Genomic DNA, 54746 nt, shown 5'->3' with positions numbered 1-54746 from the left:
AGTGCCGGGCCGAGCTTGACGGCCGAAAGGAAGAGCTGCGAATTCCACGGCACCACGGCAGCGACGACGCCGATCGGCTCACGCCGGATGGTGACGTCCATATCGGCCTTGTCGATGGGCACATGCGAGCCTTCATGCTTGTCGGCAAGCCCGCCATAGTAGCGGTAATAGTCGCCGACATAGGCGATCTGGGCGCGGGTCTCGCGGATGATCTTGCCGGTGTCGCGCGTCTCCAGTTCCGCCAGCCGCCCGGCATTGGCGACGACCAGGTCGCCGAGGCGCACCAGCAGCTTGCCGCGCGCCGTCGCCGTCAGCGAGGCCCACGCGGCGGAGTGCAGCGTCCGGTGCGCCGCCTCGACGGCGCGGTCGACATCGGCTTCGGTTGCGGTGGGCATCGTCGCCCAGGGCACGCCGGTGGACGGGTCGGTGCTTTCGAAGGTGGTTGTCGGCGTATCGAACGCCCCATCTATGAAGTTGCTGAAGGCCACAAGGGTCATTGCGGCCTCCCATGCCCGAAGGCCGGCATCACGCTGTCGACGAACAGCTGCAGCGACTTCTTCTTGCGCTCGTGCGGCAGGCCGCTGTCGATCCAGATCGAGTACTGGTCATAGCCAAGCGCCTCATATGCCCTCAGCCGGGTGATCACCTCTTCGGCTTCGCCGATGACCAGATTCTCTCGGATTTTCCCCGGCGCGTATTGCGGCATGGCGGCGATCTCGTCGTCGGTGAGCGCTTCCAGTATGCCTTGGCGAACCGGCTTCTTGTTCTGGAACCACGCGCCGAACTGGCAGTAGAACAGCGACAGGTCCTTCGTCAGCTGCTCCGCATCGGCGGCGTCTTCGGCAACGAATGTGTGCATCAGCAGCATGATCTCGGGGCGGGCCATGTCCGGATGCGCCGCGCACGCCGCGTTGAAGCGCTCCATCAGGCTGGTGACCTCGCCATCGCCGGAGGCGAGCGGCGTCACCTGGACGCTGCAGCCGTTGGACACGGCGAAGTCGTGCGAGTTCGGATCGCGCGCCGCCACCCAGATCGGCGGGTGCGGTTTTTGCACGGGCTTGGGCGACGAGGTGGTCGGTGGGAACGACCAGAATTCGCCCGACATCTCGAAATCGCCTTGCCAGAGACCCTTGATGGCGGGGATGATCTCGCGCATGCGCTGGCCCGCGCCCCAGGCATCGAGCCCAGGGAACAGGCGTTGGTACTCGTAACTGTAGGCGCCGCGCGCGATGCCGATGTCGAGCCGGCCGCCGGTGACGACGTCAGTCATGGCTGCTTCGCCGGCGAGCTTGATCGGATGCCAGAACGGCGCGACGACCGTTCCTGTGCCGAGCCGGATGCGCTGCGTCCTGGCGCCGAGATAGGCGATGTTGATGAACGGGTTTGGCGAGATGGTGAACTCCATGCCGTGGTGCTCGCCGATCCAGGCTGTCTCGAAGCCTGCCGCCTCGGCCATGAGGACAAGTTCTTCAAGCTCGTCGATGAGCTCGGCATGCGGCTTTGCCGGGTCCGAGCGTTCCATATGGACGAAGAGCGAGAACTTCATATCTGTTGACCCGGACTGGAAGTGTTCATGGCTACCGGCTTGGCGAGCGGACGGACCTCACCTTCGACCGCATTGCCGACATAGACGCCAAACGCATCCTCCCGGCATTCGCGCACGTAGCGGGCGAGCATCGAGCGCACAGCAGCGTCGGCGATGTTCAGTCCGGCGATCCTGTCGATGTCGACGAGCCGGATCTTGCCGTCGCTGGAGTGGGGCGCGTCTAGCGTGCCGCGGTAGTAGACATGCGTTCGCGATGGGTTTGCGGCGTCGTCCCAGACCGCAAACAGGAATCCGAGATGCGCCTCGATGGCTTTCGCAGCGAGGCGTCCCCTAAAACTTCGCGCGTCGCCGGGCGAGCCCAGTCCTCTGCCCGCCGGCAGTTCGAAAAAGCCGTCTGCGGTTTCGAAGAACAGCACGCGGCCTTCATCTTCGAGGATGGCGCCGACCTCCATGTCCGGAGGCGCGGCCGCCAGCGCTTCCTGGCTGAGGCCGGGCGAGACATAGGCGCCACGGCAGTAGCCGAGGGGCTGCGATGAATTGTGGGAAAATTCGCGAACGCGGCCGATGAGGATCGAATGGTCGCCGGCGTCGACCAATTGCTCCATGTCACAGTCGAACGTCGCCACCGATCCAGCGAGCAGCGGGCTGCCGGTCGGGCCGAAGCGCCATTCGACAGCTGAGAACTTGTCCTGCGATTTCGAAGCGAAGACGCCGGACGCGGCTCGCTGTTCCTCCGAGAGCACGTTGATGGCAAAGCACTTCGAGGTCGAAAACACCGGATGGCCCAGCGCTTTCTTGGCGATGCAGACCAGCACAAGCGGCGGATCGAGCGAAACGGATGTAAACGAATTGGCGGTGAAGCCTCGAGGCTCTCCTTCCGGCCCGATCGCGGTGACGATGGTAACGCCGGTCAGGAAGGAACCGAGCGCCCGCCTGAATTCGCCCGCGTCGAATTCTGTGTCCATCGTCGGTCGCGCCGATGTGCTTGCGCCGTCACTGCTCTCGAGAAAATCGGCAATGCGCCGTGTGACCGTGTCAGGAGAGGCTACGGCCATCATGTGTCGTTCGCCCTCCAGAACGATGCAGCGACCGCGCGGCGCGAGGCGTGCCATCGCCGCCGACATCGCAGGCGACGAATTCCTGTCCTGCGAGCCGGTCATGAACAGGGCCGGCATCGCGAGACCGGAAAGACGATCGCCATGCGCCGCATCGGCATAGGCGAAAAGTCGATAGGTGCGCGCATAGCCTTCGGAGTTGACGCTTTGCATTGCCGCGCGCGTCGTCCTTGCGGCCTCGGCCAGGCTGTCGGGGACCGGGTTGCCGAACCAGCGCGCGATCGTTGCGTCCGTCCCTGACGGGTTTTCCGCGCCATTCAATTCGGCGGCGCGCTCGCGCACCGCCTGAGCAAGCTCCGCCGGGCGGCGAAACACCGCGTTGAGCGAGACGATGCTGCGGACCCGTTCGGGTGCATCGAGAGCGATTTCCTGCCCGACCAACGCCCCCATTGAATGGCCAACGATCGAGACGGCATCCAGGCCAAGGTGATCTAGAAGCCGGATTGCCTGTCCGGCATAATCGGCAAGCCTGGCATCCTCGGTCGGCAGCGGTGACAGGCCGTGTCCCAGCATGTCGATCGCGATCACATCCCATCTGTCCTTCATCAGCGCGATCTGGGGCTTCCAGATCGCCGCATTCATGCCGACGCCGTGGATGAGGAGGACCGGCGCGCCGGATCCGGCACGGATGAAGCCGGTGCCGTCAGGCGCCGTTCCGCGATCCCAGCCAAGGTCCGTCAGCTCAGCCATGCAGGTCGCCGACCTCCTTGAGATCCTGGTAGCGGTCGCCGATGCGATGATGCGGTCGTCCGCCGATCGAGGCGCCAAGCGCCACCACCAATTCGTCCGGCGCCGGCGCGTCGCCGACCTGGAAATGCACCGTCAGGTAGTGCGAACGTCGGCCTTCATCGTTCTTGTCCATGAGCGGGATCATGATCGGTGTGTTCGGCCCGCCACGCAGATTGGTGAAGGCAAGATAGGTCTTGGCGCCGACGGCACGCCGATAGTGGTTGCCGAAATGCAGCGTATGGATAAGCGCCGAGGCATGCTCGATCTCGCCCAATGTGCCGCAGATTGCGGCCTTGCCGTAGCCTTCGATCGCTTCGCCGGATCCTGCAACTGCGAGGATTTCACGGGTCAACACCTCCCCCAGAACCGGCGCATAGGCGCGGATCTCGGGCGAAAGGTCGTCGGTGAAATCGCGTCCGGCCCAAGGATTGTCGAGCACTGCCGCCACGCCGATCAGGCGCAGCGGCCGGGGGGCCGCCTTGCCGCCTTCAATCAGCGTGTTCTCGACATAGGTGACGATTTTTCGGATGGCCGGCTTCATCGAATCCTCGGTGGTCGGGTCGGCTGAGGCATTCGGTACAGTTCCCCTTTCGCCCCACTGTCTTATGGTATACCATACTATCGAAGACCAAATCGCTTGTCAACGGATCGCCGAATCTGTTTCTTGCGGGTACTGGAAGGTGATGAATTGGCCGACGACACGCTGAGGATCGAACGATCCGCCAAGACGCTCAGGACACTGGCGCTGGAGCGCATGCGCGACGCCATCATGGGGTTTCACTTCCAGCCTGGCGAACGGTTGGTCGAGCGCCCGCTTTGCGATCAGCTCGGCGTCAGTCGCTCGGTGGTGCGCGAGGTTCTGCGGCAGTTGGAGACTGAGGGCCTTGTCCAGATGATACCAGGCCACGGACCCGCCGTGGCCAGGCCTGATCTCAGCCGCACCGATGAGATTTATGAACTGCGCGCTCTGATGGAGGGCATCGCGGCGCGCGCCTGCGCGCTGACGGCGACTGAGGATCAGATCGCCGCGCTTGAGCGCGCATTGGATGTGCTGCTCACGGCATGGGCCTCAGCCGATCCGATCGAGGTGATGCGGGCGACGACAAAATTCTACGAGGTGCTTTTCGATGCCGCCGACAAGCGCATCGCCTGGGAGATCGTCCAGGGCCTGAACGTCCGCATCAACCAGCTGCGTTCCATGACCATCGCTTCGGCGGATCGCCGCGATGCAGCAATTGCCGAAATGACCGACATCATGAACGCGATCAAGTCGCGCAACGGCGATGACGCCGAAGCCGCGGCCCGGCGGCATGTGGAGCAGGCGTGGCGAATTGCGCAACAGGCTCTTCGCGATAGCTGAAGTACAAACGGCCGCAACGCCTTGGAATTTTTTCCCTCGGCGGCTGCGGGTCTTCACATTATGGAATCGCCCGTCGCGCTCGCATTGACGCACTGCAGGCAATTCCAATGCGCATCCAAACCGACGATATCGCAGCGATGGCGTTGTTTCTGGCTGCTGACGATAGCGCATTCTGGGTTTGCTGGTGCGGATACTATTTCGAGCGTATTCTCATCCTTAAAGGATAACCCGGGTCGACCTCGATTGGGCCGCTTACGCTCGGCCGCTCCGCTCGGGAGGGAGCCTGTGATTGCGATGGCGCGCTTTGCCCACCTTGCCCTTCTCGCCTTCGCCTTGGGATTGTTGCCTGGAATTGCACTGGCTGGGGAGGCTTTCGTCCCGAGCTGGATCAAGAACGATCCCGCAGCCAAGACAGTGGCCATAGAGATTGTTGCCGATTGGAACCAAGTCGAGCGCTACCGCAGGGATAACATCCGCACCGACATCATCGACTTCAACGGTTACTGGGGCGGCAATCTCACCATCGTCGTGCCAGCAGAATGGTCGGTAGAGATCGAGTTCATCAATGGCTCCTCGTCTTTCCGGCACAGCCTGATGGTGACCAGGGTCTACGCTCAGTCAGAGATGCCAGTGAAGTTGACGGCCGAGGATGCGATCTGGGGGGTGTACACCGATCCGCCAGAGGGAATTAAAATCAATGAGAGGAGGCAACTGAACTTTGTTGCGCAGCAGGCCGGAAACTATTTCCTCGCCTGTGCGAGGCAAACGCATCTGATGGACGGACACTGGATCGGTTTCGAGGTGAGAGACAGCATCGAACAGGCCGTGGCAATCATAGACGAAAACAAATTTCCGCAGGAGCAGCCCCCAGGACGACCTTAGGGGCTAGCGAGCAAGCCCGCGCTATGGCTTGGTTGTGGAGATCAACGCAAATCCCTGGCGGTTTACATTGAAACTCGAAAGTCTGGGCGCGCCCGCGCAGGTTAGAACTGCTTCTGCTTGCCAAGCCACCAGCGAGGCAGCGCTTTCGTCACTGCTTCAGCTGCCCTATGCCATAAGGGCAATTCTGTACGGCCTGGTCGTTCTGGGCGCCGTCATGACGCTGCGCGAACGGCGGCTGCAATGAGAAGGGATACGTGATGAGCAAAGGGGCGCCGACATCGGCGGACGATTTCCTGACCGGGCTGAAGGGGCAGCGCGTGCTGGTGACGGCAGGCGCCGGCGGCATCGGCTTGGCCATTGCAGAAACGCTGTCGCGGCTCGGCGCGCGCATCGTCGTTTGCGACGTCTCCGACGAGGCGCTGGCTGCTGCTCCGGACAAGATCGCCCTCGTCGCCGCGGTCAAGGCCGATGTCTCGCGCGACGACGACGTCGACCGGCTGTTCGAGACCGTGAAGGAAAAGCTCGGCGGCCTCGACGCGCTGATCAACAATGCCGGTATCGCCGGGCCGACCGGCGGCGTCGACGAAATCGATCCGGCGGAGTGGCGGCGCTGCATCGACATCTGCCTGACCGGCCAGTTCCTCTGCGCCAGGCGCGCCGTGCCGCTGATCAAGGCGGCGGGCGGCGGCTCGATCGTCTCGATGTCGTCCGCCGCCGGCCGCCATGGTTACGCTTTCCGCACCCCCTATTCGGCGGCCAAGTTCGGCGTCATCGGTTTCACCCAAAGCCTTGCCAAGGAACTCGGGCCGCAGGGCATAAGGGTCAACGCCATCCTGCCCGGCATCATCGAGGGACCACGCATCGACAAGGTCATCGCCGACCGCGCCAAGCAGCTCGGTGTGTCGAATGAGGAGATGACGGTGCGTTATCTCCAGAACATCTCGCTGCGCCGCATGACCAGCCCCTATGACGTCGCCGCGATGGTCGCCTTCCTGTTGTCCGATGCGGCGATCAACATTTCCGGCCAGTCGCTCGGCGTCGACGGCAACGTCGAAACCCTTTGAGGAGCCCGACCATGGTGAAAGTAGCAATTGTCGGCAGCGGCTTCATCGGGCGGGCCTGGGCGATCAGTTTTGCCCGCGCCGGTCATGACGTGCGGATGTGGGACCAGTCGCCGGCCGCGACGACCGGCGCGCATGATTATATCGCCGGCGTGCTCGGCGACCTCGCCGCGAACGATCTGCTGCGCAGACAGGCAATCGATGCCGTGCTTGGTCGCATCGCCGTCGTTGCGGAACTGGGCGAGACGCTGGCGGACGCGGTCCATATCCAGGAGAACACGCCCGAACGTCTGGACGTCAAGCGCGAGGTGTTCTCCCTGATCGATGCATGGGCCGCTCCGCAAGCGGTGATCGCCAGTTCCACCTCAGCGTTGCTGCCGTCGAAATTCACCGATCATCTGCAAGGGCGGCACCGCTGCCTGGTCGTGCATCCGATCAATCCGCCCTACCTCATCCCGGCCGCGGAAGTCGTGCCGGCGCCATGGACCTCCCCCGAGACGGTCGAAAGGACCCGCGCCTTCCTCGTCGCCGCAGGCCACGCGCCGCTGGTGATGAAGCAGGAGCTCGACGGCTTCATCATGAACCGCCTGCAGGGCGCGCTGCTGGAGGAGGCTTTTCGACTTGTCGCCGACGGCTATGCCAGCGTTGAGGACGTCGATATCGGCATTCGCGACGGGCTGGCGCTGCGCTGGTCGTTCATGGGACCGTTCGAAACGATCGACCTCAATGCGCCGGGCGGCGTACGCGACTATGTCGAGCGTTATCAGTCGATCTATTCCAACATTTTTCCGCAGATGCTGCGCCGTGTTGACTGGGCCGGCGAGGTCATCGAAACGGTAGAGGCCGACCGCCGCAAGCGGCTGCCGCGGGACGAACTCGGCGAACGGCAGGTGTGGCGCGACCGCCGGCTGATGGCGCTGGCGGCGCACAAGAAAAAATCGGATCAGGAGTTTGGACGATGACGGAAACAAGCCGCAAGCCCGGCGCTACGCAGACCAGGAGCAAAATTATCATCACCTGTGCGGTGACCGGGGCGATCCACACGCCGACTATGTCGCCCTATCTGCCGATCACGCCGGACCAGATCGCCGCCGAGGCGATCGCGGCCGCGGAGGCGGGTGCGGCGATCCTGCATCTGCATGCCCGCGATCCCGACACCGGCAAGCCCGACCAGACGCCGGCGGCCTTCGCCCGTTTCCTGCCGCGCATCAAGCAGGCCACCAATGCCGCCATCAACATCACCACCGGCGGCAGCCCCTACATGAAGGTCGAGGAGCGCGTGCGCCCGGCCGCCGAGTTCAAGCCTGAGGTCGCCTCGCTCAATATGGGCTCGATCAATTTCGGCCTCTATCACCTCGTCGACAAATACCAGACGTTCAAGTTCGACTGGGAAAGGCCGCATCTGGAAGCGACGCGCGACCTGGTCTTCCGCAACTCGTTCAAGGACATCGAGTACATTCTTGCGACCTGCTACGACAACGGCACGCGCTTCGAGTTCGAGTGCTACGACATCGCCCATCTCTACAACCTCTCGCATTTCGCCGATCGCGGGCTGGTGAAGCCGCCGTTCTTCGTGCAGTCGGTGTTTGGGCTGCTTGGCGGCATAGGCACGCATCCCGAAGACGTCGCTCATATGAAGCGCACCGCCGACCGGCTGTTCGGCGACCAGTTCCGCTGGTCGGTGCTCGGCGCCGGCGCCAGCCAGTTGCGCATCGCGGCGCAGTCGGCAGCGCTTGGCGGCAACATCCGCGTCGGGCTCGAAGACAGTCTTTGGGCCGGCAAGGGCAAGCTTGCCAAATCGAACGCCGAGCAGGTGGTGCTTGCCCGCAAGATCATCGAAGGGCTTGGCATGGAGGTGGCGACGCCCGACGAGGCGCGCGAGATCCTGTCATTGAAGGGCGGCGACAAGGTCGCGTTCTGAGGCGGCTCGCCTATCGCCTCACGGTGCCAACGGAGGAGGACGGCATGAAGATCGAAATCGTGGTGGACGTGAAGACCACGCTGGGCGAGGGGCCGCTGTGGGACGTAGCGCAGGAGCGCCTCTACTGGATCGACAGTTTCGACGGGCGCGTATACGAGCGCGCGCTGGATTTTGCTGTTCGGCGTTCTCGTCAATAGAGGTCGATCGTCACCACCTAGCTTCACTCAGAGTTTGTCCATGAACTTCGACATTCCCGCCCGTACCGAAGATTACCGCGTTCGCATTGCCGACTTCGTCGAGCGTGAGATCCTGCCGCTCGAGGCCGACAAGACGTCCTATGACGGGCATGGAAATATCGCCTTGCCGCTGCTGGAGAGGCTTCGCGCCAGGGCGCGTATGGCGAGCCTGTGGTGCCTGCAGCTCAAGCCCGAAAGCGGCGGCGCCGGTCTCGGCAAGATGGATACTGCAGTCTGCTATGAGGAGATGAACCGGTCGATCTTCGGACCCGTGGTGTTCAATTCGGCAGCGCCCGACGACGGCAACATGATGGTTCTGGAGGCACTCGGCACGCCAGCGCAAAAGGAAAAATGGCTGAAGCCGATCGTCGAGGGCAACGTGCGCTCGGCCTTTGCCATGACCGAACCGCATCCCGGAGGCGGCTCGGACCCTTCGATGATCATGACGCGTGCTGAACGGCGCGGCGACAATTATGTGGTGACCGGCCGCAAATGGTTCATCACCGGCGCGCAGCAGGCCAGCCATTTTATTCTGGTCGCGCGAACCTCGGACGATCCGCGCCATGGTCTGTCGGCCCTGTTGTTCCACAAGGACCAGCCGGGCTGGCGCATCACGCGCCGCATCGAGATCATGGGCCCGGAGGAGCATGGCGGGCATTGCGAGTTGGAATTCGATGGGCTCGAAATCCCTGTCGAAGACATGCTGGTTGGCGAGGGCAGCGGCATGAAGGTGACGCAGGTGCGGCTCGGCCCGGCTCGGCTTACCCACTGCATGCGCTGGCTCGGATTGTCGAAGCGCTGCGTCGAGATCGCGCGCGCCTACGCTGCCGAACGCCACAGTTTCGGCCAGCGCCTCGCCGACCGCGAAAGCGTCCAGCTGAAGCTCGGCGACCTCGCGATGCGCATCGAGATCGGCCGCATCCTGGTGATGAAGGCTGCGTGGGAGCTGGACCGCGGCGGCTTTGCCCGCAAGGAAGTGTCGATGGCCAAGGTCCAGGTCGCCAATGTGCTGCATGACGCGGCAGATGTCGCGATCCAGATCAATGGCGCGCGAGGCTATTCCAAGGACACAGTGCTCGAATGGATCTACCGCTATGCGCGCCAGGCGCGGCTGGTCGACGGCGCCGATGAGGTCCACAAGATGGTGCTGAACCGTTTCCTCAACGAAGAGGAGAGGGGTTTTTGGCGCTGGACCGTCGAAGGTGCGGCATAGCGGACACGGCGTGGCATCTCAGGAGGAAAAGATGCCGTTGAATGCGGATTTCGATCCTGCGGCATTGAAGGGCTTTCTCGCGAACCGCTTCGGCGATGCCGCAATGACGCTCGAGCGGATCGGCGGCGGGCAGTCCAACCCGACCTACTTCGTCGACTATGGTGCGCATCGCATGGTGCTACGCAAGAAGCCGGCAGGGCCGATCCTGCGCGGGGCGCATGCCGTCGACCGCGAGTTCCGCGTACTTGAAGCGCTCGCACCGACCAACGTCCCGGTGCCGCGGCCGGTGCTCTATCACGCCGGCGCCGAGCCGCTCGGCACGCCGTTCTACCTGATGGAGCGGCTGGATGGTCGCGTCTTCCATGACTGTTCGCTGCCTGGCCTTGTCCCGACGGAGCGACGCGGCGTCTATTTCGGCATGGCCGAGGCGATGGCCAAACTGCATGCTGTCCGTCCCGACGAGGTCGGTCTCGGCGACTACGGCCGGCCCGGCAACTATTTCGAGCGCCAGATAGACCGCTGGACCAGGCAGCTCAGGCAATCGCCGAGCGACAGAATTCCGGCACTCGAAGCGGTCGCCGACTGGCTGCCGCAGCACTTGCCCACTGATGATGGGCGCGTGTCGATCGCCCATGGCGACTTCCGCCTTGGCAATCTGCTGTTCCATCCCGACAAACCGGAGGTGATCGGCATTCTCGATTGGGAACTGTCGACGATCGGCCATCCGCTCGCCGATCTCGGCTTTTGCTCGATGACCTGGCATTCGACCCCGGACGAATATGGCGGCATCCGCGGCCTCGATCATGCCACCCTCGGCATCCCCAGCCAGCGCGAATTCCTCGACCACTATTTCGCGCATGCCGTGCCGACTGCGCCCCTGCAACGTTTCCATCTGGTTTTTTCGCTGTTCCGTTTCGCGGTGATCTTCGTCGGCATCGCCGACCGGGCGCGGGCAGGCAGCGCGGCGTCGGCCGATGCCGCCAGCAAGTCGCCTCTCGCCGGTCGCTTTGCCGCACGTGCTCAAGAGATCATCCAAGGAGCGAGACCGTGGAGTGGCTCCTGAGGGGAGCGTTCGCGCCTGGTCCTTTCCCTACCCGGCGGCGTCAGCAATCCAATCCGAGAGGCTTTGCGAAAAACTTCGCGGCACGATGAGTTCGCACGCGGTCTCGCCGGTGCGCAGGAAGAGCACGGGCACATGGTGCAAGGATGTCAGCACGGCGCGGCCCGGGGCGGCCGCCGGCGCGCGCCAGTCGGCAGTGATGCATTTGGAGAGGACCCGCGCGACGTCGGCCCCAGCCATTCTGAAACGCACGCGGCCCTCGCCGAGAGAAACCGAACAGCCGAGATCCGGGTCGACGGCAAGCGAAGGTGCTTGCGCGCCGTCGTCGAGAGCCAGCCAGAGACGGCGAGGTGCAACGCGGATGACGAGGAGACCGTTGTGGCGGACTGTCTCTCCGACCGAGGCGGGAAGTTTCGTGCCGAGCGACGCCGAAAGGCTCGATTCGAACTGCCCCAGCGTGCCGTCCCAGCCCTCCATCTGGATGAGCGGGCAATCGACCACGGACAGGCTGAAATCCGGGCTAGCCATGCAGGCGCTCTCCTTGCGGATCGAGGAATACCGGCGAGACGATTCGGGCACGGACCGTTTCGGCTTTCATCGGATAGACGGCCACGACCTCGCTTCCTTCGCTAGCGACATCGCCGGCAAGCAAGGCCAGCCCGACATAGTGGCCGCGTTCGGGGCTGAAGGTGACGGAAGTCACGCGGCCGCGCCCGTGGCCGTAAGGTTTCTCGCCCGGCAGGAACAGGATGGCGCCACCGCGAAGGCGTTTTCCCTCCTCGATGCATTCCAGTCCGACCAGGCGCTGGCGGTCGGGCGCCTGGAAGGCGGGGCGCCGTCGCAGCACGTCGCCGACGAAGCCGGTGCGCTTGCCGGCCATGCGGCCGAGGCCGAGATCGTCGAGCGTCGTGCGCCCATCGATTTCAGGTCCGGCGACATGGCCCTTTTCGACGCGCAGCGCGCCAAGCGCCTCGACGCCGTAAGGTTTCAGGTCGAGCGGCCTGCCGGCTTCGAGCAGGCGGCTCCAAATCTGTTCACCGGCAGTTGCGCCGACATAGATTTCGTAGGCGCGCTCGCCGGAATAACTGAGGCGCAGGATGCGGAGCGCACGGCTCCGCCATTCGCTTTCGAGCAATCCCATATGCGCAAGTGCCGCGTCGGAAACATTGAGAGCGGGAAACGCGGCACTCAGAATTGCGCGGCTTTTCGGTCCGGCAACCGACATCGCCGCCCATTCATCGCTCACCGAGGTCACGGCTACGCGCAAATCCGGCCAGGCCGTATCGAGCAGGAATTCAAGACGCGACAGCACGTCGGCGGCCTTGGCGGTCGAGGTGGTCATGAAGAACCGGTTCTCGGCCAGCCGCGTCGTGGTGCCGTCGTCGAAGATGATGCCGTCGTCGCGCAGCATGACGCCGTAGCGCGCACGGCCAACCGGCAGTTTGGCAAAGCCGTTGGCGTAGATGCGATCGAGGAAAATCGCGGCATCCGGGCCCTGGACGTCGATCTTGCCGAGAGTGGAGATGTCCATCAGGCCTGCGGCCTGGCGCACAGTCCGCATTTCGGCGACATAGGCTTCGTTCACGTCACGCCCGGACTGCCTGTAGAAATAGGGGCGCATCCAGAGCCCGACCTCCAGCATCTCGGCGCCGTTCGCCATGTGCCAGTCGTGCATCGGCGTGCGGCGGATCGGCTTGAAATGATGGCCGATGGCGCGTCCGGCAAGCGCACCGATGGCGACCGGCGTATAGGGCGGTCGAAAGGTTGTGGCGCCGGTCTCCTGTATCGTTGCGTTGCGTAACGCCGCCATCGCGGCAAGCGCTGGAAAATTGCTGGTCTTGCCCTGGTCGGTGCCCATGCCGAGCGTGGTGTAGCGCTTCAGGTGCTCGACCGATTCATAGCCCTCGCGATGGGCGAGCTCGATATCCCCGGTCGTCACGTCCATCTGGAAATCGACGAACGCCTTTCCACGGCCGAGAGAAGGGATTTCGCGAAACGGGGCCGCGGCGGTCTCGCCGAGATCGAGCTTCGACGGAGCGGGCACCGGCGCCGACTTGCCGCAGAACCATGCCGCCTCGGCGCCGGCGCGATGACCGTCCTCGATAGCATCGGCGGTCGAAAAAATTCCCATCATCGAGCCGGCGCCGAACCGGTCCGCCGGCAACGCGCCCGGCACGAAGCCGCTGATGTCGTCGCGATATTGAGGTTTTACGCCAAGATGCGAGGTGAGATGCACGGTTGGCGACCAGCCGCCGGACACGCAGACCAGGTCGCAGGCGGCCTCGGACTGGCCGTCCGGTCCGCTGAGCGTTGCCCGCCTGACGGCATGGCCGCCGTTAAGGTCGACGATGCGCGTTGCGGCCCGCACCATCACGCCGAGCCGTGCGGCTTCTGCGGCAAGTGCGGCGGGCGGTGCTGCGCGCAGGTCGGCAACCGTCACCTCTGCGCCGCCTGCGGCATAGTCGAAGGCGGTCCGCCAGGCGCCGTCATTACTGGTGGCGACGATGATTTTCTTGCCGGGCAGGACGGCGAAACGGTTGAGATAGCTACGGGCGGCCGACGCAAGCATGACGCCGGGCCGGTCGTTGTTGGAGAATACCATTGGCCGCTCGATGGCGCCGGTGGCAAAAACGATCGAGCGGGCGCGAAGCACGGTGAACGTCTGCAGCACTTCGCCGGCCGGCTGCGGATTGCTTGGGTCGCATTGCCCGACCAGTCCGATGACATTGCCGTCATAGATGCCGAAGGCGGTTGTCCGCTTCATCAGGGTGACGGTTTCGGAGCCCTCCAGCTCGGCCTCGGTCTGCCTCAACCATGCGGCCGCTGCGCTGTCGGACGGCTCCGCCAGAAGCTGGCCGCCGAGCAGGAAATCCTGTTCGATCAGCGCGACCCGCGCGCCGGCCGCTGCGGCAGCACGCGCCGCCGACAATCCCGCCGGGCCGCCGCCGATGATTGCGACGTCGGCAAACGCATGACGAACCTCGTAACGGTCGGGATCGGGGTCGGTGCCGGCCCTGCCCAGCCCGGCCGCCTTGCGAATGAAGTGCTCGTAGAACATCCAGGCGCGGCGCGTCGGGCCCATGAAGGTCTTGTAGTAGAAGCCGGCCGAAAGGAACGGCGCCAACAGGCCGTTGATGCTTTGCACGTCAAAGGCAAGCGAAGGCCAGCGGTTCTGGCTCTCCGCGACTAGGCCGTCTTCGAGTTCCAGTGTCGTCGCCGGAAGGTTCGGCTGGCGCCTGCCTGCGGTTGCGAGCGTGACCAGCGCATTCGGCTCTTCGGGCCCGGCGGAAAAGATGCCGCGCGGACGATGATATTTGAAGCTGCGCCCGACCAGGGTGACGCCGTTGGCGAGCAGCGCGGAGGCAAGCGTGTCGCCGCGATATCCGATCAGGCTCCGGCCGTCGAAGGTAAACTCGACCGGCTGCTCGCGATCGATACGGCCACCGATCGACAACCGCTTGTGGTTCGAATTCATGCCGGTGATTTCCTGGCCAGCGATTTCCTTGGGGCTAATTTCCTGGCCAGCTCGACCGATGCGATGGCGTGGTTGCGCGTGTCGCGTTCGACCACCAGCCATTGGCGGCAACCGATCACGTGCTGCCAGAATTCGCGGTGCGGGCCTGCCGGGTTCGCCCTGAGATAGACATAAGCGTACCAGGCCTGCGGATCGGGATCGTCGTGGGCCGGACGCGTGACGGAAGCATCGCCGCCGTAGCGGAACTCTTCATGGTCGCGCAGACCGCAGCAGGGGCATTCGATGCGCAGCATTTTGTTCCGCCTCCTATTGCAGCCAGGCTGAGGGGCCGGCGCCGGCCTCGTCGAGCGTGCGGCCGGTGCGGAAACGATCGAGCCCGTAGGCTGCGATCAAGGGGTGCGGCTTGCCGGTGGCGATCGTGTGGGCGAAGCACCAGCCGGAAGCCGGCGTCGCCTTGAAGCCGCCATAGCACCAGCCGCCGTTGAGAAGGAGGCCCTCGATCGGTGTCAGGCAGATGATCGGGCTGGCATCGGGCGTCATGTCCATGACGCCGCCCCAATGGCGCAGCAGGCGGACGCGGGAAATACACGGCATCAGCGCAATCGCCGCCTCCGCCACTTCGCGCACGACGCCGAGATTGCCGCGCTGGGCGTAGGAATTGTAGCCGTCGAGATTGCCGCCGAAGACCAGCCCGCCCTTGTCCGACTGGCTGACGTAGAAATGGTCAGCACCGTAGGCGACGACGTGATCTACCAACGGCTTCAGCGGTTCGGTGACGAAGGCCTGCAGGACGTGGCTTTCGATCGGCAGTTCAAGGCCGGCCTTGGCGCCGAGCACGGATGTATGACCGGCAACAGCGAGGCCGACCTTGCCGGCGCCGATCCGGCCTTTTGTCGTTTCGACGCCGACGATACTGTCGCCGTCGCGGAGGAAGCCTGTCACCTCGCAGTTCTGGATAATGTCGACGCCATGGCCGTCGGCGGCGCGCGCATAGCCCCAGGCGACGGCGTCGTGGCGCGCCGTGCCCGCCCGGCCCTGGAAGATGGCGCCATGGATCGGAAAGCGGGCCGTGTCGGAAAAATCGAGATAGGGCACCAGTTGGCGCACCTCGTCGCGGTCGAGGATATCGGCATCGATGCCGTTCAGCCGCATGATGTTGGCGCGGTGGCTGAAGCCGTCGAGCTGATCGGCCGAATGCGCGGTGACGAGCTGGCCGCGCTGCGAGAACATGACGTTGAAATTCAGCGCCCGCGACATGTTCTCCCAGAGTTTCATCGAGAATTCGTAGAACTGGGTGTTGCCGTCGAGCAGGTAGTTGGAGCGGATGACGGTGGTGTTGCGGCCGACATTGCCGCCGCCGATATAGCCTTTTTCGAGCACCGCGACATTGCGGATGCCGTGGTTCTCGGCGAGGTAGAACGCGGTAGCGAGGCCGTGTCCACCGCCGCCGATGACGATCACGTCGTAGGACGGTTTTGGCTCCGCTGCCCGCCAGGCGCGCTGCCAGTTCTTCTGGCCAGACAGCGCGTTGCGGAAAATCGAAAATGCCGAGTAGCGCGACATGCGTGCGGGCCTATCGAACGATCGGGCCGGCCGGCGTACGGGTAAGCACTTCGGCGCCCGCGTCGGTCAGAAGCACGGTGTTGGAGACGAAGTCGTCGCCGCGGCCGGTGCCCATCAGCCACGACAGGATGTGGAAGCTCATCCCGGTCTCGATCTCGAGGTCGGAATCGTGCCTCAAGCCGGTCACCGAATTGCCGCCGGTCCATGATGGCGGCTGTCCGGCGCCGACCAGGTAGCCGCAGTGATGGCGGCGATAGTGGGAAAAACCGGCCTCGTCGGCGACGGCTTGCCAGGCGGCGTAGACGTCGCGCGCTCTGGCACCGGGCCTGAGTGCCTCGACGACGGCATCGAACGCCCTGGCGGTCACCTCCGCCATCGCGGCGTCTTCGTCGCTGATATAGCCGATGCGGACGAGCCGGCCGAGCGGCGCGTGATAACGCGAGATGCAGCCGGACAGTTCGACGAAGACCGGCTCGCCCTTGCGGTAGATCCCGTCGCCCCAGGTCGTGTGCTCCTCGCCCAGGCGCTTGGCCGGGCGGATGAAAGGTCCGAAGCCCGGAGCATGACCGCCGGCGCGGATCATCGCCGCAACGCATTGGGCCGCAACCTCCTGTTCGGACGCGCCGTCCGAGATCGCGGCGATCGCGGCGCCGGCGGCGGCGTCGGTCACTTGTGCCGCCTGACGCATCAGTGCCTGTTCCTCGGCGCTCTTCACCCGCCGCATCCTGTCGACCAGCCCGGAAACATCGCTCCATCTCGCATCGGCCTGCGTCTGCAGTGCGACGGCAAGCCCATGGCTGAGGCCGGCCGTCCAGTATTCGAGGCCGATCCGCTTGCCGGACAGGCTGAGTTCCGCAAGCACCCGCGCGGCGAGGTCGGCCGCCGTTTCGCTGTCGGAATGGCCGCGGAATTCCGCTGCCGTCACCTGTTTCTCGATCGTCACCTTTTCCATCGAGCGGGTGACCAGAACAGGTTTCCCTTCAAGCGGGACGATCAGCAGGTGAGGGGCAAAATATCCCCAGTGATCGAGCCCGGTGAAGTAAAAGACGTTCTCCGGCGAAGCAAAGACCGCCGCGTCGAGCTCGCGCTCGGCCAGCGCCGTGCGAACCCTGATAAGGCGGCCGGCGGTTTCGGCTTCGGAAAACGGATTACGGTCCATCAGGCGTCCTCGTGCTGGTTACCGGTTTCGTTGCCGGCATGGTTCTTTCGTCAGTGACCGGCTTCCCGTCCGTCATTTCTCAGTCGATGACGATGAGTTCGCGCGCCACGTCGCAGAGGCGTTCGCCGCCGTGATCCGTGACGACGAAGGATTCCGATATGGCGATGCCGAAATCGTCGAGCCAAACGCCGGCCATGAAATGGAAGCACATCCCGGACTGCATCTCGGTGGTGTCGCCGGGACGAAGGCTTGCGGTGCGTTCGCCCCAATCGGGCGGGTAGGCGAGCCCGACCGGATAGCCGACGCGGCTCTCCTTCTTCAGCCCGTTCTTCCTCAATACTGCCTGCCAGGCGGCTTCCACCTCTTCGGCGGTGTAGCCGGGGCGCGCCTTCTCAAGGCCGGCGTCGACGCCTTCGACGATCGCCTTGGCCATGTCGACGATGGCTTGCGGCGGCTTGCCGAAATGTACGGTCCGCGTCAGCGCCGCATGATAGCGCCGCCGCACCCCGGCGATCTCCAGAATGGCGAGGCCGCTGTCCGGCAGCGGCGCGTCTGACCAGGTCAGATGCGGCGTGCTGGTGCCCTCGCCGACAGGCATCAGCGGACAGATCGCGGCATAGTCGCCGCCCGCTCCAGGCACGCCCATGATCTGTGCGTGATAGATTTCCGCAATGACATGGTTCTGCGGCACGCCGGGCCGCATTTTTTCTATGGCGCGTTTCATGGCGTGCGTGCAGATCGCACCGGCCTCGCGGATCAGCACCAGCTCGGCTTTGGATTTGATCAGCCGCGCCCAGTTGACGAGATCGTGGTTGTTGGCGAAGTGCGCGTCAGGCAGCCCGCTGACGAGATGGGCATGGCAGCGCGCGGTGTAATAATGCGCGTCCATTTCGACGCCGATGCGGGCGGTTCCCCAGCCACGCGACCGGATCAGCTGGGCGAGTTCGTCATAGGGGTGTTCGACGGGCTGCTGCACCAGCCGTTCCGAAAACGGCACGATGTTCTTCTCCGGCAGGCCGGTGGTCAGGCGTGCGCTCCTGGCATCCTGCGCCCTGCCGAACCAGATCGGCCGGTCTTCGTCCAGATGGACGAGCACGCATTGCGGAACATAGAACGACCATCCGTCATAGCCGGTCAGCCAGCACATATTGGCTGGATCCTGACAGATGATGAGGTCGAAGCCGGCCTTCTCCATGCGTGACTTCACGCCGGCCAGGCGCTGCGCATACTCCGCTTGCGTGAAAGTCCCGAAACCGCTCGCGCTCGCCACCGAAATCCCACCTACCGGTACGCTGGTTTTTCTTAAATTGTGCACAACTAAGGCAATATTTTTTGGTCTGCTATGGATTGTCACAGACTTTCTGTGGTTTTTATATCTTGGCTTGCACAATGTCTAGGGCAGTTGTATACGTCTTGGACGAGCAGGTGTCGACCTCGAAGAAGGCCGCGCCCTGGGAATCATCAGTCAGTTGTTCAATGGGAGAAAAGCATGTTCAAATCATCGATATCGCGCCGGATGGTCGTGAAAGCCGCCGCCTGCCTGGCGCTTGCCGCGACATCACTCACGGCGCTGCCCGCTTATGCGGAAACCACCCTCGAACGGGCCAAGAAGGACGGCTACATCCGCGTCGGCTTTGCCAACGAGGCGCCGTTTGGTTTCGCCACGCCTGACGGCAAGCTGACCGGCGAAGCGCCGGAGGTGGCCAAGGCGGTGCTCGCCAAGATGGGTATCTCGCAGGTTGACGGCGTGCTGACCGAATTCGGCTCGCTTATCCCAGGTCTCAAGGCCGGCCGCTTCGATATCATCGCCGCCGGCATGTTCATCAATCCGAAGCGCTGCGCCGAGATCAATTTCTCCGAGCCGTCCTACGGCATCGGTCAGGCCATGCTGGTGGCAAAGGGCAATCCGAAGGGCGTGAAGGACTTTTCCAGCTTCAAGGAAAACCCGGATCTCAAGCTCGCCGTTATGGCTGGCGCCGTCGAGGGCGGCTATGCCAAGGACGCTGGCGTCGCCGCAGGGCAGATCGTTGCCTTGCCCGACCAGTCCAGTCTGGTCGCCGCCGTCCAGTCGGGCCGCGCCGACGCTGCCGCACTAACCGCTCTTTCGATCGCCGACATGGCCAAGAAGGCCGACGGCGTCGAATCGACCAAGCCGTTCGGCGAGGTTGCCGGCAAGTCGGTGAAAGGCCATGGCGGCTTCGGCTTCCGCAAGGAAGACACCGATCTGCTGGAGGCGTTCAACGCCGAACTGAAGACGTTCCTCGGTTCGCCGGAGCACATCGCGCTGGTCGAGCCGCTCGGCTTCGGCAAGGACTACCTCCCAAACAAGACCACCGCGGAGCTTTGCGCGGGCAACTAGGTTCCCAACTGCTGGCGGCGCGAAAGCGCCGCCCCTTTTCCTGGGGGAATCCGCATGGGAATCCGGACGCTCGTTGCCATGCTGGCCGTCGCGCTTGTCGTGATCGGTGCCTTGGCAACACAGGAATCTTACAAAGTGTTTATGCCGGGGCTGCTGCAAGGCGCGGTCCTGACGATTGAGATCGCTATCCTCGGCAGCCTGCTGGCAATTGTCATGGGCGTGCTGGCGGCGCTGGCAAGGATGTATGGCCCGGCGCCGCTCAGATGGCTGGCCACGGTCTATGTCGAGATCTTCCGCGGCACGTCGGCGCTGGTGCAATTGTTTTGGCTGTTTTTCGTGCTGCCGCAATTCGGTGTCACGCTTGACGCATTTCTGGTTGCTGTCCTGGCGCTCGGCCTGAACGTTGGTGCTTACGGGTCGGAAGTCGTGCGCGGTGCGATCCAGTCCGTCGCCCGCGGACAGTGGGAGGCGTCTACCGCACTGAACATGAGCCGCCCCCAGATGTTGCGCCGGATCATCCTGCCGCAGGCTTTCGTCGCCATGATCCCGCCTTGGGGCAATCTGTTCATCGAGCTTTTGAAATCGACAGCGCTGGTCTCGCTGATCACGCTCTCGGACCTCGCCTTCAAGGCGCAGCAAATGAACCAGAACACGTTCAAGACCATTCCGATCTTCACCCTCGTCCTGCTGATGTACCTGGCAATGTCGCTGGTTGTGACCATCGGGATGCGGCTTCTCGAAAGGCGGGCATCGCTCGGACTGGCGCGGGGGAAGGCAGCATGATCTGGGACTGGGCATTTGCTTTTGAAATCCTGCCGGTGCTCGCCAGCGCCGCCATCGTTTCCATCGAGGCGACGCTGATCGGCTTTGCGCTTGCCGCCTCGCTTGGCCTGGTGCTGGCGGTCGTCCGCATCGCCGTGCCGTGGACCGGCTGGACGATTTCGGTGCTGGTCGAACTGATCCGGTCGACCCCACTGCTGATCCAGATATTCTTTCTCTATTTTGTTTTTCCGAAATTTGGCGTCGTGCTCGACGCCTTCACCGCCGGGGTGCTTGCCATCGGCATCCACTACGCAGCCTATTGTTCCGAAGTCTATCGCGCCGGCTTCGACAACATCCATCGCGGCCAGTGGGAAGCCTCGGTCGCGCTCAATCTGTCAGCCTGGACGACGTTTCGCGACATCATCATTCCGCAGGCGATCCCGCCGATCGTTCCGGCGCTCGGCAACTATCTGGTTGCCTTGTTCAAGGAGACGCCATTGCTTTCCGCAATCGCCGTGCTGGAACTGATGCAGACGGCCAAGATCATCGGATCCGAAACCTTCCGCTACACTGAGCCGATGACGCTGGTCGGCCTGTTCTTCCTTGCCATGAGCCTGGTTTCCGCTGCGCTCATTCGCTCCCTCGAAGGCTTGCTCAACCGGAGGACCATGCGATGACGGAACAACCGATGGTCCGCTTCGACAATGTTTCCAAACGCTACGGCGCGCTGACCGTTCTCGACGGGCTGAATCTGGAAATAGCACGCGGCGAGAAGGTCTCCATCATCGGGCCGTCCGGCTCCGGCAAGACCACGGTGCTGCGTATGCTGATGACGCTGGAGACGATCAATGACGGCGTCATCTGGGTCGAAGGCGAGCCGCTCACCCACATGGAGAGGAACGGCAAGCTTGTTCCCGCCGATCTCGCGCACATCCGCAAGATCCGCGCCAAGATCGGCATGGTATTCCAGTCGTTCAACCTGTTCCCGCACATGACGGCGATGCAGAACTGCATCGAGGCACCGATAACCGTGCTCGGCATGAAGCGGGCCGATGCCGAGGCGCGTGCGGCCGAACTGCTCGACATGGTCGGCTTGTCGGAGAAAAAGGACCACTATCCCTCGCAGCTTTCCGGCGGCCAGCAGCAGCGTGTCGCCATCGCCCGCGCTTGCGCCATGCGGCCCAAGATCATGCTGTTCGACGAGGTGACCTCGGCACTCGACCCCGAACTCGTCGGCGAAGTGCTTGAAGTCATCCGAAAACTCGGCAGGGAACATGACCTCACCATGCTGATGGTCACCCACCAGATGGGATTTGCCAAGGAATTCTCTGATCGCGTCTGCTTTTTCCATGCCGGCAAAATATGCGAGCAGGGGCCGCCAAGCGAGTTGTTCGGCGCCCCCAAGAACGAGCGGACGCGGCAGTTCCTGCACGCTGTCCTGGAGGCTGGATGACGCTTGAGACGGATGCCTCGCCGCTGGCCTCGACCGCTGCGCCGCCGCGTCCGCTTTCGGCGCGTGAGCGGTTCGAGCGTATCTACCGGATACTGCGCGACCGTATCTGCCTGCTCGACTACGCGCCGGGTAGCCATCTCTCCGAGGAAGAGCTTGCCCAGGAATTCCAGATCAGCCGCACGCCGGTTCGCCGTGTCCTGGCGCGCCTCGAATCCGAGGGTCTGGTTCAATCCGTCCATGGTGTCGGAACGATCGTCACCGACGTCGACATCGAGGAATTGCAGCAGGTCTATCATTTGCGCCTGGAACTGGCGCTCCTCGTCGGCAAGCTTTCGCCCATCCCGCGCACGGCGGACGACCTCGACCGGATAAGGGCACTCATCGCGCGCTGCGATTCCGATGTGCTCAATCCCGACCAGCGCGCTTTCCTGCGCCTCAACATGGATTTTTTCTACGAGCTCACGGCGATGACCGGCAACCAGCCGCTGCGCGAGATCAGCGAGCGCCTGTACTTTCAAGTCGCGCGCGTCGTCCTGAAGATGATGCCGCAGTTGGGCCTTGTCGAGGAGTTCACTGCGTTCCGCCGCGAAATGGAAGAGGTGCTTGCCGCCGCCGAGATCGGCGACTGGGAGTCCATCGGGCACATAAGGCGGGCTCATATCTCGATGAGTTTTCGCCGCATGATGCGTCATGCGGGCGAGGCCCACATGTCCGGCGGAACTCCGTAATTTACGCTCTGAATTCCCTCTACCGCCGGGCATGACTCGCCATGTCGGGGCTACGCCAGGTCGCGCCGGTTGCCGTTTGATCCGGCGAACGCCGGATCACGACCGGTGGACAGCGCTTCGTCGGCCGGCAACCAGCTTCAGCCAAGGCGCCAAATGGGAGGCGCTCATCAGCGAGTACATCATGACCATCCCGTTCAGCGGTGACGCATCTTGCGCCGCCGAGCAGATCATGTCGGCATCACCGGTAACGGCCGTCAGCAGCGCCATCATTGCGAAGGTTGGCGCGGCTGCCAGGGATAGCCAGTCGGCCGCGCCGCGGGCGGCGACGTTGTCGCTTGGGAAATCGGCAGATCCGCTGCCTGCCGGCGGCATCTTCTGCGTGTGGTTGGAGTGCAGTGTCATCGAACGTCAGCCCTGGCGGTACTCGTCGTGGCGGCGCCACCAGACGCCCGTCTCGTTACGCCCTCGGGGCGCGCGGTCGAGCCACTGATACATGCCCCAGAGGCCGTCCAGTCCGCGCGCATAGGTGGAATAGGCGTGGTAGACGACGCCGTCCTCGAGCACGAACGTGCTCATGCCTGGCCTCTCGCGCGTGTACGTGGCCATGTCTGTTCCGCTCATTGCAGCGAACGTCTCGGAGCCGTCGGCAGTCGTACGCGAGGGTATCTCGGCGAGAGGCGCCTCGCGGACATAGTTGTATTCGATGCCTTCGCGCTGCTGCTCCTCGGTGAACGAAACGTCGAAGTCGAAATTGAAGTCGCTGCCGTGTGAGGAGGCCCAGGGGAACGTCCATCCCATCCGCCCCTTGTACGCCTGCAGCTTCGCGAGCGGTGCCCGCGATACCGCCGAAAGCGTGACGTCGTGATTGGCCAGGTGGACGACGAAGCCGTCGAATCCATCCGCGATCGCTGAGCAGGCCGGACAGCCCGCCGTGTAATCGGGCCCGAACATGAAGTGGTAGACGAGGAGCTGCGAGCGTCCCCTGAAAAGGTCTGCCAGTGAAGCGCTGCCTTTGTCGGTCTCGAATCGGTAATCCTTATCGATCCGAACCCAAGGCAATTCCTGCCGCCGCCGCGCCACCTCGTCGCTTTGTCGCGTGAGCTCCTTCTCCGCCTTGAGCAGATCAAGCCGCGCTGCCAGCCACTCCTCACGTCTCCCGGTCCTGGGTGTCGGCATCGTTCTTCTCCTCTATGTTCTGTCCTCTATGTCCTGCCTCGTTGCACCTTCTTCCTACGGCGCGCTGGTTGTTGGTCCTGAGATAGATTAGGACCGGATTTCGAATGGTGAGAGTTACAAGTGTGACGGGATTCCGATGGACTCGCTGATCACCGCTGCGGCGCGCGCCCTTGCGACGGGTGATCCTCTCGGCGCTTTGAAGCGGGTCGCCCTGCGTGACGATGCGCCTGCGCTTGCGCTGCGCGGCATCGCGATGGCGCAGCTCGGCGATCTCGTTCGAGCAAAGGCTCTCCTCAAAAGTGCTGCGCGCGCCTTCGGTCCGAAAGAGGCAGTGGCACGCGCGAGGTGCGTCGTCGCCGAAGCCGAGATCGCGCTCGTCTCGCGCGACCTCGGCTGGCCGGCGAAGGCGCTCGACGCGGCGCGGTCGACGCTTGAAAAGCACGGCGACCACGTCAATGCCGCGCATGCGCGCAATCTCGAAGCTCGGCGCCTGCTCCTGATCGGACGCCTCGATGAGGCCGAGAGCAGGCTCGCGGGGTTCGACCCGACAACGCTCCCACCCGCGTCGAGGGCCGCCCACGAGCTGGTGACTGCGGGGATCGCGATACGCCGCCTCCGCACCAAGGCGGCGCGGGCTGCGCTCGCGCGGGCCGAGCACGCCGCCCGCCAGGCGGACATTCCAGCGCTGACGGTCGAGGTTGAAGATGCATCCCAGGTGATGAACACGCCCGCGGCGCGGCTGATCGCGCGTGGTGAGGAGCGCCCGCTCCTGCTCGAGGATGTCGAAGCGCTGCTGGCGTCGGGGGCGCTCGTCGTCGACGCCTGCCGCAATGTCGTGCGGGACGCCGGCATGATCGTCTCGCTGGCGACGCGCCCGGTCCTGTTCGCGCTTGCGCGCGCGCTGGGCGAAGCCTGGCCCGCGGACGTGCCGCGGAGCACGCTCGTCGCCCGCGCCTTCGGCGGCAAGCACGCCGATGAATCACATCGCGCCCGGTTGCGGGTCGAAGTCGGTCGGCTTCGGGTGGAGCTGCGGTCACTGGCAGATGTGAGCGCGACCAAGCGAGGCTTTGCGCTTAAGCCGCGCCGCCCACGCGATGTCGTGGTGCTGGCGCCGCCCGTGGACGAGCCGCATGCAGCGGTGCTCGCCTTCCTCGCCGATGGCGAGTCGTGGTCGAGCTCGGCGCTCGCAATTGCGCTCGGAGCCAGCTCGCGCACCGTGCAGCGATCGCTCGAGCAGCTTGCGGCAGCAGGCAAGGTGCAGTCGTACGGCCGCGGGCGAGCGCGCCGTTGGATGACCCCGCCCGTGCCGGGATTCCCGACAATCTTGTTACTCCCCGGCTCACTGTCGGGTTACTAATGTCGGGACAATTCAACAGATTTGAGCCTGGAGGAGAAGCATGAAACGATCTGCAGCCGAAGTCCTCCGCGAATATGGACCCTTTGCGGGTGTCGACCAGGTGGCTGGGGTTACGTTCGACGGTCAGCACGTCTGGTTTGCGTCAGGAGACAGACTGAACGCTTTGGATCCTGCGAGCGGGAAGGTGGTGCGCGCGATCGATGTCGCCGCGCACGCAGGAACGGCGTTCGACGGCCAGCACCTGTTCCAGATCGCCGAAGACCGCATCCAGAAGATCGATCCCAACACTGGCCGCGTGCTCGCCACGATTCCAGCGCCAGGTGGCGGCGGCGACTCCGGGCTCGCCTGGGCCGAAGGCTCACTTTGGGTGGGTCAGAATCGCGGTCGCAAAATCCATCAGATCGACCCCCAGACAGGGGCAGTTCTTCGCACAATCGATTCCAACCGTATCGTCACAGGGGTCACCTGGATCGACGGCGAACTCTGGCACGGCACCTGGGAAGGCGACGAGAGCGACGTCAGGCGGATAGATCCTGAAACCGGAAAGGTTCTGGAGAAGCTTGATATGCCGCCTGGAACAGGCGTGTCGGGGCTCGAGTCCGATGGTGGCGACCAATTTTTTTGCGGCGGTGGAAACAGCGGCAAGGTGAGAGCCATCCGCCGACCCAGGCGAGGCTCCACGAGCAAATAACCGAAGCGGCCCTCGCGGGCACGCTTTCCCCTTTGACGAACCGTCCGCCGGGAGCGGCAATCAATGCGGCGGACCGGATCGCTGGAGCCCTAACCGCTTCGGCTTGTCGCGGCGCTCGACGATGTAGATATGGTCAGCCACCAGGACCACATCGCCATTTTGGTTTATCACCTCGCAGCGCTCGATGATGCGACCCGACTCCGGCCGCTTCGGGTCGTCTTCCTTGGCCGAGATGGTGGTGCGGGTCTTGATCGTATCGCCGATGAACACCGGCTTGATGAAGCGCAACCTGTCATAGCCATAGGAGAAGGCGACCGGGTTTATGACGCTTGCCGTCAGTCCGACGCCGACCGAAAACACCAGCGTGCCATGCGCGATGCGCTGGCCGAACGGCGTCGTCTTCATGAACTCGGCGTCCATGTGGTGGGGAAAGAAATCGCCGGTATGGCCGGCATGAACGACGAAGTCGGTCTCGGTGATGGTGCGTCCGCTGGTCATGCGCGACGAGCCGATCTGGTAATCCTCGAAATAGATCGTCTGCTCCATATCAGGGCCTCGCCGCGATCGGTGTTGCCGGCGCCGCGCTCGATTGGTAGGCGGCCTCGACCAGTGCCATGGTGTTCCAGGCGTCCTCGACGGAACTGACAAGTTCGGCGTCGTCGCCTGATGCATAGCGCTGGACATTGGCCATGCGGCCGACAAAGGCGTCCGGAAACCACTCGCCGACGAGCGGCACCGTAATCCAGTCGGAGCCGCCCTTCGGATAGATTTCAAGAATATCAGGCTCGCCGCGCGGATAGTCGAGATTGAGTCCGAGCTTGAGATAGGCGGCGCCCTCGGTTCCGCAGATGCGGAACTCGCAGGCCTGGTGTTTTCGGCCAAATTTATGATCGTGATTGATCGACAGCGCACAGCGAACTGTATCGCCATAGTCGAGGATCGCGCTGGTGCGCGTTTGCGGAACCTTGTGGCCGGGATGACCGAGCGTCTTGGCGTGAACGCCTCTGGGATCGCCGAGCAATTGCCGGATCAGGTCGAGATAGTGGATTGAATGCATGGCGATCTCGACGCGCGGCGCCTTCAACAGGAACTCCCACAGCTGCCAAGGCGTGGCAAGCGCCAGCCAGGCGTCGAAATCGACCACCTCGCCCAGCCAGCCCCTGGCGATCGCATCCTTCAGCGCCAGCATCATCGGCGCAAAGCGGAGTTGGAAATTCACCGCCGCTTTCAGGTTTTTAGAGCGGCAGATTTCGAGGATCTCGGTCGCCTCGGTGAGATCGCTGCCCATCGGCTTCTGGATCAGCGCCACCGCACCGTCGGGCAACGCCCTGAGCACGCCGGCATGATGAGCCGGCGGCGTCGCCAGGTCGAAGACGACGTCCCTGGTCGCAGCGGCCTCCTCGACCGACCGGTAAGCGGCGACGCCCCATTTGGCCGCGAGTTTTTCCGCCTTGGCGTGGTCGGGATCGAAAAGCCCGGCGACCGGAAAGCCGGCTTTCGCATAGGCCGGGAAATGGGCGTCGCCGACGATCGAGCCGGCACCGAAAATCACGATCGGCGTCGGCTTCGACGGCTGCGCCCAGGACTGGGCGAGCGCGGCTGGGTCGAAAACGCCATCAGTCATGATGGAAGACTTCGTCCATCGATGCCCACCACTCGCCCTCCTTGCGGGTCGGTAGCGGCTCCTGGCAAGGCATGCACAGCGCCCACCATTCCTGCGTCCTGGGATCGGCGGCCATCTTGGCCATGTCGGCGACATAGTCGGTGCCGTGATATTCGAAATAACTGAACAGCAGGTGCTCCGGCTCCTTGAGGTAGATCGAATAATTCTTGATGTTGCAGGCGGAAATCATGGCCAGCACGTCAGGCCAGACGGCAGCGTGAAGCCGCACATATTCAGTGACCTTTTCCGGCTTGAGGCCGAGCACCATTCCCATCCGCTGCATGTCCGGCTCCCTATTTTTTTATATCGGTCGTGAATTCCGCGATGCTCTTCGCCTTGACGGCGTCCCAGTCCCAGTCGATGCCGATGCCGGGCTCGTCCGGCGCCAATGCGTGCCCGTTCTCGATGCGCATTTTCTTGGCGGTCAACTCGTCAAGCTGGGGAATATACTCGACATATCTGCCGTTCTGAACCGCGCAGGTCAGGCTGACATGCAGTTCCATCAGGAAATGTGGGCAGACCGGGATGTCGAACGCCTCGGCCGCATGCGCCACCTTGAGCCAGGGCGTGATGCCGCCGATGCGGCCGACATCGACCTGCACGATCGAGCAGCCGCCTTTTTGCATATACTCGCGGAAATGCCGGATCGAGTAGAGCGACTCGCCAATGGCGATCGGCGTCGACGTCGCATTCGACAGCCGCACATGGCCGTCTATGTCGTCGGCCGGCAGCGGTTCCTCGATCCAGGCGAGGTCGAGATCGCGCAGCCGCTCCGCCCGGCGGATCGCCTCGTCGACGGAAAAGCGCTGGTTGCAGTCGGTCATGATCTCGTAGGATGAGCCGACCGCCTGGCGCACCGCGGTCAGCCGGGCGAGATCCTCGGAGCCGTGCGGCTTGCCGATCTTGACCTTCGAGCCGCGAAAACCCTTGGCCTTGGCGGCAAGCGCGTCCTCGACCAGCGCCTCGGTCTCGATGTGCAGCCAGCCGCCTTCGGTCGTGTAGAGCGGACAGCGGTCCTTGGCGCCGCCGGCCAGCTTCCACAGCGGCAGGTTTTGCTTCTTCGCCCGGAGATCCCACAGCGCCGTATCGATGGCCGCGAGCGCGATTGCCGTGATCGCGCCGATCGTCGTGGCGTGGGTGGCAAATTCGAGCTCGTGCCAGATCGCCTCAATCGTGTCGGCGTCACGGCCGATCAGCCGCGGTGCAAGGTGATCGGCCAAGAGCCGCATCACCGAGGAGCCGCCGGTGCCGATCGTGTAGCTGTAGCCGGTGCCGACTGCGCCGTCGGCGTCGGTGATGGTGACGATCGGCGTTTCCTGGCTGACAAAACTCTGGATCGCGTCGGTGCGCTTGACCTTCGGCACCAGGTCGACCATGCGCAGTTCGATTTTTTCGATCTTTGCCATGACGTTAACCTCGCAATGTCTTGCCGGTATCGGCAGAAAACAGATGGGCCTGCGACAGGTCTAGACTCATCTTCACCCGGTCGCCTGGCTTTAGCGGCTTCGGGTTCAGCATGCGCGATACCCAGTCGCTGCCGTTGAATTCGGCGAACACCAGCGTCTCGTTGCCGAGCGGCTCGGTGACGGTCACCGGCAATTCCAGCTGATGGACGTCAACGTCCTCGCCGGAGCTGATGCCGTGTCCCGTCGGATAAATGTCGTCGGGCCTGAGGCCAAACACGACCTTGTCGCCGGTTTCGACATTGGCCTTGAACTGGCTGGGTAGAGGCAATCTCTCGCCGCTGGCGAACAGCAATTGTCCGTCGTCGACGGCTGCCTCGTGCAGGTTCATCGGTGGCGAGCCGATAAAGCCGGCAACGAAGCGCGTCTGCGGCCGGCGGAAGACCTCGTCGGGCGTGCCGACCTGCTCGATGAAACCGTCGCGCATGATGACGATGCGGTCGGCGAGCGTCATCGCCTCGACCTGGTCATGGGTGACATAGATCACCGTCGATTTTACCTTGGCGTGCAGCTTCTTGATCTCGGTGCGCATCTGCGTTCTCAGCTTGGCGTCGAGATTGGAAAGCGGCTCGTCGAACAGGAAGACGTCGGGATCGCGCACGATGGCACGGCCCATGGCGACGCGCTGACGCTGTCCACCGGACAGTTGTGACGGCCGGCGGTCGAGCAACTGGTCGAGGCCGAGAATGCCCGATGCCTCGGCGACGCGGCGATCCATCTCCTCTTTCGCGGCCCCAGCGATCTTCAGCGAGAAGCCGAGGTTTTCGCGCACGGTCATATGCGGGTAGAGCGCATAGGACTGGAACACCATAGAGATGTTGCGCGAGCGCGGCGGCAGGTCGTTGACCATGCGGCCGCCGATCTCGATGACTCCGTCGCTGATGTCCTCGAGGCCGGCGATCATGCGCAGGGTTGTCGACTTGCCGCAGCCGGACGGCCCGACCAGCGCAATGAACTCGCGGTCGGCGACCTCGAGGTCGATGCCGTGCACGACCGCCACTGGGCCATAGCTTTTGGTGAGTTTCTTGAGGGATACGGTTGCCATGTCAGCCTTTCACCGCGCCGGAGGTGAGGCCGCCGACGAGGTGTTTCTGGACGATGAAGGTAAGCGTGAGCGCCGGGATTATCATGACCACCGCCAGCGCGCACATGCCGCGCCAGTCGATGGTGAACTCGGCCGTATAATCGAGCAGCCCCACCGGCAGCGTCTTGGAGTTAATCGAGCGCGTCAGCTGGGAGGCCAGCGCAAACTCGTTCCACGACGTGAGGAAGGCAAAGATGCCGGCCGAAGCGATACCAGGCCCTGCAAGCGGAAACTCGACCTGCCAGAAGGCCTGCCAGCGCGTGCAGCCGTCGATCTGCGCGGCCTCGGCGAGGTCTTTCGGCACCTGCCGGAAAAAGCCGTCGATCAGCCAGATGGTGAAGGGCACGTTGAGCGCGACATAGACGAGGATCAGCCCAAAATGCGTGTCGATGATGCCGAGCCGCGCAAAGACGAAGAACAGCGGCAGCGACAGCGCAATGCCGGGCACCGTGCGCGTCAGCATCAGGCCGAGGAACATCGCCGACTTGGCACGGAAGCGGTAGCGGGCAAAGGCATAGCCGCCGGCCATGCCGATGGCGATGGCGATCACCGTCGAGGTTACCGAGATGATCAGCGAATTGCGGAAATAATCGAGCACCGGGATGCCGCCCTTGCCGACGCCGCTGAACATGGCGACGTAGGCGTCCAGCGAGAGATGCTGCGGGATCCACACCGGCGGCTTGGCCATGATCTCGACGGTCGGCCGCAGCGACGACAGCACGATCCAGATGCCGGGCAGACAGATGACCAGCATGGCCAGGAACAGCCCAACGCCGTGAGCGATGCCGAGCGCCTTGTTGCGGACGCGATGCAGGCTGTTCTGGTCCATCCTCACCACTCTGCCGCGATCTGCGTGCGCGCCGCGGCGAGCTTGCGGTAGAAATAAACGGTGAACAGGATCGACAGCAGGATCGAGAAATAGGCCATGGCGTTGGCCAGGCCCATTCTGGCATCGCTGTAGGCGGTGCGGGCGACCAGCGTCCAGACGAGTTCGGTGCGGCCGGCCGGGCCGCCGTCGGTCATGATCTTGACGATGTCATAGGCGCGCGCGACGTCGAGCGAGCGGATGGTCATGGCGATGAAGGCAAACGGCATGATGAACGGCCAGGTGACATAGCGGAATGTCTGCCACGGCGTGCAGCCGTCGACGCGGGCCGCCTCGACCGGTTCGCGCGGCATCGCCAGCAACCCGGCAAGGATCAGGATCGCGAACACGGAAGTCGACGACCAGATCTCGGCGGTGAGGATGGCGATGAAGGCGAGATTGCCGTCGATCAGCCACGGAATGGCGCGGTCGGTCAGGCCGAGCGCCTGCAAAGCGTTGTTCACCAGGCCGATATTGTCGTTGAACATGAATTTGAATTGGAAGCCGACGAGGATCGGCGAAAACATCATCGGGAACATCATGATGGTGCGCAGGACCCGCTGTCCGCGCGAGGCCTTCTCCACCAGCAGCGCCAGCCCGAGCCCGATCAGCATTTCCAGATTGAGCGCGACCGTCAGCAGCACCACGGTGCGGGCGAAGGCAATCCAGAAATCCCTGTTGGTCAGGATGTTGACGTAGTTGCGCGCGCCAATGAAGACCCAGAGTGTCTCGGGTTTGGTCAGCCGGAACGGCGTGAAGCTGGAGTAGAGCGAAAGCAGCAGCGGCAAGACCACCACCGCCGCCAGTACGATGACCGCCGGCAGCAGGAGCAGCAATGGCGGCGAGGGTCTCCAGCCTTTCATGTCGATCCGGTTCTGGTTGGTGCCCTGATGCTGGATGCCGCGATCGGCGAACGGTGATCAGACAAAGCGTATTGCGCATGGTTCAAAAAAATCGGGGGCGCCGCTCTTCGATAAGCGCAGTGCCCCCGCGGAAGATGTCAAAGCTTGCCGGCGTCTTCGAGGATCTGGGTGGCCTTGGCGGCAGCGTCGTCCAGCGCCTGCTTGGAGGTCTTGTCGCCGAGGATGGCCGCCTGCAACTCGGGATAGACGGCGTTGGAGATTTCGATCCATTCAGCTGTCTGCGGGACGGCGAAAGCGTGCTTTGCCTGTTCCTGGAAAGCCTCCAGCACTTCCGTCTTGTAAGGATCGCCGGCCGCTTGCTGGATGTCCCAGTCCCACACCGCGGTGCGGGTCGGCAGCGGTCCGCTTGCAGCTTCGAGCTTCTGGCTGTCCTCGTTGGTCAGGAACCAGACCAGCGACGCCGCAGGTTCCTTGCTGGCGCAGTTTTCGGTGACCGAAAATCCATGATGCCCCGACCAGCCCGTGCGAATGCCGGCCGAGCCCTTCGGCGCCACCTTCACCCCGACATTGCCGGCGACTTTCGAGGACTTCGGATCATTGAAAAACCCTGCCCAGCCCGGCCAGTCGAGGTTGATGGCGACGGTGCCCGAGGCAAAGCCCTGGCCGAGATCGTCCCAGAGATAGTTGGTGGTGCCGGCCGGCACCGCTTTGGCCTTGTAGAGATTGACGAACCAGTCGAGCGCCTGCACGCCGGCCTCCGAGTTGAAGGCGGGCTTGCCGTCCTTGTCGAGATACTCGCCGCCCTCGGCGATGAGCATCTCGTAGAAGCGGCCGTTGATCGCCTCTTCCTTGCCGGCGAACTGGGTGCCGTAAAAGTCCGGCGGGCTGGCGAAGAATTCGGCCTGCTGGGCAACTTCGTCCCAGGTGTCGGGCGGCACCAGTTCCTTGCCGTGTTTGGCCTCGTAAGCGGCCTTCTTGGCTTCGTCCTGGTAGAGGCTCTTCTGGTAATAGAGCGCCGAGACGTCGAACTGCGCACGCGGCAGCATCACCAGCTTTCCGTCGAGCGTCGAGGCCTTGATCGTCGACGGCACGAAGGCGCCGATCTCCTCCTTGGGCAGCAGCGCGTTGAGATCGGTGTAGATGTCAGGATATTGCGGCGCGAAGGACGAATGGTTCGAGCCGACGCACCAGTTGATGCTGCCGGACGCGATGTCCGACTTGATTTCCTTGTCAAGCTCGAAGTGGTTCTTCTTCGAGATCACGTTGACCTTGGCACCAGTCAGCTTTTCCCATTCACCGATGCGCGCGTAGAGCCCTTCATATTGCTGGCCGCCGATCAGCTTGGCGTCGATGGTGACGCCGTCGAATTTGCCGGGCAGGTCGGCAGCAAAGGTAGCGCTTGGGCCAAGTGCAAGCAGCGCCACGCCGGCCGTCAGGCCGCAAAACAGTTTCGTCATTTGGTATCCTCCCAAAGAGCCTGCGTCGATTCGTTCCGAGGTTTGATCGGCAGCTTCATTCATATACAAACAAAACATTTATAGGATCGTCAAGCCGAAAGTTCTTTCGGGCAATGCCGATATGCGTATATGACAAGAGAAATTCACTGGAGAAGCGCAATGGCAGAGGACGAGGACGATGACCGCTATCGTGCCCCTGCACTGGACAAGGGTCTCGACATTCTCGAACTGCTGGCTGGCGTCGATGGCGGCCTGACGCAGGCGGAAATCGCCAAGAAGCTCGACCGCAGCCCCAACGAGTTCTACCGCATGCTGGACCGACTGGTGCGGCGCGGCTATGTCACGCGGCCGGATGGCGACCGTTACTCGTTGACGCTCAAGCTGTTTGGCCTGGCGCAGCTGCACGCGCCCGTGCGCCGGCTGGTTTCCTACGCGACGCCGCTGATGCGCGAGCTTGCCGAAACCTCGCAGCAGGCAAACCAGCTTGTCGTCTTCGACCGCGGTTCCGCGGTCGTGATCGCGCAGCAGGAGGCGCCGGATTATTGGGGCATCTCGATACGCGTCGGCTCGCATATCAGCCTGTTCGACACCGGCTCCGGACATGTGCTGCTGGCGTTCCGCTCGCTGGAAGAGCGGCAGATGATGATCTCCGAACATCTGCGCAGCACCCACAAGCCGCCTCAATCGCCGGACTTCTTTGCCCGCCTCGAGCAAATCCGGCAACGCGGCTATGAAATGATGGCATCGATGCAGACTGCCGGTGTATTCAACCTGTCGGCACCTGTGCTTAGCTCGGACGGCAGGGCGATCGCCGCGCTGTCGATCCCCTACATAACTCTGATCAACGCACCCAAGGCGCCCGACATTACGAGGACGATAGAACTGTTGCTGGCAGCGACCGAAAAGCTGTCGCAGCTGGCCGGCTCGACCGCCAGGCAATAGATAAATTCTTATTTGAATGAAGAATTTCCCCGTGAGATGATCTTGAAGTCGCCAAGGAGGAGTGCGCCCCCATGATCTTCGATACCCATCTGCACCTGATCGACCAGTCGGCGCTGCGCTATCCCTGGCTCTCCGGCGTGCCGGCGCTCAACCGCGATTTCCCTTACGACGAATATGCAGTCCAGGCTCGCCGCACCGGCATAGAGGGCGCATTGCATATGGAAGTCGATGTCGATCCGGCTGACATCGAGGCCGAAACCAGCCATGTGAAAGCGCTGTCACATCAAAAGGACAGTTTGCTGCGCGGGGCGATCGCCTCCTGCCGTCCCGAAGAGCCGGGCTTTGCCGCCTATCTCGAGCGCCAGCGCGCCGATCCATTCGTCAAGGGTTTTCGCCGTGTGCTCCACGTCATGCCGGACGAAGTCTCGGAAGACGCGCTGTTTCGCGAAAACATCAAACGGCTTGCCGGCACGCAATTGACCTTCGATCTCGTCGTCCTGCCGCACCAAATCCCCAAGGCGATTGCCCTTGCCGACCTCGCGCCGGACGTGCAGTTCGTGCTCGACCATTGCGGCGTGCCCGACATCAAGGGCAGCAGTGAGCATCCCTGGCGCGAGCATATCGCGGAGATTGCGCGGCGCCCGAACGTCGTCGGCAAAATTTCCGGTGTGGTCGCCTATGCGGACGTTGGATCGTGGACTGTCGAAACGCTGCGTTCCTATGTCGAGCACACCATCCAATGCTTTGGCTGGGACCGGGTCGTGTGGGGCAGCGACTGGCCAGTCTGCACGCTTGGCGGCGGACTTGCGACCTGGATTGCGGCAACGCACGCGCTGCTTGCAGGGACCAGCATCGATGAACGGCAAAAGCTGCTCTCCGCCAATGCGAAGCGGCTTTGGCGTTTGTAAGCGGCTTCAGATCGTCGCCGACACGTGCCTCTCGCGGTCATAGAGCGACACAAGCAGCACGATCACCAGGCCAAGTGCAGCCTGCACGGTCGACGGCCGGAAGCCGAGGGCCGATCAGCAGCGTGGGTTGCCGCGGATCAGACCATGTTCTCCTCCATCTAAGCTGTTTCAGGATTCTCCACCGGCAGCGCCGGGTGCCGGGAAACTCTCCACAAACAGGCGATTGAGATCGGCAACGACGCGGCCGGCATCATGCTTTTCGGTCAGGCCGAGATTGATGCGATCGGACGCGGCCTGCTGGAATGTCATGTAGCCATCATGGCGCGGCCTGACGCAGGCGCCCTCGAGCGTGGCGCGGGTGTCGTTGTAGAAATTGCCGGCGGCTGCGTTGACGGCTGCATCGTCCCAGGCTGCCGCATGGCCGGGCTGGCCGCCGGCCGACGCATAGGGGCCGCGCTGTACCTCGCCGCTGGCGATCCAGTAGGCAAAGTCGATGGCCGCCTGCTTGGCCTTCGAAAAGGCCGACACGGCAATGCCGGTTCCGCCGAGCGCCGAACCGACCGGACCGGCATTGCTCGCAGCCGGAATGTCCGCGAAGGCAAGGCGGTTGCTCCGAAAGCCGGCGATGGCATAGGAGACATAGCCATAGATCAGCGGCGCGCAGGCGATCCGTGAGCCGGACCTGGCCATTTGCTCCAGGATGTCGATCGGATCCATGCCGAGGCAGGCCGGATCGATGAGAGCCGCGATCTCGCGCATCATCTCGAAAACACGGCTGCCCATGTCAGGGTCTACGTGGTCGTCAGGCTCTTCGGCGGCTGGTCGGCCGAAATTGCCGGCAAGCGTGTAGAACACCATCAGCGAATGCGGCGGCCTGAGCGGCAACATCACGCGATCTTGCCGCGCCAGGTCGAGCACGCCGGACCAGTTCGCCGGGGCGGCGGAAACCATGTCCGGCCGCCACGCCTGCACCTGGCTCGCCGTGTCGATCGGAAACGCCCACTGCCGGCCCTGCCAGTTGTAGCTCGGATAGGACCGGCCGACGCTGCCCGCCGCCAGCGCCGCGCGTTCCGCTTCGCGGCCCGCGACGTCGAGCGGCACCAAACAGTTCTCGGCGGTGATCTGGCCGACATGCGGATGATCGATGACGATCAGATCGTAGGCACGGGCCAGTTCTTCGACCGGAAAGGATTCGAAATCCTGCAGCGAGCGCTTGTCCCATTCAACAGTGACGCCGGTGCGCTGCTTCCACAGCGCCGAACAGGCGACCATCGGATCGTAGCCGCGCGGATGGCTCCAGGTCATGCCTTTGAGCATCACGTCGCTCACAATCCGAACTCCTTGCGGATCTTTGCGCTGTGCTCGCCGATCAGCGGCGCAGCCCGGTCGACCTTGGCGCGGACGCCATCGACCCTGAGCGGCGAGCGCGTGGTGAGGATCGAGACGTCATCCTCGCGCGTCACCGTCTGCAGCATGTCGAGCACCTGGAAGCCTTCGCTGGCCATCATTTCCGGCCAGGTCAGCACCTTGGCGCACCAGATGTCGGCTGGCTCGAGGATGGCAAGCCATTCGTCGACCGTCTTCGTCGCGATTTTTTGCGCGATGATCGCCTTGATCTCGTCGCGGGCGGTGAACCAGGTCGACGGCTGATCGCGAAAGGGCGCTAGCTCTTCGAGCGCCAGGAGGTCGGCCAGCTTCGGGATCGGCGACATAGCGATCGCCAGATAGCCGTCCTTGGCCGGATAGACGCCGTAAGGCGCCGACAGATAGGCATGGGCGCTGCGGAAGGCCGATCGCCGCGGCTGGCGGCGTCCGTCATTGAGATGCGTGGTCAGCACTTCGAATTGGAAGTCGACCAACGCTTCGAGCAGGCTGGTCTCGACATGGCTGCCCGTGCCGGTCACGCCGCGCCGCACCAGTGCGGCAAGGATGCCCTGCGCGGCGGCGGAGCCCGCCAGCATGTCGGCAATCGCCAGGCCGAAGGGCACCGGCCCCTGGTCCTCGTCGCCGTTCAGCCACATCACGCCGGAGCGGGCTTGCGCCAGCAGATCCTGCCCGGGCCGCTTGACCCAGGGGCCTTCCTCGCCATAGCCGCTGATCGAGGCATAGACCAGGCGCGGATTGATCTTGCGCACCGCCTCGTAGTCGAGGCCCAGGCGCTCGATGACGCCGGGGCGGAAATTCTGGATCAGCACGTCGGCCTTGGCCAGCAGGCCGCGCAGCGCCGCAAGGTCGGCCTCGTCCTTGAGGTCGATGGCAAAGCTTTCCTTGGCGCGATTGATGGCGTGAAAGATTGTAGAGTCGCCGCCGATCTCGGTGTCGCTGAGATAAAGCCGGCGCGACAGGTCACCGCCATCCGGGCGCTCGATCTTGATGACGCGGGCGCCGAGGTCGAGCAGTCGCAGCGAGCAGTAGGGCCCGGACAGGAACTGGCTCATGTCGACGACGACGAGCCCGGTCAGCGGCAATTCGGCAATGGCGGTCATTGCCTATTTCTCCGTGCCGGTGAAATCGGCCGGATTGCGGTACTTCACCGTCTGCAGGTGCTCGCAATAAAGCACAAGCTCTCCTTCACCCTTGAAGACTTCGTAGCTGGCGCGGATCAGCCCCATCTCCTTGTATTTCGGTTTCTTGTCGAGGTTGGAGCGGATCGAATAGATCGTGTCGCCGATGAACACCGGCTTGATGAAGCGCAACTTGTCATAGCCATAGGAAAACGCGTTGACGCAATTGGTGGCAACGAGGCCGAGCCCGGCCGAGAATACGAACGCGCCAGCGACCAGGCGCTTGCCGAAAATGCCTTCCGTTTCGGCGAACATCTGGTCCTGCACGTAAGGGTGGATATCGAGCACCAGCGCGTTGAAAAGGTGGCTGTCGCCCTCGGCCATAGTCCTGCGCAACGAGCGGATTTTCTGGCCGACCGGCCAGTCTTCATAGAACCAGTTCTCCGCGTTCCAGACGGGGAGATCGGCATGGTCCTTCGGCATGTTGGCGGGGTGCGTCGACGCCACGCCAACCGTCGGCGCGAAACAAGTCATGGCAGCATCCATTGGAAGCACGGATCATTCGTCCAGACGCGCCGCGGACCAGTGAACTGCATGATCGATCCTCCCGTCAATCTTCTTTTGTGAATAGTCTTTTCACATATGGGGTTGTGACGCAAGCTAGTCTCGGCGAAATCGTGCGTTGAAAAGCCATCGGTCTTCTTCCAGCAGCGAGCGGCCTGCACGATCCTGTGATTTCGGCTGAGCCATCAGCGTGGTAGCTTCCAGTCGTTTCCGCTGCGGAGTCGCCATGCGTGCCAAGCTCCTAGAAATCACCCTCGCTATGCTGCTGCTGGCTGGCGGCCCTTCAGCCGGCCATGCGCAAGTGGCCGAGCGGCCGTCGCCTTCGGGCGGCGTTCTGTCGCTGCTTCCGCCTCCGCAGATCTCAGATCATTCGATCGTGATCGCGGGACGCACGCTCAACTATCAGGCAAAGGCCGGCACTCTGTCGTTGCTATCCGGCAAGGGCGACGTCACCGCGGAAATCTTTCATGTCGCCTACACGCTGCGTCCCGAGCCAAGCCGGGAACCTGATCCCCGGCGCCCGATCACTTTCGTATTCAACGGCGGTCCCGGAGCAGCTTCCGCCTATCTGCACCTTGGCGCGCTCGGTCCACGCGTGATGGCGACAGCGGCCGATGGAAGTTTTCTCCCACCGCCGCAGCGGCTTTTGGACAACGCGAACACCTGGCTCGACATGACCGACCTGGTCTTTGTCGACCCCGTCGGCACCGGTTACAGCCGCGAAGCACCCGGCACCGAAGCACGCAGCTTCTGGGGCGTCAACCAAGACGCCGCCGCGATGGGCGCATTCATCCGGCTCTATCTGGCACAGGCGGGCCGCACAGCGTCGCCGGTGTTTCTTGCCGGCGAAAGCTATGGCGGGTTTCGGGCGGCACTGCTCGCCAAGACGCTCCAGGATGACATCGGCATCAGCCCTCGCGGCATCGTGCTCATCTCGCCGGCGCTCGAATTCACGCTCGTGCGGCCCGACGAGTTCCAGCCGCTTCACTGGGCGCTTGAGCTGCCGTCGCTGGCGGCGGTGCGCCTGCGCAGCGAAAGCGTCACCGGTTCCGAGTTGCAGGAGCGGTTGGCCGATGTCGAACGCTATGCGCTTGGCGACTATCTCGTCGCGCTTGCCAGCGGGCTCGAACAGGGCGGGCGTCTGGCGAGCCCGCGCGTTGCCGAAATCACCGGCCTGCCGCTCGAACTCGTCAAACGAAACTTTGCGCGCATTCCCACCGGGCTCTTCGCCAAGGAGTTTGCGCGGGCAAGGGGCAATGTTCTCAGCGTCTATGACGGCACGATCGAAACGGCAGACATTTCCCCGGAAAGTCCAAGGCCCAGGGGTCCTGATCCGGTGCTCGACCGAAGCGTGCCGGCGCTTACTTCCGCCTTTGTCAGCTATATCAGTGAGGAACTGAAATTCCGCACCGATCTAAGCTATCGGCTTCTCAACCGTGAAATCAGCGGCAATTGGGATTACGGCACGAGCCCGACGCGTCAGGGCTATGTCGGCGTGATGGATGACCTTCAACAGGCGCGCGTATTAAATCCCGGCCTCGGCGTTTTGATCGTCAACGGCTACACCGACCTGGTGACACCCTATCTGGTGTCGCGCTACCTTGTCGGCCAGGTTCCTTCGCTTCCTGGCGCAAAGCCCATCCGCGTCGAGCTTCTGGAAGGCGGCCACATGATGTATTTCAGGCCGGAGAGCCGGCGCGCCTTGAGGGAGGCCGCGTCCGAGCTTTACCAAGCGCCGAAATGAAACGGTTGAAGCCGGGTTACAAGAGACAAATCCGCTTCGTCGCATGAGCGGCGGATGACGCAACACGAACCGGCGAGACGAGCAAGTCGATGACATCTCAGCCTGCAGAACTGACCTGGCTCAACCCGCCACCGCATCATGATTTCGGCGACAGCTCCGTGCAGGTGCAGACCGGCAGGGAGACCGATTTCTGGCGCGAAACTTTTTATGGCTTCTGGCGCGACAATGGCCACTTCCTCTACCGGCGGGTCGAGGGGGATTTCAGCGCCGAGGTCACCGTCAAGGGGGACTACAAGGTGCTCTATGATCAGGCCGGTTTGATGGTCCGGCTGAGCGAGACGCACTGGGTCAAGGCCGGCATCGAGTTCACCGACGGGCTCGCCTATTTTTCCGTCGTCGTCACCAATGATGCCTCCGACTGGTCACTGGTCAGCATCCCGGCCGGTCCGGACGGCGTCAGGATCCGGCTTACCCGCCATGCCGAGACAATCCGTGTTCAATATCTTGATGCTTCCGACCATCGCTGGAAGCCGGTGCGGCTAGCCTACTTCCCGCCCTCGAAAATAGCCGATGTCGGCATGATGTGCTGTTCGCCGCAACGTGAAGGTTTCGAAGTCACATTCAGCGATTTTTCGGTTGGCCCGGCGATCTCGAGAGAACTCCACGACTAGAATAACGCGTGCTGTCAGCGGATCGGGGTGCCGCTTTCACAAAGCACTGTTCCGACAGGCGAATTGCGCGGTCGAAGAAGCTATCGGGCATTCGCCTCATCCCGGTCGAACTTGAAATCGGCGGGAAGGCGGCCGCGGAAGGCGCGAAGCCGCTTCAGCAATTCCTCGCGCGGCAGGTTTGCGCGCGACGCCGAGTCGTCGGACATCGGCGACATGGATCTCAATCTCATCGCCTTCCCTGAGTTCGAGGGCCTCGACCACAACGGCAGGAAGACGGATGGCGAGGCTGTTGCACCACTTGGCGACCTTCATCACACTCTCCTATGTATATGCGCCATGATATGGGCGCTGCCCAGGCGGCCGACCTTCTGGCCGGCCGATCCAGGCACATCCGTCAGCCCGGGTGCTTGAAGGTTTCGCCAAACCAGTTCCGCCACTTAGGCTCGCCCTCCGCGGCGCGCTGCTTGGCGTCGTCGCCGTAAAGATACAGTGCCATGCTGGCGTTTGCGCTGCCATCGGTATCATAGGTTCCGATCAGGGCGATGCCGGGAGCAGGCGCATTCAGGCGCAGCACGATGAAGCGCTGCTTGTCGTCCTGCCGCACGCGTTCGACTATGCCGGATAGTCTCGCCGGCTGTTGCGGGCCATTCCGCTCCTCGCCGACATTCGCGCCGGCCAGACCGAGCGTCTCGGTGAGCCGCCTCCAAGTCGAGAGCTGGTCGACCTCCGAGTTGGCCATGACGCTGAAGCTGGCGGCCTTTTCGCCGGCGAAGTGCGACAGGTAAACGCGCAGCACCTCGAACAAGCCGGGCCAGCCGCTCTCGAATCCTTCCAACTGATCGTCCCAGTCGTCGGTCGAGGCAAACAGCGAATGGACCATGCGAACAACGCAACGATCACCCGACCGGCTGGTCACAGTGATCTCCGTTGCAACAGGCGGCGCGCCTTCGCTCCACTCGCGTTCGACATAGCCGAAACGGAACGGCGGCTCCCAAATCGTCACTTCGCCGGTGGAGGCGCCATTGGGACCCAAGTCGAAATGAAGCCTGCCGCCGACATGCTCGTCGATCGTGGTTTTTGTGAACCAGGCAGTGTTGCCGGGACCAGTCGCAATTGCCCGCCAAACCTGCTCGGGTGTGCCGGGCGTGACGAACTGCATCTCGACCCAACGCTTTCCGGTTTCGTCTTTCTTGATTGGCATGGAAACTCCTTTCAGGCTTTGGCTTCGCGGGGTCGGGGTACGACGCCATTACTGGCCAACAGGCGGTCGTTGGCGCGTCCCGATCGACCGCATAGGACCCAGCGCTGCCGGTGAGATGACATACGACGATGCAAGTTGCGACCATCGGCGGCGTTCGACCGCACCATTGGCGTTCCTCCGCTGGCTCGACCAGCTTGCAGTCTTCCAGCGCCGCGAATGATACTTCACTCTTTGCCGCGTGAGGCCGAGCCGACTAGCAAGCGAAGCGGCCGATGCAGGTTCCGCAAGCTCCTGGAGTAAGCGGGTTTTCATGGAGTCCAGGGCCAGCGCCGCTGCCGGTATCTCAATGACGTCAAATTCAAGCACACTCTTTTTTCGCATTGACAAAATATTTTGTCAATGCGGGCGGCTATGGCGCATCGTTGCCTTTTCGAGCAAACGGCGCGCCCTGACGCCTCCGTTCTGCCCGGTCTAATCCCGGAGCAGATCGAACATCAGTTTGAAGAAGCGGTCTGCATCGACTTCGTGCGCGATGCGGGCATTGTCCTTTTCGCCACGGTCGCCCCAGAAATCGGCAACGGTCGCGCCGAATGCGTAGGTGCCCGACAAGTTGACGCCGATATGGGCGGGACGCGTGCGCACCAGCGTTGGGTCGATGGCCAGCGCCAGAACCAGGGGGTCATGCATCGCCCCGCCGACGCCCATCGAGTTGCGGTGCAGCTTCTCGTAGAACAGCAGCCAATCGTTGACGAGCCGGCCGAGCGGCGTGTCAATCGTCGTGAGCTCGGCATATTGCGGCGCCTCGATCAGCACCTGCATGGTGACATCGAGGCCGACCATCAGGATCGGCACACTACTGTCCAGGACGATCTTCAGCGCCTCCGGGTCGCAGAAGGCATTGAACTCGGTTGGCGTGATGATCTCGCTCTTGCGGTAGAACACGCCGCCCATCCAGATCAGTTCCTTGATCTTGGGCAGCACGTCGCGATGTTTGAGAATCAGCAGGCCGATATTGGTCAGTGGGCCGGTAGCGACCACCAGGATCGGCTCGGGCGAGGCGCGTAGCGTGTCGGCGAGGAAATCGACCGCATGCTGCTTGACCGGTTTGATCGTCGCCTGCGGCAGGTAGGGCGAGCCTTCGAGACCGCTTGGCCCGTCGGCGGTGCCGAGCACTAGGGGCCGCGCCAGTGGACGGTGGCAACCCTGCGCCACCGGCACGTCGCCGGCGCCGATGAACTCGAGGATGCGCAGCGTATTGGCGGTTGTCTTCTCGACCTCGGCATTGCCGCAGGTCGTGGTGACACCGAGCAGTTTGATGGCTGGCGAACGATGCGCCATGACCAGCGCGATGGCGTCATCGTGACCCGGGTCGCAATCGAACAGGATGGGAGTTGCAGTGGTCATCGTATCGTCCCTCACGCCGCCCTCTCGTATTGCGCGACGGTCTGCTTGAACATGTTGAGGAAGCGGCGGCCGTCGAGACCGGTGCAGATACGGGTGGTCTTCGGTCCTCCGCCGGGCAGCAATTGCCGGCCGCGATAGGCGACGGTTTGTCCGCGCGCGAGGCGCCCGTCCAGCACAACGTCGACGAACAGCGGCTCGGTCATCGTGGCAAGGCCCGGATCGAAAGCCAGCGCGACGGTGATCACGTCGTCCATCGGGAACCCGACAAGGTCGAAGAATTCGCGCCAGATGTCGATGTAGATCGGAAAGCTGTCGGCGATCATCTCGAAAACGGGATTGTCCTTGGCGCCGGCCTGCATGTCCGCGAGGTCGTCGCGCGTCAACATCGAGGCGGCGACGCGGTTGTCCTCGCATATGTCGAGCGGCACGAGGATCTTGTCGACATCGGCGTTCAGCACGATGCGCGAGGCTTCCGGATCGGCCCAGATGTTGTATTCCGACAGCGGCGTGATGTTGCCGGGCGTCTGAAAATTGCCGCCGAGCACCAGCAGGCGCTTAAGCGCCTCCGTCAGCCGGGGCTCCTGCAGCAGTGCCATCGCTGCATTGGTCAGCGGCCCGGTCGTCACCAGCGTGATCTCGCCGGGATTGGCCATGACCGTTTCGATAATGAAGTCGACCGCGTGCCCCGGCGTTGCCTGGCGCGACGGCGCCGGCGCCGGGGGATTGAATTTCTTCAGGCGGTCGCCGAAGCGCGCCACGAGCCGCTTTTCGAAGTGAACCGGCGCTTCCATGTCGGCCTTGGCGTTGCCGACGATCGGTCGCCACGCGCCGGCGTGAACCGGGATGTCGTCGCGCCCGGCAACCGCCAGCGTGTTGAGGACGACGTTGGTGACCTGCTCGATCGGGCCAGCCGCACCCGTCACGGTGGTCACGCCTTCGAGCCGGAGGTTTGGATTCGCCGCGGCAAACAGCACGGCGAGAATGTCGTCGCCGGCAGAATCCACGTCGAGGATTATGCGTTCCATGGAGGTTTCCTTCATGAGGGATGTTTGCTGCCCGGCTCGGTGCTTTTGTCTGCCGACAGCAGTTTCTGCATCGACGCCAGCGTCTCCATGATGATCTTTGGTCGCGCGCGATAGGAGAGCGCAAACAGCGCGGTGAGCGCGACGACGTAGGGGACGGTGAGAACCAGATAGGACGGATAGCCGAATGTCTGCAGGCGCAGCGAGAAGGCGTCGGCGAAACCGAACAACAGGCAGCCGGCCAGCACCTTGAGCGGATCGCCGTTTGAGAAAATCAGGATTGCCACGGCCATGAAGCCACGGCCCGATGACATGTTTTCGGTGAACATGGTTATGTAGCCGAGCGACAGATGCGCACCGGCCAGCCCCGCCAGCAATCCGCACAGCAGCGACGCGATGTAGCGGACGCGGGTGATCGAGATGCCGAGCGCCTCGGCGGCTTCGGGCTTCTCGCCGACGACGCGGATATAGAGTCCGAGCCGGGTGCTGTTATAGAACAGGACCAGCAGCGGCACCGCGATGAACGCGACATACACGATCGGTGTGAAGCCGGAGATCAGCGATGCCCATGAGCCGAGAAGGTCGCGGGCGCCGGGCAGTTGGACTTTCGGCAGGCCGACGATGCCTTGACCGACGATGGAGCCTCGCGTGCCGAAAATCGCCTTCATCAGCGAGATCGTCATGCCGCCGGCAAGGATGTTGAGCGCCAGTCCAACGACCACTTCATTGGCGCGGAAGCTCACCACCAGAACCGCAAAAACCAGGGCAAAGGCGAGCGCCGCCGCGACGCCACAAGCGACCCCCAGCAGCGCGGAACCTGTCCAGATCGAGCCGAGGACGGCAAAGAAGGCGCCTGCCAGCATCTGCCCTTCAAGGCCGATGTTGAAGATGCCGGCTTTGGTGGTGAATGAGCCCCCGAGCGCGACCAGAAGGATGGGCGCGGTGGTACGAAGCGTCGCTGCGATCAGCGCGACGTTGACGAGCTTGTCTAGAATTTCCATCGCCGCTCCCCAGCCTGGCTGTCGCCGCGGCGCCTGACCAGAGCCTGGGCCGATACGCTGAGGATGATCAGCGCCTGGATCACGGTGATGATCTCGCGCGACGCGCCGGTGTCGACCTCGAGCAGCAGCGACCCGTTGCGCAAGGCGCCGAAGAACAGCGCCGTGAAGATGGTGGCGACCGGCGAGCCATTGGCGAGCAAGGCGGCGATCAGCCCATCGAAGCCGAAACCGGGAGCGAAGCCTTCCATGAAGCGATGATGGACGCCGAGCGTCTCGACCCCACCGGCCAGTCCGCCTACGGCGCCCGAAAGGAGCAGGACCACAAAGCCCTGCCATTTCACGTTGACGCCGCCATATTCGGCAAATTTCGGCGCCGAGCCGACCATCGTCACGCCATAGCCCCAACTGGTGTAGCGGAAAACCAGTGCGGCGCCGATCGCCAGCACCAGGCCGATGACCAGGCCCCAGTTCAACCGCGAGAAGTCGAAGATTCCCGGCAGATAGGCTGTCGGCAGGATCGGCGGCGTCTCCGACCAGCCACCTGGTCGCTTGAACAGAAAGATCGTGAAATAGGAGGTGAGCAGCACCGCGACGTAGTTCGACAGGATCGTCGAGACGACTTCGTTGGTGTTGTAGCGGGCACGGAAATAGGCCGGGATAGCGACCCACGCGGCGCCCGCCACGACCGCCAGTGCCAGCGCCGCCAGCATGTGAATGCCCGCGGGCAGCGGAAAGGCGAAGCCGACCCAGGCAGCAGCGAAGCCGCCGAGGAAAAGCTGACCCTCGATGCCGACGTTGAACATGCCGCCGCGCAGGCCGACGCAAGCAGCGACGCCGCAGATCAGGATCGGCGTCGTCTGCAGCAAGGTCCCGGCAATCTTTGCCTGGTCGCCGAAGGCGCCGCGCAACAGCGTCATGAAGACACGGACCGGGCTCTCACCGACCATGAGGATGATGATGGCGCCCATTATCAGCGCCACGGCGACTGCAATGATCTGACCGGAAACGGCACGCAGGCGGTCGTTCATCATAGAGACTCCGGCATCATGTAAGCTCCGGCATCACGCAGGCTCCGTGGCGAATTCCGGCACGGCCACGCCTGCCATCATCATGCCGATGCGGTCCTCATCGGCATGATCGCCGGCGACCTCGCCCATGATCCGTCCGTTGAACATCACCAGGATGCGATCGGCAAGGGCGGCAAGTTCGTCGAGCTGCACGGAAATCAGCAGAATTGCGCGTCCGGCAGCGCGCTGGCGCATGATCTCGTCATGAATGGCTTCCTGCGCGCCGATGTCGACGCCGCGCGTCGGCTGATCGATCAGCAGGAAGTCGGCGCCGTTGGTGAACTCGCGCGCCAGCACGACCTTCTGGATATTGCCGCCCGAAAGCCGCTTGACGGCATCGCCCGATCCTTGCGCGCGAATATCGAAATCCTTGATCAGCTTGGAGGCGTTTTGGCCGATGGCGTTCCAGTTGAGCACGCCGCCGCGGCTCCATGGCGCGCGGTGCTGGCGACCCATCAGCATGTTTGCCGCAATCGATGCGTTGCGATCGACCCCGCGCACCATCCGATCGCCTGGAACATGCGCCAAGCCGGCCGCGCGAATTTCGGCAGGGGAGAGAGCAGCGAGGTTCCGGTCCTTCAGTCGGGCAACGCCATGGCTTGCCGACCGTAGGCCCGAAAGCACCTCTGCCAGTTCCGTCTGGCCATTGCCGGCCACGCCGGCGATCCCAACTACCTCGCCGGAGCGGACCTCGAGGTTGACGTTGCGCAATGCCGGCAACCGCCGGTCGTCACGCGCCCATAATTCCTTGACCTCGAGGACCACGTCGCCGTGCTGCGGTTCGCGCGGACGGCGATCGAAGCTGACCTCGCGGCCGACCATCATGCGCACCAGTTCGTTCTTGCTGAGCTCGGCCGTCGGGCGGGTCGCCACCTTCTTTCCGTTGCGCAGCACTGTCACAGTGTCTGAGACCTCCATCACCTCTTCCAGGTGGTGCGAAATGAAGATCACCGTCATACCCTCCGCCACGAAACTGCGCAGCGTCTGGAACAGCTCACGGCTCTCCTGCGGCGTCAGCACCGCCGTCGGCTCGTCGAGGATGATGGTGCGCGCACCGCGCACCAGCACCTTCAGGATCTCGATGCGTTGCTCTATGCCGACCGAGAGCAGTCCGACGCGCTCGGTCGGGTCGACCCGCAGCCCGAAACGCTCCGCCAGTTCGCGCGTGCGCGCGATCTGCGCGGCGTGGTCGATGAGCCCATGACGGCGGATCTCCATGCCGAGAAAAACATTGTCGGCGACCGAGAGCGAGGGAACCAGCTTGAAGTGCTGATGCACCATGCCGAGACCCGCTTTGATGGCGACGGCGGGATCGGCCACCACTGTCTCCTCGTCGTTCAGCCGGATTGAGCCTTCGTCGGGTTGCAGGAGGCCGAACAGTATGTTCATCAACGTCGTCTTGCCTGCGCCGTTCTCGCCGATGACGGCGTGGATTTCGCCCCGGCGCACGGCAAGGTCGACGCCGTCATTGGCAACGAATCCCCCGAAACGCTTGGTGATGCCCGTCAACGCGACGGCCATCCCGGCAACACCGGCGCCGACAGCATTGTTGCCGGCATTGTGGAGGGTCGAAGACCCCAACGCGTTCGACACCTTGCTTCTCGCAAATTGGACGCTGATCCGTCGCGGCAAGCCGCGGCGGATCAGCGTAGCGCTTTCCTGGGAGGATGCGCGGTTGTTCTCTTACTTCGCCTTGGCGATCTCGATCTTGCCATCGAGAATGGCCTTCTTGATCTCGTCCAGCTTGGCCATAACATCGGCCGGGATCGTCGGGGCGATGTCATCGCAGACCTTGACCTCGACGCCGCCTGAAGCGAGGTCGAAGGTGCGGGTGCCGGCGGTGACCTTGCGGCCCTCGACTTCGTCCTTGATCAGCGTGTAGACGGCGATGTCGCCGCGCTTCAGCATGCTTGCGAGCACATTTCCGGGGGCCGTGCCGCACATGTCGATGTCGACGCCGATTGAGTATTTGTCGACCGCAGCACTTGCCTGCATCACGCCTTCGCCCGTCGGGCCGGCGACGTTGTAGACGATGTCGGCGCCCTGGCCGTAAAGCGCCTGGGCAAGCTCGCTGCCCTTGGCCGGGTCGTCGAAGGTTCCGGCGAAGACGGAGTTCACCTTCACATCGGGCGCGGCATATTTCGCGCCTTGCTCGTAGCCGCCGAGGAAGTTGCGGATCACGGGGATATCACGGCCGCCGACGAAGCCGATCGCCATGCCGTCGCCGATTTTGGGGAATTCGCTGCCCTTGGCCTCGATCATGCCGGCGAGCGCGCCAGCGACGAAGGATCCTTGCTCCTCCGCGAAATTGGCATAGATCATATTGGGGTTGTCGAGCACGCCGTCGATGAACACGAAGCGTTGTTCAGGATAGGCTTTGCTGACCTTCTGCAGCGAGTCCACCAGTTCCCAGCCCATCACGAAGATCAGGTCATATTGTTTGGCCTTGGCCAAGTTCTCGAACTGCTCCTCGTAGTCGAGCGCGCGATTGCCGGTGTCGACCAGCTTGAGGTCGATGCCGAATTCGTCCTTGGCCTTGTTGAGGCCATTGACGATGGAAACTCCGAAGCCCTGTGCAAAATACCCCGAGATGGCGGCCACGGACACCTTGTCCTGCGCCGCGGCAGATCCGAACGACACGGCAAGCATCGTGCCGGCCAGACATAGATTTTTGAGCGCCCTTTTCATGTCATTCCCCTTCAGCTTTTTTCAGCTTTGAAGCCACGCCTTGACCATCCGCGCATCGCCGAGACGGCGCGTTATTTTCGTTGATGGTCATATGAGTTTATGAGCGGCCCCGCAGCCTGTCAATCGTCATCCGATGCAGTTTCCTCACGCCCTTTTTCTCGCTTCCTCAACGCGAAGCTTGACAAATCTCGGCCGGAGATAATTGTTGATACTCTAACAAGTTTATGGAAACGACGGGAAGAGAGAGAGAGAGAGAGAGAGAGAGAGAGAGAGCGGACAATGCCGGCTGTAGTCGTCAGGAAATTTCTGGTTCAGGTCGAGGAGATCTTCCACGAGGGCGGCCCGCCTGTGGCTCGCCCGCTCAAACGCGGCGTGATCGTCGCTGTCATCGCCAATCCTTTTGCCGGGCGTTATGTCGAGGAGATCACCGGCTTCATGGACGATCTTAAGCCGCTCGGCCTCGACATGGCGCGACGCCTGATCGATGCCATTGGCGACGGCGCCTCAGCTGTCGAAGGCTATGGCAAGGGCGCCATCGTCGGCGCCGCCGGCGAGCTTGAGCACGGCGCGCTGTGGCACAATCCGGGCGGCTACGCGATGCGCGAGCTGCTCGGAAACGCCAGGGCAATCGTGCCTTCGACCAAGAAGGTCGGCGGCCCCGGAACGCGGATCGACATTCCGATCACGCACATAAACGCTTCTTACGTGCGCAGCCATTTCGATGCGATCGAGGTCGGCGTTACCGACGCGCCGCGCAGCGACGAAATGGCGGTCATCCTGGCGATGACCACCGGCGCGCGCGTTCACGCACGGGTGGGCGGCCTTGCCGCTGCAGATATCAAGGGCGAGGACGGATTGAGATGAGCGCTGAAATCCGCCGGATCATCACCATCGTCGAGGATACCCTGATCGAGGGAGGGCGTCCCGTCGATCCGCCGACCCGCCGCGCAGCGGCTATTGCCGTGATCCGCAACCCCTATTCAGGCACCTATGTCGAGGACCTGTCGGTACTGAGCGACATCGGCGAAGCGTTGGGCGACATCTTGCCGAAGCGCGCGGTCGCAGCACTTGGCATTCCCAGCAACCGCGTCGAAAGCTTCGGCAAGGCAGCCGCCGTCGGCGCCGACGGCGAACTCGAACATGCCGCCGCCATCCTTCATCCCAAGCTCGGCGCCCCGTTTCGCGATGTGCTCGGCAAGGGCGCAGCGCTCATTCCCTCGTCGAAAAAGCGTGGCGGCCTCGGCGTGCCGCTCGACATTCCGCTCGGCCACAAGGACGCGGCGCGGGTGCGCAGCCATTTCGACGGCATGGAGGTTCGGGTTCCCGATGCACCGCGCGGCGACGAGATCGTCGTCGCCATCGCGCTGACCGATTCCGGGAGGCCGCATCCGCGCGTCGGCGGGCTGACAAAGGACAAGATCGTCGGCAAGGACGGTGTCAGCTAGGGTGTGCCGATATTCAGGTGATGCCGGCCTGCAAACGGCGGCTTCCTGCGCTTCCAGTGCTCGCGCACCTCAAGTACGCTCCGCTCCGGTTCTCGAAAAAAGGCCATTTTGGTCGCTTCGCGCCCGTCTTCGACTCCGGCTCGGCCTGACCTGAAACTCAACACACCCTAAACGTCGTCAAACGGTGACGACCTCCGGCACCCGCATTGCCGGTGGCGTGTTGCGGCTTCGACGGGTCTGCACCACGCCGTCGATGACGACCATTCCGATCCCCGGAAGGTTGCCTTGCGCCACGCTGTCGAGCAGCCCGTCTCCGGCGCCGCCGATCGCCTGGTCCATGAAGATCAGGTCGGCGGCGCGGCCGACTTCGATCATGCCGCGATCATGCAATCCGCGTACGCGCGCCGTGTTGCCGCTGGCAAAGCAGAACGCCACTTCCGGCGCGACACCGCCCAGCGAAGCCAGCATGGTCAGCGTCCGCAGTATGCCGAGGGGCTGCACGCCGGACCCGGCCGGGCTGTCGGTGCCAAGCACGATGCGCGAAAGTTCGCCGCGCTGCCTGGCAAGGTCGAGCACGAACAGTCCGGTGCGCAGATTGCCGTTGTGGACGATTTCGAGCGCGCGCGAGCCCTTCTCGCAAATTTGCCGGATTTCCGCTTCGGGCAGTGCCGTCGGCCCGCCATTGACATGCGCGACAATGTCGGCATCGACCTCCAACACGGTATCAGCACCGATGCGGCCGGAGCCGGGCAGTGACGGCCCCCCGGTATGGGTCATCGAGGTCATGCCGTAATTGCGCGCCCAGGCGATCATCTGCCGGCCGCTCGGCCCGTCCTTGACGCCGCCGAGGCCGACCTCGCCGACAAGCGTCACGCCGGCTTCGGCGAGATAGCGGAAGTCCTCTTCGGTCAGGCCGGGCTCCAGGATCGGCGCGCCGGCCAGTATCTTCATGCCGCTTGGGCGGAAGTTGGAGAAGGTCCGTTGCGCCGCGATGGCCAGCGCCTTCAATCCGACCAGATCGCGAGGACGGCCCGGCGTGTGGACCTCTCCCGCCGAGATGATGGTGGTGACCCCGCCATGCACGGTCGAATCCATCCAGCCGATCTGGTTCTGCCGCGGCGTCCAGTCGCCGGCCACCGGATGGACGTGATTGTCGATGAGGCCCGGAGCGACCGCGCAGCCCATCGCATCGATCACGGTGACGGCAGCACTGGTATCAAGGGCGCCCGCTTTGCCGATGGCGGTGATCTTGCCATCGACCGCGACGATCGTGTCGGCGTCGAGGATCGGGCGGCCGAGATCGCCAGAGAGCACAAGGCCGATGTTGCGCACGACAAGCGCGTTGGGTTTCGGGTCGAGCGACATCGGCACCTCGTCTGTCATTTCCAGGAATTTTGGGACGCGGGCTATTTCCCGCTATCGCCATTCGATGGGTCGTCGTCATTGATGCGGTTGAGCAGGCGAAGCAGCGTCGCCTGTTCCGCGGGCGAAAGCGGCGACAGAAATCGCCGCCCGACTTCGACGCTGCGTTCGAGCCGGTCGAGCGTGTATTTTGTTCCCTTGTCGGTCAGCGCGATCATCGACAGGCGCTGGTCGGTATCGGAAGCGCTGCGGGTGATCAGCCCGTTCTTGAGAAGTTTGCGAACGACGATGCTGATGGTCGACGGGTCCATCGCGGTCAGCCGTCCCAGATGATTCTGCGAGACCTCGCCCTGCTTGAGAATCGTGGCGAGGGCGGCGAATTGCGTTGGCGAAAGATCCTCGCCGGCCATGACCTGCTGGAAGCGCAGCGTCGCGCGCTGATGCGCCCGGCGGATCACATGCGCCGGATGACGATCCAGTTCGTAGCCGGTCTTAGCGTATCGCTGCAGTACCTGTTCGCGGCTCAGCGGCTTGGCCCTGTCGCCCGGTCCTTTGGGCGCCACGCTTTCGGGTTGCGATTCGATGTCAGGCTTCACGCCGCACTCCTGTCGCCGCTGTCTCGGATGCCGCAGGCTCGAAAAAGCTCAAGCCGCGACACTCGCCGGTTGAAGCGACGTTCCGTCGCGAAGGGCTGCGACGACGCTTGCCGAATCGCTGACCACGCCGAAATGCGTCGCTATGTCGTAGAGCGAGCTTTCCTGCTCGCGTGGTCCCGTCGCCGCACAGCAATCGCTGGGCACCACCACCTCATAGCCCTGGAAAAAGGCATCATGGACCGTCGAGCGCACGCAGATGTTGGTGACGACGCCGAAGATGACCAGTTGATCGATCAGCATGTCCTTGAGCGTCAGGTCGAGGTCGGTTTGAAAAAATGCCGAGTAACGCCGCTTGATCAAGTGGATCTCATCGTCGCGGGCGCCGAGATCCTCGATGATTTCCGGCCCCCAGCTCCCCTCGAGGCAATGCGGCGTGCGCTTCAGCCATTCGCGCTCACGGCGCATGCCCGCCCGGTGGGTGTCGTGAACCCAGATCACCGGCACGCCACTGGCGCGCGCCGCCTCGATGACGGCCAACTGCGGCGCAACAAGCGTCTCATATCCCGGCAGGACCATCGCGCCGCCGGGCTTGCAAAATTCGTTGACCATGTCGATCACGATAACCGCCGCGCGTTGCGGATCGAGGCGCATCGCGTCATCGTGCCGATGTGAGGAAAAACTATCCACGGGCATGGCGATCTCCTTTGGTCGATCGTTGATGCTCATACAAAAAACCGTCGAGGATGCCAAGTCAATCCTGTTCGAAGCAAAGCTTGGTCGCCGAGTGGCCGCAAGGCGCGCCGGCAAAGACCCCCCGCTTTGCGCTGCGAAATCGCATTGACAACGGGCGGCGACCATGTGTTCGATTTGTATGACCATCAACGATATTCAAATTGGCTGAGAATCGCGACGTCGAGGGCTGAGACATGAAAACGATCGTCACCGGATCCAGCGGTCTGCTTGGCCGCCATGTGGCCGAGGCGCTGGTCGCGGCCGGCCATGATGTGAGAGGCATCGATGCCGTCGCACCGGGTGAAGTGACATGGCGGCATGCAACCGCGGACCTGACGGATCTGGGCTCGGCGCTGCAACTGGTGCGCGATTGTGACGCTGTGATCCATGTCGCGGCCATCCCGCGCCCGACCGGACGGGCTGGCGGTGAGGTGTTCAAGACCAATGTCGCGACCGCCTACAATGTGGTCGAGGCGGCTGTCATGGCCGGTACCAGGCGCTTCGTTTATGCCTCGTCCTTCAGCGTCTTTGGCTACCCTTTCTTCGAGAAACCGGTGCGCCCGCCCTATCTGCCGGTTGATATGAACCACCCGATCGGCGCGCAGGATCCGTACGGACTGTCGAAATGGCTCGGCGAGGAAATCGTCGACGCCGCGGTGCGCCGCGGCGCTTTTTCGGCCGTCAGCATCCGCATGCCCTGGATCCAGACCCCGCAATCCTTCTTCGCCGGCGTCGGCCCGCGCCGCGCCACCGCCGACAGCGCCCGCGACCTGTGGAGCTATCTCGATGCGCGCGACACGGGGCAGGGTTTCCTGCGGGCGTTGCAATGGAAGGGCGACGGCCATCTCCGCGTCCTGCTCAGCGCCGCCGACACTTTCATGGAAGAGGAAACCGAGTCGCTGGTGCGCCGGGTCTACCCCGGCGTCGCCCTGTCGCGGCCGATCGCCGGCTATGGCGCCGTGCTCGACACGATCCATGCACGCGAAACGATCGGTTTCGAGCCAAGCCATTCGTGGCGCTCATACCCGAAGCCGGAGTCTGGAAAATGAAGCGATTCGACGAAAAATGCGTGCTTGTCACAGGTGGCGCCGGCGCGATCGGCAGTGCGGCGGTAAAGCGTTTCCTCGACGAGGGTGCAAAGGTCGCGATTGTCGACCGCAACGGCAATGCAGCGCAGCAACTGGCTCAGGCTCTCGGCAAGCACGCAATCGCCATCGAAGCCGACGTTGCCGACGAGGGAGATGTGCGGGGCGCCGTTGAAACGACCGTCGAGACGTTCGGCGGGCTCGATGCTGTGTTCAACAATGCCGGGATTTCCGGCGTCGTCGCTCCGGTTCACGAACTGCCCGTCGATGACTGGGACACCATCATTCGCATCAATCTGCGTGGCATGTTTCTCGTCCTGCAGGCGTCGCTTCGGGTGATGATCAAGGCCGGGAATGGTGGTTCGATCGTCAACATGGGCTCGTCCATGGCCGGCTGGGACGTGCTCGCGGGCGGCGCCGGCTACGTCGCCTCGAAACATGGCGTGGTCGGACTGACGCGGGTCGCGGCGATCGATGCCGCGCCCTACGGCATACGCGTCAACGCCATCTGCCCCGGCGTGATCGAGACAACACTCGGCGTACCCGCAGCCGGCGACGGCGATTTCGAA

General features: G+C 63.4%; 57 protein-coding genes and 1 pseudogene (1 of these 58 running past the window's edge). 24 read left to right on the top strand and 34 right to left on the bottom strand.

The genetic code is table 11. From position 1 onward, the window contains the following. The 4 genes in view from NMG80_RS20910 to NMG80_RS20895 are tightly spaced (each overlapping or abutting the next) and all read right to left on the bottom strand, a layout consistent with a single transcriptional unit that may run on beyond the window. A protein-coding gene (locus NMG80_RS20910; protein WP_254019857.1) for an aldehyde dehydrogenase crosses the window boundary here: on the bottom strand, positions 1 to 497 show its 5' end (the start). 979 nt of this gene lie to the left of the window's left edge; 497 of the gene's 1476 nt are visible here — the first part of the coding sequence; it begins with the start codon at positions 495 to 497; its stop codon lies beyond the left edge, outside the window. Next, positions 494 to 1546: an LLM class flavin-dependent oxidoreductase gene (locus NMG80_RS20905; protein ID WP_254019856.1), complete on the bottom strand. Its 1053-nt coding sequence runs from the start codon at positions 1544 to 1546 to the stop codon at positions 494 to 496. The genes NMG80_RS20910 and NMG80_RS20905 overlap by 4 nt, the downstream gene beginning before the upstream one ends. Then, entirely contained in the window at positions 1543 to 3351 is a 1809-nt protein-coding gene (locus NMG80_RS20900) for an alpha/beta fold hydrolase (RefSeq protein WP_254019855.1), read from the bottom strand. The genes NMG80_RS20905 and NMG80_RS20900 overlap by 4 nt, the downstream gene beginning before the upstream one ends. Next, positions 3344 to 3931 carry an amino acid synthesis family protein gene (locus NMG80_RS20895; RefSeq protein ID WP_254019854.1) on the bottom strand — a complete coding sequence of 196 codons (588 nt, stop codon included), beginning with the start codon at positions 3929 to 3931 and terminating at the stop codon, positions 3344 to 3346. Before NMG80_RS20895 ends, NMG80_RS20900 begins: the two co-directional genes overlap by 8 nt. A 147-nt stretch (positions 3932 to 4078) precedes the next feature. On the opposite strand from NMG80_RS20895, the gene NMG80_RS20890 reads away from it, so the two are divergent. From NMG80_RS20890 to NMG80_RS20850, 9 genes are all read left to right on the top strand, one after another. Next, complete coding sequence (locus tag NMG80_RS20890) at positions 4079 to 4750, top strand: GntR family transcriptional regulator (protein WP_254019853.1); 672 nt, start codon at positions 4079 to 4081, stop codon at positions 4748 to 4750. A 294-nt stretch (positions 4751 to 5044) separates the two neighbouring features. Beyond that, positions 5045 to 5632: a sulfocyanin-like copper-binding protein gene (locus NMG80_RS20885; RefSeq protein ID WP_254019957.1), complete on the top strand. Its 588-nt coding sequence runs from the start codon at positions 5045 to 5047 to the stop codon at positions 5630 to 5632. 28 nt (positions 5633 to 5660) lie between these two features. Beyond that, positions 5661 to 5876, top strand: a complete 216-nt coding sequence (locus NMG80_RS20880) for a hypothetical protein (RefSeq protein ID WP_254019852.1) — start codon at positions 5661 to 5663, stop codon at positions 5874 to 5876. A 13-nt stretch (positions 5877 to 5889) separates the two neighbouring features. Then, positions 5890 to 6696 (top strand): SDR family oxidoreductase, encoded by an 807-nt coding sequence (locus NMG80_RS20875; RefSeq protein WP_254019851.1) that lies wholly within the window; start codon positions 5890 to 5892, stop codon positions 6694 to 6696. 11 nt (positions 6697 to 6707) lie between these two features. After that, complete coding sequence (locus tag NMG80_RS20870) at positions 6708 to 7655, top strand: 3-hydroxyacyl-CoA dehydrogenase (RefSeq protein ID WP_254019850.1); 948 nt, start codon at positions 6708 to 6710, stop codon at positions 7653 to 7655. Continuing rightward, on the top strand, positions 7652 to 8614 hold the full coding sequence (gene kce / locus NMG80_RS20865; RefSeq protein WP_254019849.1) for a 3,5-dioxohexanoate:acetyl-CoA acetone transferase: 963 nt from the start codon (positions 7652 to 7654) through the stop codon (positions 8612 to 8614). The genes NMG80_RS20870 and kce overlap by 4 nt, the downstream gene beginning before the upstream one ends. Before the next feature lie 44 nt (positions 8615 to 8658). Then, complete coding sequence (locus NMG80_RS20860) at positions 8659 to 8811, top strand: hypothetical protein (protein ID WP_254019848.1); 153 nt, start codon at positions 8659 to 8661, stop codon at positions 8809 to 8811. 40 nt (positions 8812 to 8851) lie between these two features. Beyond that, positions 8852 to 10063, top strand: coding sequence for an acyl-CoA dehydrogenase family protein (locus NMG80_RS20855; protein WP_254019847.1), 1212 nt, complete (start codon positions 8852 to 8854; stop codon positions 10061 to 10063). A gap of 31 nt (positions 10064 to 10094) precedes the next feature. Beyond that, entirely contained in the window at positions 10095 to 11126 is a 1032-nt protein-coding gene (locus NMG80_RS20850; protein ID WP_254019846.1) for a phosphotransferase family protein, read from the top strand. A gap of 27 nt (positions 11127 to 11153) precedes the next feature. On the opposite strand, the gene NMG80_RS20845 is transcribed toward NMG80_RS20850, so the two are convergent. The 6 genes from NMG80_RS20845 to NMG80_RS20820 form a co-directional block, all read right to left on the bottom strand. Next, on the bottom strand, positions 11154 to 11651 hold the full coding sequence (locus tag NMG80_RS20845; RefSeq protein WP_254019845.1) for a sarcosine oxidase subunit gamma family protein: 498 nt from the start codon (positions 11649 to 11651) through the stop codon (positions 11154 to 11156). Next, positions 11644 to 14598, bottom strand: a complete 2955-nt coding sequence (locus tag NMG80_RS20840) for a sarcosine oxidase subunit alpha family protein (RefSeq protein WP_254019844.1) — start codon at positions 14596 to 14598, stop codon at positions 11644 to 11646. Before NMG80_RS20840 ends, NMG80_RS20845 begins: the two co-directional genes overlap by 8 nt. After that, positions 14595 to 14891: a sarcosine oxidase subunit delta gene (locus NMG80_RS20835; protein WP_436798646.1), complete on the bottom strand. Its 297-nt coding sequence runs from the start codon at positions 14889 to 14891 to the stop codon at positions 14595 to 14597. The genes NMG80_RS20840 and NMG80_RS20835 overlap by 4 nt, the downstream gene beginning before the upstream one ends. Positions 14892 to 14904: 13 nt before the next feature. Further along, positions 14905 to 16161, bottom strand: coding sequence for a sarcosine oxidase subunit beta family protein (locus NMG80_RS20830; RefSeq protein WP_254019843.1), 1257 nt, complete (start codon positions 16159 to 16161; stop codon positions 14905 to 14907). Between the two features lie 10 nt (positions 16162 to 16171). Further along, complete coding sequence (locus NMG80_RS20825) at positions 16172 to 17320, bottom strand: M24 family metallopeptidase (RefSeq protein WP_254019842.1); 1149 nt, start codon at positions 17318 to 17320, stop codon at positions 16172 to 16174. 79 nt (positions 17321 to 17399) lie between these two features. Next, positions 17400 to 18590: a M24 family metallopeptidase gene (locus NMG80_RS20820; protein ID WP_254019841.1), complete on the bottom strand. Its 1191-nt coding sequence runs from the start codon at positions 18588 to 18590 to the stop codon at positions 17400 to 17402. Positions 18591 to 18809: 219 nt separating this feature from the next. Between NMG80_RS20820 and ehuB the strand changes: the two genes are divergently transcribed. From ehuB to NMG80_RS20795, 5 genes are read left to right on the top strand one after another with little or no spacing between them, the layout of a single operon-like run. Continuing rightward, positions 18810 to 19679 (top strand): ectoine/hydroxyectoine ABC transporter substrate-binding protein EhuB, encoded by an 870-nt coding sequence (gene ehuB / locus NMG80_RS20815; RefSeq protein ID WP_254019840.1) that lies wholly within the window; start codon positions 18810 to 18812, stop codon positions 19677 to 19679. Positions 19680 to 19733: 54 nt separating this feature from the next. Next, positions 19734 to 20462 (top strand): ectoine/hydroxyectoine ABC transporter permease subunit EhuC, encoded by a 729-nt coding sequence (ehuC, locus tag NMG80_RS20810; protein WP_254019839.1) that lies wholly within the window; start codon positions 19734 to 19736, stop codon positions 20460 to 20462. Further along, positions 20459 to 21118 (top strand): ectoine/hydroxyectoine ABC transporter permease subunit EhuD, encoded by a 660-nt coding sequence (gene ehuD / locus NMG80_RS20805; protein ID WP_023800464.1) that lies wholly within the window; start codon positions 20459 to 20461, stop codon positions 21116 to 21118. Before ehuC ends, ehuD begins: the two co-directional genes overlap by 4 nt. After that, on the top strand, positions 21115 to 21894 hold the full coding sequence (ehuA, locus tag NMG80_RS20800) for an ectoine/hydroxyectoine ABC transporter ATP-binding protein EhuA (protein ID WP_095495146.1): 780 nt from the start codon (positions 21115 to 21117) through the stop codon (positions 21892 to 21894). Before ehuD ends, ehuA begins: the two co-directional genes overlap by 4 nt. Then, entirely contained in the window at positions 21891 to 22622 is a 732-nt protein-coding gene (locus tag NMG80_RS20795) for a GntR family transcriptional regulator (protein ID WP_254019838.1), read from the top strand. Before ehuA ends, NMG80_RS20795 begins: the two co-directional genes overlap by 4 nt. A gap of 96 nt (positions 22623 to 22718) precedes the next feature. Here NMG80_RS20795 and NMG80_RS20790 read toward each other — a convergent pair whose 3' ends face one another. Continuing rightward, complete coding sequence (locus NMG80_RS20790) at positions 22719 to 23024, bottom strand: hypothetical protein (protein WP_436798645.1); 306 nt, start codon at positions 23022 to 23024, stop codon at positions 22719 to 22721. Between the two features lie 6 nt (positions 23025 to 23030). Next, on the bottom strand, positions 23031 to 23798 hold the full coding sequence (locus NMG80_RS20785) for a DUF899 domain-containing protein (protein ID WP_254019837.1): 768 nt from the start codon (positions 23796 to 23798) through the stop codon (positions 23031 to 23033). Positions 23799 to 23934: 136 nt separating this feature from the next. Between NMG80_RS20785 and NMG80_RS20780 the strand changes: the two genes are divergently transcribed. Both NMG80_RS20780 and NMG80_RS20775 read left to right on the top strand, forming a co-directional pair. After that, positions 23935 to 25155 carry a helix-turn-helix domain-containing protein gene (locus tag NMG80_RS20780; RefSeq protein ID WP_254019836.1) on the top strand — a complete coding sequence of 407 codons (1221 nt, stop codon included), beginning with the start codon at positions 23935 to 23937 and terminating at the stop codon, positions 25153 to 25155. A 40-nt stretch (positions 25156 to 25195) separates the two neighbouring features. Then, positions 25196 to 25846: a Vgb family protein gene (locus NMG80_RS20775; protein ID WP_254019835.1), complete on the top strand. Its 651-nt coding sequence runs from the start codon at positions 25196 to 25198 to the stop codon at positions 25844 to 25846. Positions 25847 to 25906: 60 nt separating this feature from the next. Here the strand turns inward: NMG80_RS20775 and NMG80_RS20770 are convergent, their stop codons facing one another. The 8 genes from NMG80_RS20770 to NMG80_RS20735 form a co-directional block, all read right to left on the bottom strand. Beyond that, complete coding sequence (locus NMG80_RS20770; RefSeq protein ID WP_254019834.1) at positions 25907 to 26392, bottom strand: MaoC/PaaZ C-terminal domain-containing protein; 486 nt, start codon at positions 26390 to 26392, stop codon at positions 25907 to 25909. Between the two features lies 1 nt (position 26393). Beyond that, on the bottom strand, positions 26394 to 27470 hold the full coding sequence (locus tag NMG80_RS20765) for a Gfo/Idh/MocA family protein (RefSeq protein WP_254019833.1): 1077 nt from the start codon (positions 27468 to 27470) through the stop codon (positions 26394 to 26396). After that, a complete protein-coding gene (locus tag NMG80_RS20760; protein WP_254019832.1) occupies positions 27463 to 27792 on the bottom strand; it encodes an L-rhamnose mutarotase in 330 nt (109 codons plus the stop codon). Before NMG80_RS20760 ends, NMG80_RS20765 begins: the two co-directional genes overlap by 8 nt. 10 nt (positions 27793 to 27802) lie before the next feature. Continuing rightward, positions 27803 to 28915 carry a mandelate racemase/muconate lactonizing enzyme family protein gene (locus tag NMG80_RS20755; protein WP_254019831.1) on the bottom strand — a complete coding sequence of 371 codons (1113 nt, stop codon included), beginning with the start codon at positions 28913 to 28915 and terminating at the stop codon, positions 27803 to 27805. 4 nt (positions 28916 to 28919) lie between these two features. After that, entirely contained in the window at positions 28920 to 30017 is a 1098-nt protein-coding gene (locus tag NMG80_RS20750; protein WP_254019830.1) for an ABC transporter ATP-binding protein, read from the bottom strand. A gap of 1 nt (position 30018) precedes the next feature. Further along, complete coding sequence (locus NMG80_RS20745; RefSeq protein ID WP_254019829.1) at positions 30019 to 30885, bottom strand: carbohydrate ABC transporter permease; 867 nt, start codon at positions 30883 to 30885, stop codon at positions 30019 to 30021. A 2-nt stretch (positions 30886 to 30887) separates the two neighbouring features. Continuing rightward, positions 30888 to 31784, bottom strand: coding sequence for a carbohydrate ABC transporter permease (locus tag NMG80_RS20740; protein ID WP_254019828.1), 897 nt, complete (start codon positions 31782 to 31784; stop codon positions 30888 to 30890). Between the two features lie 137 nt (positions 31785 to 31921). Continuing rightward, entirely contained in the window at positions 31922 to 33241 is a 1320-nt protein-coding gene (locus NMG80_RS20735; RefSeq protein ID WP_254019827.1) for a type 2 periplasmic-binding domain-containing protein, read from the bottom strand. 159 nt (positions 33242 to 33400) lie between these two features. Here NMG80_RS20735 and NMG80_RS20730 point away from each other — a divergent pair, with 159 nt between their 5' ends. Both NMG80_RS20730 and NMG80_RS20725 read left to right on the top strand, forming a co-directional pair. Then, positions 33401 to 34183 (top strand): IclR family transcriptional regulator, encoded by a 783-nt coding sequence (locus NMG80_RS20730; RefSeq protein ID WP_254019826.1) that lies wholly within the window; start codon positions 33401 to 33403, stop codon positions 34181 to 34183. Positions 34184 to 34254: 71 nt separating this feature from the next. Beyond that, positions 34255 to 35091 carry an amidohydrolase family protein gene (locus tag NMG80_RS20725; RefSeq protein WP_254019825.1) on the top strand — a complete coding sequence of 279 codons (837 nt, stop codon included), beginning with the start codon at positions 34255 to 34257 and terminating at the stop codon, positions 35089 to 35091. Positions 35092 to 35259: 168 nt separating this feature from the next. Here NMG80_RS20725 and NMG80_RS20720 read toward each other — a convergent pair whose 3' ends face one another. The 3 genes from NMG80_RS20720 to NMG80_RS20710 are packed head-to-tail and all read right to left on the bottom strand — an operon-like array spanning position 35260 to position 38129. Then, positions 35260 to 36396, bottom strand: a complete 1137-nt coding sequence (locus tag NMG80_RS20720; RefSeq protein ID WP_254019954.1) for an extracellular solute-binding protein — start codon at positions 36394 to 36396, stop codon at positions 35260 to 35262. A 20-nt stretch (positions 36397 to 36416) separates the two neighbouring features. After that, the gene (locus NMG80_RS20715; RefSeq protein ID WP_254019824.1) at positions 36417 to 37577 is read right to left on the bottom strand and encodes a CaiB/BaiF CoA transferase family protein; all 1161 of its coding nucleotides are present in this window, start codon (positions 37575 to 37577) and stop codon (positions 36417 to 36419) included. A gap of 3 nt (positions 37578 to 37580) precedes the next feature. Next, positions 37581 to 38129, bottom strand: coding sequence for a MaoC family dehydratase (locus tag NMG80_RS20710; protein WP_254019823.1), 549 nt, complete (start codon positions 38127 to 38129; stop codon positions 37581 to 37583). A gap of 256 nt (positions 38130 to 38385) precedes the next feature. On the opposite strand from NMG80_RS20710, the gene NMG80_RS20705 reads away from it, so the two are divergent. Together NMG80_RS20705 and NMG80_RS20700 are read left to right on the top strand one after the other, a co-directional pair. Then, positions 38386 to 39903: a S10 family peptidase gene (locus NMG80_RS20705; protein WP_254019822.1), complete on the top strand. Its 1518-nt coding sequence runs from the start codon at positions 38386 to 38388 to the stop codon at positions 39901 to 39903. Between the two features lie 89 nt (positions 39904 to 39992). Next, the gene (locus NMG80_RS20700; RefSeq protein WP_254019821.1) at positions 39993 to 40574 is read left to right on the top strand and encodes a DUF1349 domain-containing protein; all 582 of its coding nucleotides are present in this window, start codon (positions 39993 to 39995) and stop codon (positions 40572 to 40574) included. An 80-nt stretch (positions 40575 to 40654) separates the two neighbouring features. On the opposite strand, the pseudogene NMG80_RS20695 reads toward NMG80_RS20700, so the two are convergent. The 8 genes and pseudogenes from NMG80_RS20695 to NMG80_RS20660 form a co-directional block, all read right to left on the bottom strand. Beyond that, positions 40655 to 40886, bottom strand: a pseudogene (locus NMG80_RS20695) (AbrB/MazE/SpoVT family DNA-binding domain-containing protein). 82 nt (positions 40887 to 40968) lie between these two features. Continuing rightward, positions 40969 to 41775, bottom strand: coding sequence for an SRPBCC family protein (locus NMG80_RS20690; RefSeq protein WP_254019819.1), 807 nt, complete (start codon positions 41773 to 41775; stop codon positions 40969 to 40971). 471 nt (positions 41776 to 42246) lie between these two features. Further along, the gene (locus NMG80_RS20685; RefSeq protein WP_254019818.1) at positions 42247 to 43179 is read right to left on the bottom strand and encodes a nucleoside hydrolase; all 933 of its coding nucleotides are present in this window, start codon (positions 43177 to 43179) and stop codon (positions 42247 to 42249) included. An 11-nt stretch (positions 43180 to 43190) separates the two neighbouring features. Continuing rightward, positions 43191 to 44204 carry a nucleoside hydrolase gene (locus NMG80_RS20680; protein WP_254019817.1) on the bottom strand — a complete coding sequence of 338 codons (1014 nt, stop codon included), beginning with the start codon at positions 44202 to 44204 and terminating at the stop codon, positions 43191 to 43193. An 11-nt stretch (positions 44205 to 44215) separates the two neighbouring features. Then, complete coding sequence (locus NMG80_RS20675; RefSeq protein WP_254019816.1) at positions 44216 to 45202, bottom strand: ABC transporter permease; 987 nt, start codon at positions 45200 to 45202, stop codon at positions 44216 to 44218. Beyond that, on the bottom strand, positions 45190 to 46230 hold the full coding sequence (locus NMG80_RS20670) for an ABC transporter permease (protein WP_254019815.1): 1041 nt from the start codon (positions 46228 to 46230) through the stop codon (positions 45190 to 45192). The genes NMG80_RS20675 and NMG80_RS20670 overlap by 13 nt, the downstream gene beginning before the upstream one ends. Before the next feature lie 33 nt (positions 46231 to 46263). Further along, positions 46264 to 47790, bottom strand: a complete 1527-nt coding sequence (locus tag NMG80_RS20665; RefSeq protein ID WP_254019953.1) for an ABC transporter ATP-binding protein — start codon at positions 47788 to 47790, stop codon at positions 46264 to 46266. 162 nt (positions 47791 to 47952) lie between these two features. Next, on the bottom strand, positions 47953 to 48957 hold the full coding sequence (locus tag NMG80_RS20660; RefSeq protein ID WP_254019814.1) for a BMP family lipoprotein: 1005 nt from the start codon (positions 48955 to 48957) through the stop codon (positions 47953 to 47955). A gap of 279 nt (positions 48958 to 49236) precedes the next feature. Here NMG80_RS20660 and NMG80_RS20655 point away from each other — a divergent pair, with 279 nt between their 5' ends. Together NMG80_RS20655 and NMG80_RS20650 are read left to right on the top strand one after the other, a co-directional pair. Further along, positions 49237 to 49821 carry an amino acid synthesis family protein gene (locus NMG80_RS20655; RefSeq protein ID WP_254019813.1) on the top strand — a complete coding sequence of 195 codons (585 nt, stop codon included), beginning with the start codon at positions 49237 to 49239 and terminating at the stop codon, positions 49819 to 49821. Next, positions 49818 to 50402: an amino acid synthesis family protein gene (locus tag NMG80_RS20650; RefSeq protein WP_254019812.1), complete on the top strand. Its 585-nt coding sequence runs from the start codon at positions 49818 to 49820 to the stop codon at positions 50400 to 50402. Before NMG80_RS20655 ends, NMG80_RS20650 begins: the two co-directional genes overlap by 4 nt. Before the next feature lie 177 nt (positions 50403 to 50579). Here NMG80_RS20650 and NMG80_RS20645 read toward each other — a convergent pair whose 3' ends face one another. From NMG80_RS20645 to NMG80_RS20635, 3 genes are read right to left on the bottom strand one after another with little or no spacing between them, the layout of a single operon-like run. Beyond that, positions 50580 to 51767 (bottom strand): amidohydrolase family protein, encoded by a 1188-nt coding sequence (locus NMG80_RS20645; protein WP_254019811.1) that lies wholly within the window; start codon positions 51765 to 51767, stop codon positions 50580 to 50582. Positions 51768 to 51808: 41 nt separating this feature from the next. Next, on the bottom strand, positions 51809 to 52360 hold the full coding sequence (locus tag NMG80_RS20640; protein WP_254019810.1) for a MarR family winged helix-turn-helix transcriptional regulator: 552 nt from the start codon (positions 52358 to 52360) through the stop codon (positions 51809 to 51811). A 48-nt stretch (positions 52361 to 52408) separates the two neighbouring features. Further along, positions 52409 to 53053 carry a cysteine hydrolase family protein gene (locus NMG80_RS20635; RefSeq protein WP_254019809.1) on the bottom strand — a complete coding sequence of 215 codons (645 nt, stop codon included), beginning with the start codon at positions 53051 to 53053 and terminating at the stop codon, positions 52409 to 52411. Positions 53054 to 53286: 233 nt separating this feature from the next. Here NMG80_RS20635 and NMG80_RS20630 point away from each other — a divergent pair, with 233 nt between their 5' ends. After that, positions 53287 to 54141, top strand: coding sequence for an NAD-dependent epimerase/dehydratase family protein (locus tag NMG80_RS20630; RefSeq protein WP_254019808.1), 855 nt, complete (start codon positions 53287 to 53289; stop codon positions 54139 to 54141). After that, positions 54138 to 54746 (top strand): SDR family NAD(P)-dependent oxidoreductase (locus tag NMG80_RS20625; RefSeq protein ID WP_436798644.1); only part of this gene is annotated, 609 nt, incomplete at its 3' end. The genes NMG80_RS20630 and NMG80_RS20625, both read left to right, overlap by 4 nt.

It is taken from the genome of Mesorhizobium escarrei, assembly GCF_935825525.1.
GTDB classification, from domain to species: Bacteria; Pseudomonadota; Alphaproteobacteria; order Rhizobiales; family Rhizobiaceae; genus Mesorhizobium; species Mesorhizobium escarrei.
Note: the sequence above shows the minus strand (reverse complement) of the source record. Positions and strands in the feature narration are given on the sequence as shown.

What these genes read in the sequence shown, in the direction of transcription:
- NMG80_RS20905 (WP_254019856.1), bottom strand. Translation starts at nt 1,546, where the DNA reads ATGAAGTTCTCGCTCTTCGTCCATATGGAACGCTCGGACCCGGCAAAG.
- NMG80_RS20900 (WP_254019855.1), bottom strand. Translation starts at nt 3,351, where the DNA reads ATGGCTGAGCTGACGGACCTTGGCTGGGATCGCGGAACGGCGCCTGAC.
- NMG80_RS20895 (WP_254019854.1), bottom strand. Translation starts at nt 3,931, where the DNA reads ATGAAGCCGGCCATCCGAAAAATCGTCACCTATGTCGAGAACACGCTG.
- NMG80_RS20885 (WP_254019957.1), top strand. Translation starts at nt 5,045, where the DNA reads ATGGCGCGCTTTGCCCACCTTGCCCTTCTCGCCTTCGCCTTGGGATTG.
- NMG80_RS20875 (WP_254019851.1), top strand. Translation starts at nt 5,890, where the DNA reads ATGAGCAAAGGGGCGCCGACATCGGCGGACGATTTCCTGACCGGGCTG.
- NMG80_RS20870 (WP_254019850.1), top strand. Translation starts at nt 6,708, where the DNA reads ATGGTGAAAGTAGCAATTGTCGGCAGCGGCTTCATCGGGCGGGCCTGG.
- kce (WP_254019849.1), top strand. Translation starts at nt 7,652, where the DNA reads ATGACGGAAACAAGCCGCAAGCCCGGCGCTACGCAGACCAGGAGCAAA.
- NMG80_RS20860 (WP_254019848.1), top strand. Translation starts at nt 8,659, where the DNA reads ATGAAGATCGAAATCGTGGTGGACGTGAAGACCACGCTGGGCGAGGGG.
- NMG80_RS20855 (WP_254019847.1), top strand. Translation starts at nt 8,852, where the DNA reads ATGAACTTCGACATTCCCGCCCGTACCGAAGATTACCGCGTTCGCATT.
- NMG80_RS20850 (WP_254019846.1), top strand. Translation starts at nt 10,095, where the DNA reads ATGCCGTTGAATGCGGATTTCGATCCTGCGGCATTGAAGGGCTTTCTC.
- NMG80_RS20845 (WP_254019845.1), bottom strand. Translation starts at nt 11,651, where the DNA reads ATGGCTAGCCCGGATTTCAGCCTGTCCGTGGTCGATTGCCCGCTCATC.
- NMG80_RS20840 (WP_254019844.1), bottom strand. Translation starts at nt 14,598, where the DNA reads ATGAATTCGAACCACAAGCGGTTGTCGATCGGTGGCCGTATCGATCGC.
- NMG80_RS20835 (WP_436798646.1), bottom strand. Translation starts at nt 14,891, where the DNA reads ATGCTGCGCATCGAATGCCCCTGCTGCGGTCTGCGCGACCATGAAGAG.
- NMG80_RS20830 (WP_254019843.1), bottom strand. Translation starts at nt 16,161, where the DNA reads ATGTCGCGCTACTCGGCATTTTCGATTTTCCGCAACGCGCTGTCTGGC.
- NMG80_RS20825 (WP_254019842.1), bottom strand. Translation starts at nt 17,320, where the DNA reads ATGGACCGTAATCCGTTTTCCGAAGCCGAAACCGCCGGCCGCCTTATC.
- ehuB (WP_254019840.1), top strand. Translation starts at nt 18,810, where the DNA reads ATGTTCAAATCATCGATATCGCGCCGGATGGTCGTGAAAGCCGCCGCC.
- ehuC (WP_254019839.1), top strand. Translation starts at nt 19,734, where the DNA reads ATGGGAATCCGGACGCTCGTTGCCATGCTGGCCGTCGCGCTTGTCGTG.
- ehuD (WP_023800464.1), top strand. Translation starts at nt 20,459, where the DNA reads ATGATCTGGGACTGGGCATTTGCTTTTGAAATCCTGCCGGTGCTCGCC.
- ehuA (WP_095495146.1), top strand. Translation starts at nt 21,115, where the DNA reads ATGACGGAACAACCGATGGTCCGCTTCGACAATGTTTCCAAACGCTAC.
- NMG80_RS20795 (WP_254019838.1), top strand. Translation starts at nt 21,891, where the DNA reads ATGACGCTTGAGACGGATGCCTCGCCGCTGGCCTCGACCGCTGCGCCG.
- NMG80_RS20790 (WP_436798645.1), bottom strand. Translation starts at nt 23,024, where the DNA reads ATGACACTGCACTCCAACCACACGCAGAAGATGCCGCCGGCAGGCAGC.
- NMG80_RS20785 (WP_254019837.1), bottom strand. Translation starts at nt 23,798, where the DNA reads ATGCCGACACCCAGGACCGGGAGACGTGAGGAGTGGCTGGCAGCGCGG.
- NMG80_RS20780 (WP_254019836.1), top strand. Translation starts at nt 23,935, where the DNA reads ATGGACTCGCTGATCACCGCTGCGGCGCGCGCCCTTGCGACGGGTGAT.
- NMG80_RS20775 (WP_254019835.1), top strand. Translation starts at nt 25,196, where the DNA reads ATGAAACGATCTGCAGCCGAAGTCCTCCGCGAATATGGACCCTTTGCG.
- NMG80_RS20770 (WP_254019834.1), bottom strand. Translation starts at nt 26,392, where the DNA reads ATGGAGCAGACGATCTATTTCGAGGATTACCAGATCGGCTCGTCGCGC.
- NMG80_RS20765 (WP_254019833.1), bottom strand. Translation starts at nt 27,470, where the DNA reads ATGACTGATGGCGTTTTCGACCCAGCCGCGCTCGCCCAGTCCTGGGCG.
- NMG80_RS20760 (WP_254019832.1), bottom strand. Translation starts at nt 27,792, where the DNA reads ATGCAGCGGATGGGAATGGTGCTCGGCCTCAAGCCGGAAAAGGTCACT.
- NMG80_RS20755 (WP_254019831.1), bottom strand. Translation starts at nt 28,915, where the DNA reads ATGGCAAAGATCGAAAAAATCGAACTGCGCATGGTCGACCTGGTGCCG.
- NMG80_RS20750 (WP_254019830.1), bottom strand. Translation starts at nt 30,017, where the DNA reads ATGGCAACCGTATCCCTCAAGAAACTCACCAAAAGCTATGGCCCAGTG.
- NMG80_RS20745 (WP_254019829.1), bottom strand. Translation starts at nt 30,885, where the DNA reads ATGGACCAGAACAGCCTGCATCGCGTCCGCAACAAGGCGCTCGGCATC.
- NMG80_RS20740 (WP_254019828.1), bottom strand. Translation starts at nt 31,784, where the DNA reads ATGAAAGGCTGGAGACCCTCGCCGCCATTGCTGCTCCTGCTGCCGGCG.
- NMG80_RS20735 (WP_254019827.1), bottom strand. Translation starts at nt 33,241, where the DNA reads ATGACGAAACTGTTTTGCGGCCTGACGGCCGGCGTGGCGCTGCTTGCA.
- NMG80_RS20730 (WP_254019826.1), top strand. Translation starts at nt 33,401, where the DNA reads ATGGCAGAGGACGAGGACGATGACCGCTATCGTGCCCCTGCACTGGAC.
- NMG80_RS20725 (WP_254019825.1), top strand. Translation starts at nt 34,255, where the DNA reads ATGATCTTCGATACCCATCTGCACCTGATCGACCAGTCGGCGCTGCGC.
- NMG80_RS20720 (WP_254019954.1), bottom strand. Translation starts at nt 36,396, where the DNA reads ATGACCTGGAGCCATCCGCGCGGCTACGATCCGATGGTCGCCTGTTCG.
- NMG80_RS20715 (WP_254019824.1), bottom strand. Translation starts at nt 37,577, where the DNA reads ATGACCGCCATTGCCGAATTGCCGCTGACCGGGCTCGTCGTCGTCGAC.
- NMG80_RS20710 (WP_254019823.1), bottom strand. Translation starts at nt 38,129, where the DNA reads ATGACTTGTTTCGCGCCGACGGTTGGCGTGGCGTCGACGCACCCCGCC.
- NMG80_RS20705 (WP_254019822.1), top strand. Translation starts at nt 38,386, where the DNA reads ATGCGTGCCAAGCTCCTAGAAATCACCCTCGCTATGCTGCTGCTGGCT.
- NMG80_RS20700 (WP_254019821.1), top strand. Translation starts at nt 39,993, where the DNA reads ATGACATCTCAGCCTGCAGAACTGACCTGGCTCAACCCGCCACCGCAT.
- NMG80_RS20690 (WP_254019819.1), bottom strand. Translation starts at nt 41,775, where the DNA reads ATGCCAATCAAGAAAGACGAAACCGGAAAGCGTTGGGTCGAGATGCAG.
- NMG80_RS20685 (WP_254019818.1), bottom strand. Translation starts at nt 43,179, where the DNA reads ATGACCACTGCAACTCCCATCCTGTTCGATTGCGACCCGGGTCACGAT.
- NMG80_RS20680 (WP_254019817.1), bottom strand. Translation starts at nt 44,204, where the DNA reads ATGGAACGCATAATCCTCGACGTGGATTCTGCCGGCGACGACATTCTC.
- NMG80_RS20675 (WP_254019816.1), bottom strand. Translation starts at nt 45,202, where the DNA reads ATGGAAATTCTAGACAAGCTCGTCAACGTCGCGCTGATCGCAGCGACG.
- NMG80_RS20670 (WP_254019815.1), bottom strand. Translation starts at nt 46,230, where the DNA reads ATGAACGACCGCCTGCGTGCCGTTTCCGGTCAGATCATTGCAGTCGCC.
- NMG80_RS20665 (WP_254019953.1), bottom strand. Translation starts at nt 47,790, where the DNA reads ATGGCCGTCGCGTTGACGGGCATCACCAAGCGTTTCGGGGGATTCGTT.
- NMG80_RS20660 (WP_254019814.1), bottom strand. Translation starts at nt 48,957, where the DNA reads ATGAAAAGGGCGCTCAAAAATCTATGTCTGGCCGGCACGATGCTTGCC.
- NMG80_RS20655 (WP_254019813.1), top strand. Translation starts at nt 49,237, where the DNA reads ATGCCGGCTGTAGTCGTCAGGAAATTTCTGGTTCAGGTCGAGGAGATC.
- NMG80_RS20650 (WP_254019812.1), top strand. Translation starts at nt 49,818, where the DNA reads ATGAGCGCTGAAATCCGCCGGATCATCACCATCGTCGAGGATACCCTG.
- NMG80_RS20645 (WP_254019811.1), bottom strand. Translation starts at nt 51,767, where the DNA reads ATGTCGCTCGACCCGAAACCCAACGCGCTTGTCGTGCGCAACATCGGC.
- NMG80_RS20635 (WP_254019809.1), bottom strand. Translation starts at nt 53,053, where the DNA reads ATGCCCGTGGATAGTTTTTCCTCACATCGGCACGATGACGCGATGCGC.
- NMG80_RS20630 (WP_254019808.1), top strand. Translation starts at nt 53,287, where the DNA reads ATGAAAACGATCGTCACCGGATCCAGCGGTCTGCTTGGCCGCCATGTG.